The sequence below is a fragment of the Micromonospora sp. DT81.3 genome (genome assembly GCF_049847225.1).
Classification (GTDB): domain Bacteria; phylum Actinomycetota; class Actinomycetes; order Actinomycetales; family Microbacteriaceae; genus Microbacterium.
The window spans coordinates 1-43774 of the sequence record NZ_JBNCNY010000016.1 but is presented as its reverse complement, the minus strand read 5'-3'; the positions used below and the strand labels follow the sequence as shown (position 1 = coordinate 43774).

The following is a 43774-nucleotide window of genomic DNA, read 5'->3' as shown; positions in this document are numbered from 1 at the left end:
CGTATCCCCTGAGCGCTGCGCGCTCCGGTGTGGGCGACCGGCAAGCCGGCCGCGGCCGCGCGGGTCGGCCCGCTACGCGGCCCTCCGCAGAGCCCTCGCAGGCCTCCGTCGAAAGCGGGATGCCGAACCGGTGCCCTACCCGCTCGGCGCTGCGCGCCTTCGCTCCCAGCGCCGGGGGGCTGGCTCTCATCCCGTGATGGCTGCCCTTGCAGCGAGTCGGCGAGTCCAGCCATGGAGGACGTGCAGGGGCGTGGCCCAGCTGTCGAAGTGTTCCAGGCTCAGCGAGTTGCGGTGGTGAACCACTGCCGGGATGCCCAGGAGCGAGAACTGGATGTAGGCCATGTGGACGGCGGTGGGGTTGAGGTCGTCAGCGGTCACATGAAGGCGCTGCTGGTAGTTGATGCCGAGTGCGGTGAGGGATTGCGCAGTGGCGATCACCATTGCGCCGGCGCCGCACGCCGGCTCGTAGAGCGTGATGAACGGGGACTCTTCCAAGCGCTCCGCCGAGTCCGGCACGGCGAGCGCGGCCATGAGTTCACACACCGAGTACGGGGTGAAGAACTGGCCTTGCTCCCGCGCGGCGATCCCAAGGCTCATGTAGACCTCCCCGAGCACGTCACGCGGCGCGCGCTCGAGCTCGAGCGAGACGAGGGCGAGGACGTGGGCGAAGCGGTCGAGCTGCTCGGGCGTGTAGCGCGCCGCGCGCCGGAGGTAGTCGTCTTCGCGGCTCTGGTATCCGTGCCGGTCGATCGAGTTCCGCATGGCGGTTGCGGCCATCGCGCAGAAGTCGGCGAACACGGTGTGCATGTCGATGCGGCCGGTGTTGGCTCGGAGGTCTTTGACGATCTGGCGGGTGCACTGTTCCTGCTCGCGCGCGGTGTTGGTCGTGGTGCTCATGGCGATCCTGTCGGCTAGGTGAATCTGACATTCATGATCGTAAGGATGCCTTCCGACACCGAGGGGCGAAGCAATGTCGGAGGCCCCCCGTATTGTTATGAATGTCAGATTCACCGCACTACCCAGGAGGACGAAATGGAAGAAAACATCATCCGCGCAGCACGGATCAACCAGGCCGAGGCCACCCGCCAGCGTGCCGCTCAGGAGTCGGCTCGCCGCCGCGTGGCCGATCACTACGCCACTCACTACGGGGCTGAGTTCGCCGCTCAGGTTCTCGCATCCGACGACTTCGACTTCTGAGAGAGGGACACCCCAATGACTACGCAACTGCCCACCCTGCACCGCCAGAGCAACCCGATGCTGACCGTCATGCGCGCCGCGGGGCGCGCTGGCGTGTCGGTGCTCGTATGGGGCAAGCCTGGGATCGGCAAGTCCTCGCTCCTGCAGGCGCTTGCCGACGCCGAGGGCGTGCCGATGGAAACGGTGATCTGCTCCCTCCGGGAGCCCGCGGACTTCGCGGGCCTCCCGGTCGTGCAAGAGACCGGCGTCGAGCTGGCCGCTCCCGCGTGGGCGACCCGTCTGGCCGCGTCCGACGCGGGCTACCTGTTCCTCGACGAACTGACCACCGCGCCGCCCGCAGTCCAGGCCGCGGCGCTCCGCGTCGTGCTTGACCGTGTCGTGGGCGACCTCACCCTCCCCTACGGCGTGCGCATCGTGGCGGCAGCCAACCCGCCCGAGCAGGCCGCTGACGGATGGGACTTGGCCGCGCCTATGGCGAACCGGTTCCTGCACATCGACCACGAGCCGGCGACCGACGACTGGATCGACGGCATGACCACCGGCTTCCGGGTTCCCGCCTCCGGGCGAGTGCTGGACTACTCCCCGCTGCTCCGTGCCGCGAGCCGCGCCGAGGTCGCATCGTTCATCCGCATCCGCCCCGATCTGCTCCACGCGCTCCCCCAGGATGACGCCGCGAGCGGCCGCGCCTGGCCCTCCCACCGGACGTGGACGATGACCGCCGACGTGCTGGCGTTCCTCGATCCCGGTGACACCCCCGCCACCCTGCTCGCGGCGAGCGGCCTGGTCGGGGAAGGCGCAGCCACTGAGTACATCGCGTGGCGGTCCCTCAACGACCTCCCGGACCCGGCTGACGTGCTGGCCGACCCGGCATCCGTGCCGTGGGCCACCCTCGAACCGTCCCGCGCGTGGGCGACCCTCACCGCCGTCACGGCCTACGCGACCGCCGACGGCACCAAGACCGGCTGGCTCTCCGCATGGGCACCGCTCGCCGCCGCCGCCGGAGCGGGCCTACAGGACGTGGCCGCGGCCAACGCCCGCGCGCTGCTCAAGTCTCGCCCAACCGGCACCCGGCCACCGGCGAGCGCGAAGTCGTTCCTCGCAATCCTCACCGAAGCCGGTCTGATCCCTCAGGAGGATGCAGCATGAACCCCACGATCCGCCCCCTCACCGACGATGAGCGCCGCGCCCTCGCCGCGGCCCGCCTGGTGGCCGTCGAGTCAGCCCCGTACCTCGCACACGCGCTGTTCTCCGTGCGCCCGGTCGCGGCGGTCGGGCTCGACACGTTCGCCGTGGATCGCCACTGGCGGCTCTACGTCGATCCCGCCTCGCTGATCGAGTGGGGACCGCTGGCATCCGGGGCCGTGCTGGTGCACGAGGTCTGCCACCTGATCCGCGACCACTCAGGCCGCGCCGACTCCCTCCCCGGCCCGGTGGATCACTCGCGGTGGAACTACGCCACAGACGCGGCGATCAACGACGATCTCATCGCCGCTGGACTCCCACTCCCCGAGTGGGTCGTGACACCCGCCGCGCTCGGGCTGGACGAGGGCGGAGTGGAAGAGGCCTACTACGCCTCGCTCAGCCCCGAGCCGCCGCAGACCGAGGTCGGCTGCGGATCTGGCGCGGGTGACCCTCAGCAGGCGTGGGAACCGTCGCTCGACGACCCGCAAACGCCAGGGCTCGATGACGGACAGGTGACCATCACGCGCCGCAAGGTCGCGCACGATGTGCGGGATGCCGTCGCACAGGGCCGCGGCACGATCCCTGCGGGCATGGCGCGCTGGGCGAGCGACGAACTACGAGCGCCGACCGTGCCGTGGCGCAAGGTGCTCGCCGGGATGGTGCGCCGCGCCGCCGCTCTCACCGCTGGCCGGATCACCTACTCATACACCCGGCCCGGACGCCGCCGACTCCCCCGCATCATCACCCCCGCAATGCGGGCACCGCGCGTCACCGCCGCCCTTGTGGTGGACACGTCCGGGAGCATGACCGAAGGCGACCTCAACACGGCACTGGCCGAGGTGGGCGGCGTCATCAAGGCCGTGGGCGGCACCGTCCGCGTGATCGCATGTGACGCCGCGGCCGCGAGCGCCCGCCAGGTCCGGAATCCCCGCGACGTCAAACTCATCGGCGGCGGCGGCACCGACATGCGCATCGGGATCGCCGCTGCCGAAGCACTCAAGCCGACCCCCGATGTGGTCGTGGTTCTCACGGATGGCGACACCCCCTGGCCCGAAGCGCCTACGCGCGCCCGCCTGATCGCCGTCCTGACCCGCGAGCACGGCATGAGCCGCGTACCCGCATGGGCGCGAGCGATCCACGTCCCCGCCGCCTAGACGACCGCTCAGGGCCGCTTATCCGTGGAGGGCCCAACCCTCCCGGGCAAGCGGCCCCCGCCCCCGTGGTGCGGTGGGAGGGCTCTAATCAGCCGGCCGCCGGCGTGAATGTGGCGCCGGCGAATCGAGCTGGCTGTCGCGAACTGCGTCCAATGCCATGCGCGTCTTCGCCTCGAGGCGTCGCTTCGCCTTGCGACTCTTCGCCACCTCGAGCGAGAGCAGGCCGATCGCGGCGGCGAGTATGAACCAGGCCGCAATGAGGGGCGCGCGCTCGTCGCCCAGGACACCCCAGAACAGCGCACCGAGAGCAACGCTGACGATGACGATCCCGCGCAGCGCCCACTGGGCTGCAGCCACAATCTCTGCGGTGCTCAACGACTCGTCTTCGGCCATGCCCACACTGTAGCCACCGACCCGGACAGCCACGCACCCGAGCTCCACTGCTGGACGAGGCGGGCTTCGTTCAGCTGCTCAGCTGCGCATGCGGCGGCGGACGAGCTCGAGCGCTCCGATGAACGCGAGCACAACGACCACCAGGCCGACGACTACGCCAATGCTCGGACCGCTGGTGCCGGAGAGAGCGATGGAAGCGACCAGCATGCCTGCGGCGAGGCCGGCCAGCCCCAACTCGATCCAACCGATGACCGCCGCGGCGATCACGCTCAGCATCGATGGTTGCGGTTGCAGGCTGGCCATGCCCACACCCTGTCACCCAGCGCCGACAAATCGAGCGATCAGAGCAATGTCGGAGGCCCCCCGTATCGTTATGAATGTCAGATTCACTTAGTAACCGGGAGGTCGAAATGTCACTTCGAGAGCAGATCGTGGCCGAGTTCAAGGCCAGCCACGACGGCCAGGAGCCGTCCGGATCGTATGTCCGCCTGATCGAGCGTCACCGCGTCGGCGAATTGGACGCGGCGACCCCGGAGGCGCAGCGCATCCAGGGCGATATCGACGAGCGCAACACCGTCACCGCCGAGGCTCTGCGCCGCTGGTTCGACCTCCGCCACGAGGGCCTGCCGATCCGGATGCCGGAGGTTTCCCGGTTGGAGCACGACGTGCGCCAGGAGCGGGCAGCGGCGCGATGAGCGTCCCTGCTCCCTCCGGGGCGGCATCCCTCGCCGCCCTCGCCGAGCGGGTGTGCGCGGCAGCCGGCACCGACCTCGCGGCCGTGCTGAGCGACTTGCTCGGCGGAGAGCACGACCCGCGCACGCCCGCGGCGATCCGCGCCGGATGGGCAGCCCCCGACACCGATATTCCCGAAGCACTGACCCAGGAGTCCTGATGAGCCTCACCCAGTTCACCCTCGGCGCGCGGCTGCGCGCGGCAGACACCGGCGAGCCGGTCGCGATCTCCGTCTACGCCCCGGCGATCCCGCCTCTCGGCGGCATCGCCGTCACCGTGGACAGCGACGGCGACCACATCTACCTCAACGCCACGGACGGCAACGTCACCCGCGCGGGGACCGACCGCGACGGGCTGGATGCCCTCGCCGCGCTGGGCGCGACTCTGACCTCCCCTCGCCGGCCCCTCATCGTCGGAGCGGCCCGCGACCTCGCGGTCCTCACCGCACTGGCTCGCGCGTACCCTGACACCCTCGCTTCCCCCGTCGTCGGATGGTGGGACGAGCGCTCCGACTACCCCGGCACCGATGCCGTGCACATCGCAACCGACGCGGCGCGTCGGCGGTGGGTACTCGGCGTTCACCCCGACCTCGAGCTCGACACGGCGACGTGGGCTCAGTGGCTGGGCATCGCCTCCACCGGCCCGCACCTGCTGCTCGACCTCGCGCGCCGCACGGCATCCGGTCACACGCTCCCCGGACTGCTCGGCGCGAGCGTGATCGACACCGCCTCGTGGGAGCGGTACAACGCCCGCCTGAAGGCCGGACGGCCCTGGTGGGCCAAGGACTCTCGCAGCGACGCCGCCCTCGGTCTCATCGGCCGCTCGCACGCCGCCGAGTGGTTTGATTCGATCCGCCTGGACGACCCCCTCGTCGCCGTCGCGGCATCACACGACGGCACCGTCATCCCCGGCACCGTCCGAGCGCGAAAGGAAGGCGTCGCCGTCATTGAGGCCGACCGGCCGCTCAGCCGCCTCCGAGTGGACAGCAAGATCATCGGCTGGCTGGGCGAACCGATCCACGCCGGACGAGTCGAAGCTCTCAGCGGCACCGTCACCACGGCGCGAATCGACACCCACTCACGGCTCACCATCACTATCGAGGGCATCCCGAAGCGGGCGACAGCGTGCAAGCCCGGTGAGCGGGTGACCCTCCGCCCGCAACGGGTCGATCCACACATGCAGGCCAGCGCGCGCCGACTCGCTGCCACCGGCTACCACCGTGACAGTAACTGGATCGCCGGACGCGGCAAGCCCGTCGCACGCCGCGGCGATGTACCGCTCGACGTGATCGTCGCCGCCGCCGAAGACTGAACCGGCCGTGCCAATGTCGGAGGCCCCGCGTATTGTAATGAATGTCAGATTCACCGCACTACCCAGGGGGACAAAATGGCACTCTACGCAAGCATCCGCTCCAACCGGCTCTCGCAGGGCGAGCAGGCAATGGATCAGGAAGAACTGGATCGGGAGTACATCGAATCCGGCGAGTGGGCTATCGAGGACCAGGACTGAGAAGGGGCTACGGCCATGAAGAAAGCTCCTGCAGATGCCGCCGCCAAGCCGGCGGAAGCGCCCGCGCCCAAGCGCGCGACCGCCACTGAGCACCTGCGCAACCCCACGCTCGCACAAGCCCTGTTCTCCGTGTGGAGCGGAGACGCCGCGGTCGCCATCGACTCCCCTCCCGGCGCCGGCAAGACTCACCTCATCACCCACCTCGCCCACCAACTGCACACCCGCGCAGGCATGACGGTCGCGATCGCCGCCCAGACCCGCGCACAAGCCGTGGACGTCGCCAACCGCACCGCCGCAATCGGCGCCCCCACCGTGCTCCACGTAGACGCCGAAAAGGGACGACCCCGCGACCTCCACAAGAGCGTCACCCTCACCAACTCCCGCACGCTCCGACCCGGCGCAGGCGTCATCATCGCCACCACCGCACGCTGGCTCTGGGTGCCCAGCAACCGAGCCGTGCACTTCGACGTGCTGCTCATCGACGAGGCCTACCAACTCACCTTCGCCGACCTCGGAGCACTCGGCGGAATCGCCGACCAATTCGTCCTCGTCGGAGACCCCGGACAGATCGACCCCGTCGTCACCGGAGCAACCCGCCGCTGGCAGACACAGCCGACCGGCCCCCACGTCCCGGCACCGGCCGCACTCATCGCCGCACACGGCGATGACGTAGCCCGACTCCGCCTCCCGCAGACCTGGCGATTCGGACCCGACACGACCGCCCTGCTTGCCCCGCTCTACCCGACCCTGCCCTTCACGTCCGCACGCCCCCCACGCCACCTGGCGGCACACGGCACCGCACTCCCCGAGTACCGCGGCCTCGCGCTCCCCGCCACCGGAGGCACCGCCGACCCGCGCGTCATCCACGCAGCCACCCAGACCGCCCGCGACCTGCTCAACACGGCCACCGTCAACACCGCGAACGGCACCCGCCCGCTCGAACCTGCCGACGTGGCCGTCATCGCACCCCATGTCGAGCAAGCCGCGCTCGCGGCGGCGGGGCTGGCCGATCTCCCCGATGTGTTCGTGGGGACCATCAATCAAGCGCAGGGCTTGCAGCGTGAGGCCGTCGTGGCGATCCACCCCCTACTCGGCCATGACGTAGAGGAACGGTTCGCCCTCGACCTCGGCCGCCTGTGCGTAGCCCTATCCCGCCACCGCGCCCACGTCACCGTCATCACCGACGAGCGCTCACCCGAACAGCTGGCAGAGGCTCGGCGGGATCACCCAGACGCGAGCAAGCTCGACCTCCACGCGACGATGCTCGACCTCCTGCTCGGTGCCGCATGACGAGGAGTTCGGAGGAAGAGCTGCTTCCGGTCAACGTCGGCACCCTCTCCTAATCTGCCCGCATGGACCCTCGCCGGAACACACGCCCCGGACCAGTCAACGAGGCCGCCGAGCTTGCCTTCCTCCGCGCGGGCAGCGAGCCCACCTGGGAGCGCCCACACCGCGACGGCGTCGACATCACGAACCGACCGGACCTCCAGACGCCGTACCAGCGAGCCCGGCGCCGTGAGTTCGAGGAGCGAGTCGAGCGCTACCGTGCCGACGGCGTACTTGATGGGGTCGACTCGTCCGGGTCGCCTACCTGATCCACAAGAGCGCCTGCCACTCTCTGTGGCTGAGGCTCGGCGGGATCAGCCCGAGGCGAGCAGGCTCGGCTTCCACGCGACGATGCTCGACCTCCTGCTCGGATCCGCCTGACGACGAAGCCAGCTCGTCCGGGAACGACCCTCGCTGTGGCCTATACCTCCTAGCGATGTCTGACGTCTGCGCTACGCTAATGAATGTCAGATTCATTGCTAGTCACACCCAGGAGGACACCATGGCTTCAAAGTCCCGCTTCATCACCATCGACACTCGCCAATACGCATCCACGGAAGGCGACGTCGCAAACTCTCAAGCGCGGCAACGTCGCGAGACCGACCTGAACGCCTACGGGGCGAACGGGTACGCGCTGCTGTCCACCCTCGTCGTCCCTCAGGAGAACGGCATCATCATCATTGACACCCTCGGCACCACCGAGGACGGCTACTAGCCCAGTGTCGCAAACGCTCCTCGGAGCAGCCCATACTGACGCGACTATAGATAGTAGACCGCGCTGCCCTCGCCGCCGGTGGGTCTGGTCCATTGCACGAGCACAGCGCAGTAGGGCCCAACTCCGATCCGGCGGTCGGTGAATCTCAGGGCAAATGACGCGCCCTGTGGGATAACGGCGGGCAAGGAGAGTTCAAGGTCAAGGTCGAGGTCGACTGGTCCGAGTGGGGCAACTTTCGTCAGATCGACGGTCGCATCCACTCCGGTGTTGCGAAACCGCATTCGCGTGTCGTTCCTTTCAATGTCCCATTGCGGCGCCAACACAGCGTCTGCCGTTCCGTAGATGTGACGCCGGATCCACTCGGGATACTCATCCGGCTTCCCGCCGTTTTTTTGCCAACGGTCGAGGGCTCGGTACATGCGAATATGTCGAACCTCCCTCGCGGCTGTGGCAACCACTGGGGTGAGCAGAGTGCCAGCGAACATCGCGGATCCGGTCCACAGCAGCACCAGGCCGAGCTGCTCGGCTGGAAACCCCTTCAGGGGAACGGCGAGAAACGCGGCGCCGAGCCCGATCACAGTGAGGGAAAGACCCACCCACCGCCAGGAAAATCGCGCCACGACGCCACCCTATTGGCGGCAGCGGCTTGTTCTAGCTCGACGCTCGAAACGCCGCCTCCTGGCAGGCGCTCGAGCTGCAGTGAGACCGACGGTCACCCCGGGCTGCGGCGGCGCCAGTGACCCTCGACGTCCCGGCCACTGCGCGTGTGGGCCGGCACCCAGATCAGCCGGCCCCCGTCCGATGTGATTGCAGGTGCGGCATGCCCTTGCAACGCTTGCTCGATCTCATCCCCCACGCGGACGGGGCTTACTCCGGCCGCGATGTACTTGTCGCCGTCCGCCTCGTCGAACACGCGCTGCCGCACCTCCGCGTCGAGGTCGAGCGGCAACTTTCCTCGCAGCTGGCCGGCCAGCGAGTCCATCCGGGCATCCTCGCGCAGCTCGTCCGCCCGTTGACTGAACCGGTCGACGGCGGGGCCGAACCGGTCGAGCTGCTCGAATCGCCGTCTCGCGAGAATCGAACGCCGGCGCAGCTGCTCGAGCTCGTGAGGATCCAGGGCCTCGTAATCCGCGATCATACGTTTCCGCTCATCCGCCGCACGACGGCGCTCGAAGAACGAGTGCGCTTCCTGCTCGTTGGCTCGACGCTCATGCGCCGGCAACCGAGTGACCCGCTTCGCCGGGAGACCAGCTGACCTGAGACGACGCTGCAGCTTCTTGTTCTCGCGGTTCGACTCGAGGATGCGTGCATAGGCGTCTGGCTTGGTCCGGTACTGGCGCTGCCACTCTGTGAGGTGCTCGCGGTTTCGCTGCTGCCAGTCCCGGGCCGCGGCCGCCACCTTCTTCGGATTCGCGTCGCGGCGATCGCGCGCACGCGCCAACACCGCCTCGCGGTTGCGCTCGTAGTACCGCCTCGAGTACTCCGCCCCCTTCTCCGGGTGCGCTTCCTTCCACCGCTGGATCGATGCCCGCTTCTGTTCAGGATGCTGCTGCGCCCAGCGACGTTCCCGCTCGCGGGCCTTCTCGCGTTGCACAGCCGCCCGCCTGCGCTTGTCGGCCTGCTGACGCATGTACTCGCGATTCTTCGCGCGGACCTCCTCGAGGTGCTCTGTGTTGTACCGCTTCCGGTACTCGCGGATGTGCTCGCGATTCGCCTCTATGTATCTGGCCTTGGATGCGGCGATGGCCTCGGCGTTCGCGGAACGGTAGCGACGCCTTTGCTCAAGCTCCGGGTCGGGGTGAGCCACACGGTATCGGCGGCCGGTCTCGGGATTGATCGACTTGGCACGCTGCAGCGCGTGTCCGGCGCGCAGCCATGCCTTGTGCGGATCCGTGGAGCCTGACCGATCGTCACCGTGCGCCGACGTGTCGTCGACGCCGGCCATCACTCGTCCGCGGGAGCCAGCGAGAGCAGTTCTTGGAAGAACGCGAAGCGGTGCGCTGTGGGGTTCGTGATGACGAGACCGACCGCCTCGCGCAGCGACTGTCGTTGCTCCGGCGTGAGGTCCGTCAGCGGCTCAAGACACCAGCTGACGTCGTCGTCCACGGTGTAGTCAGGTTCGTCGACGTGGATCTCTGGGTAGTACATCAGCGACGTCATCCCGGTCCGCTGCAGCACGTCATCGACGCTCGCTCGATCTGGCACGGGGTCTCCTCTCTTGGGCGGGCCCTATCGGGCCTCTGAGGGGTATAGGCCGCAGCGCGAATGCTTCGCGGACATCACTGCTCTCAGTATCCAGCCGCACACCGACGACTACGCGCAATTCAATGTAGGGAACGGCACGACTTGTCCACCGCGCTCGCGTCAGGGCGGGCTATCAGCTCCCGAAATGTCCGGGTGCCGCAGCGTCATTGATGCGGAGAGATGTCCATCCCACTTCAACTTGGGGCCAGTGACCCGCAAGCGGATGCTGCACTCATGATGTGCCGCCGTCATCTGAATGCTCGACGTGATCGCGGCTCTGGATATGGTCGTCAGATGGGGAATCTGGGCGGCTATCAAGACATCACGAAGTTGATCAAAGCCATCGGTGGCCCAGCGGCAGCCGTAAAGTACGCCGCGGGCGCAGCTAGCATCATCTTCATCGCCGGCGGCGCGGCCTACGCAGGCGGCCAGAAGGCGATCAAGGCCATCAAGCACCGCATCCAGACCCGCGCGGTTCCCTGCATCTGGGTTGGACAAGTTTTCACAGTCAACTCGGACGCCGGCGCGGGCGCAGGGCTCATGCTCCAGAACGGTGATGAGGTTCGCATACTCGAATGCGACGGCGACACCCTGCTCGTCGAAGTGATCGGAAATGCCGACAACCCCTATGCGATCTCCGGAGAACTTCTACAGTCGATCTCCGACTTCCCCGGCGGCGTCGACACTGCCTGACTTGGGATCGTTGCTACCCAATTGTGGCCAGCCAGCTGCGGAACGGCAACGCTCCGGGCACGCGCCGTCCACGAGGGTGCGGCTCAGCGCTTCCGGTTAGCGAACGGCCAGCGGCCGTAGATTTCGGCGAACGCGTCCCGGTAGCGGATCTCAACGTCCTCGGCGGACTCGTCGGGCGTCGTCGCCCAGGCAACGAGCAGCTCGTCTTGATCGGCCAGCTGCCAGATCGAACGTCCGCCCTTGTGGCTGGCGCCCTTCCGCGCGTACTGCCCCAACCGCTTTCGCAGCCCTCCCGCCTTCGCTTCTGCTTTGCCGATGTACACCACCGGCGTACCCGGCACCCAGCGCGCCGTGAGGTCCTCCAGCCGGTAAGCAGACCCCGCCCGAGCTCGCGTCAGCTCAAGCAGCTCCGGCGTCGTGGCCGCGGTGCGCAGCACCATGTAAATCCCCGTTTCAGTCGGCACCCTCGCGGCTGCCAGGTCAGCAAATGGGACGAATCCCTCGAAACCGACCACCTCAAGCGATGCCCGATCCCACGCGCGCGGCAACGGCAGACCACCCATTAGCCGTCCTCCACGATGCCGACAGCATCCACCGGCGCCACGGCGGGCACCCCGAACAGGTCGGCCACCCGCCGCTCGAGCAGATATGGCTCCACGTCGCCCGCGTGCAGCGGCGTCGACGCCACCCGGACCGGCCGAGGCTCCATGTACCAGTACAGCTGCCGCATCCCCTTCGCGTTGTGCTGCTGAGCAAGCGCCCGCGCCTCGTCCCGCGTGAACAACCACACGGCATCCGACGAGAGCAACGTCACCGCGAGCAGCTGCGCCCGTAGATCGTCAGGGAAGAAGAAGCCAATCGACATCGCTCCCCTGCCGCCTGACGGAGAGGGAGCGGTCTGAGTCTTCACCTGAATCGTCATCGCGCTCGCGGAGCCTGGCGCATAGGCCACCAGATCGACGCCGGAGTCCGTTGTCAGACGCGCGGTGTCGATCCCGAGCTTCACCAGCCGGTACTGCACGAGTAACTCACCCGCGGCGCCGATGTGCTGCGTCGTCGTCATCGACGCATCGTCTCACGGCGAGCGGTACGTCCTCGCGGACGAATCGGATCATCGCACCGGTCGCCGTCGTGCTGGGGCTTCTGGGGTTGGCACGGCCCTGGCTAAAGCAAGAGCGCCTCGAGCTAGTAGTTGCTAGCTGCTCCGCTTCGATAGAGAGCTTCGGCGTCCGTTGCGGTGGTGATCGCATCGCGCACCTGTTGCTGAGTGAGGTCAAGCACTCGAAGTGTGTCGTCGACCTTCGCAACCGCCTCAATCCGATGGAATGCGGAGCCGTGATCGACGGCGAACCGCGCGAGGCCACGGAGTTTGGGTAGCGCGTCAGCGAGATGGTAACCGTGAGGGTCGACGATGGACGGCTGGACGCTGCCACCGATGTCGGCGAAAAAGATGAAGTCCGGGAACAGCCGGCGCCAGGCACCCTTGCCGTCCACGTAGGCGATCGCGAGCGCATCGTCAGCCGCCCGTCCGGGATTTCGATACCAGGCGGCGCTGTGGGGCAGCTCGCGGTCGAGCACGTCCACCTCCCAGCTGCCGAGCGACCCGATGGGGAATGCGCCCTGCGTGTCCGACATGAGATGCCGGGTGCGTGTGGGTACCGCTTTCCCGTCCTCGCTGACAGTGGACTCAGTGCGTACCTTCGGGCGGAGGACGGATATCGGCTGAGGGGTGCCGGTCATCGCGATGAGCTCGGCGTAAACGGCCTGCCGTTCGTCTGAGAGTCCCTTAAGTGGAACTCTGTACTCGGTCAGCCACCGCTCGACGAGCGTCGTCGCGGCACGATTGAGTTCGTCGGCGACGGTTGGCACCTTGGCGAGCGCGGCGACTTGGAGATGGGCGGCGAAGAACGCATCGTCGTTGCCATCGCGGTCGGCGATCCGTTCGGCGTACCTCGCGGCGATGTCCTTGCCGAGTACACGCCCAGCGGCGCGGTACTCGGCGTCGACGGTTCGATCGTCGGCGAGCTCGGTGAAGCTCGAGTCGACGATAAACGTCCGATTGGCGATGGATGCGATGATCGTTTCGCCTTCGACGGTTCGGACATCCTGACGTGCCTCGTCGACGACGTCGGCGTACCGGGCTGCGAGACCGTCAAGGACGGCGAGAAGCTCGGCATGGGCGAGCTTGGTCGCGTTGGGAACGAGTCCGTCGTAGGCAAGAGCCTGCGCGAGGCCGGACAGTCGCGAGGTGGGCCGTGCGCCCTTCCGGGGCAGGGTCTCCGAGGGTAGCTGGTCGAAGGCTTCCCAGACCTCCACAGGGACTGTGCTGTTGACGTGCATGTCGATGGGTCCGAGCAGCACCCGTCGACCGTCGCCTCCACCAGAACCGCCGGCCGGGTCGTCGTCGGCATCGGAGGTACCGGAGGTGCCAAGGAGCAGCTCAACAACTTTTCCGGGCCGTGGACCGGTCGAAGAACGGCAGGATGCACTCGACCGAGTTGAGCCGGTCGTCTCCCGGGATGCGTCGCGCGAGTGGCGTCCGAACCATCCGCCCGAGGAGCTGAGTGATGTGGGTGTCGTCCTGAGCGGGTCGGTATGAAACAAGAACCTCGGCACGGGGACAGTCCCACCCGGTCGAGATCGCGTCCTTGGCGAGGAGCACCCGAACGACGGTGCGTTGCTGCACGTGCTCAGGGCTGATGTATCCGACGACGTGTCTTCCGACGACCAAGTCGCTGTGTTCGCCGAAGACGTGTGCAATGTTGGAGTCGCTCAGCTCTGGCCACTCCTGGACGATCGCTTGCAGTGCATCGAGAAGCATCTGGTCACTGGGGGTGTTGGGCACTTGAACGACCAGAAGAGGAACCACCGGATCTTCAGTGGTTACTTGGGCGCCGTGATAGTCGGCCCAGTGCTGGGTCGATTCCCTTATTCTTCGGACACCGCGGCGCAGCAGGACGGTATCGAACGTGCCGGTTTCGGCGGGGAAATCGAGACGAATGTCGTCTTTGAGCAGGCCAGACTCCTGAACGCGCGCTGGGTCGACCACGACGTTTGGCAGCAGAGTTCTGCCGGAGGAGTCGGTCATTGCCTGATTGAATCGCTCGACGGTCGCGCTGATGCCGAGCACGATCGGAACGGGCGGGGCGCCGGCCTCGCCGTTGACGAGTTGACGGACGATCGTCGACTTCTCCACCCGCTCGTTGCGATTAGGGCGCTTCATCCCCCTGTGTGCCTCATCGAGAATCACGTACAGCGTGAGGGCGGGATCCTCGATCGTGTTGCGCAGCACATCCCAGAACGTGTTTGCCCGCCTATCCGGAGCGATCAGCATGTTCTCTGCGTCGGCCAGCGTGCCGCCCCGGACGAGCAGCGAACGGGAGGCTAGCTTCTGCGAGTTAAGGAAGTAGACGTGCCCAGGCTCTAGGCGATCGCCGGCGAACGTGTTGCCGATGGCCACGAGACGGGAGTAGGGGATCTCTTCGGTTGCTTGCAGGATACGGTGACGAGTCTGCTCGTTCAGTGAGGGGTCGCTGGTGAACCACAGCACAACGGCGCCGGGATCGGGCGGGAAATTGAAGTCATCGTTGCCGACAAAGAGGGCTTCGATGACCGCGGCCGCCATGACCGTCTTACCCGCCCCGGTGACGGCGGACAGCGAAAACGCTGACAGCCGCGGCCGCGGCCGGTGATAGTCCTCGCGTGCGTCGTTGAGGTTCGTCAGAACGTCATCGACCGCATCAGCCTGGTAGTCCTTGAGGGTGAACTTCACCGGTTCTCTCCCCCGACATTGATCGTGAAATTGGTCAGGTAGGACTCGTACAGCCGGACAGGCTCAATGTGCTCAGGAAGACTCGAACAGACCATCTGAAACGACCTGTCATCGTCGGTGACGATATATGCCACGCGCGCCGCCGGGGCTGCGGTGAGCTGCTCGAGAAACGCACGTGAGGTATCCACGTCGAACAGAACCCCATAGGTTTCCGAGACCTCGAAGTCATCGGACTCAAGGTTGATCCGCGCCCCCTGGGCACCAGCTCGCAGCCAAAGCAACGGAGCAATGGCGGAAAACGCGCGGTTGTGAGACACGATGCGCGGGGATTCGTAGGTGAGAGTGAAGACCTCAAGATTCTCGTTGAGCCCCTCAGCCATTGGGAACTCGTCGACGAACTTGTAGTCGCCTCGAATCGGCTCACCGCTGGGCGTCTTCCCGGTGATGGCGGCCACGATGCGGGGTTTCGTGATGTAGTCACAGATTCCCCATCGCTCCCACTCCTGGTCGCCCGGGCGCAGCTGGTCAGCACGGAGCCTCCTTTGCTCGTCCGCACTCACCTCGTTGTTAGTGATGCTGATCGACTGGCGGCGTCCGCCGTCCTGACGATTGAGCCGCATGACCGCGTGAGCGGTTGTTCCGGACCCCGCGAAGAAGTCGACGACCCGTTGCGTTCGGGTTGTCCGCCACGAAGAATCTAAGCGCGTCCTCGACGGCATAGAGGGCTTTCGGGTAGGGGAACTTCCTGTCCGGGAGGAGCGAGGCGAGTAGCCGTGAACCACTGTTGCCGGCGTCGTGAGACGAGATTCGCCAGACGTCCGTCGGCACGAATCGCGCTTCGTAATCTGAGCTGTCGGTAATCACTGAGCCGTCGGCGCGGCGGCCCAGAACTTTGAAGGTGCCGTCTGCCACTTTCGTGCGCTCGCCCAGCTTGAGGTAATACGGGGTCGTTCGTTCGCCATTCCACCTGCCCAACCGAGCGTGGCCCTGAGTGATCGCGTCTCGAAGAGCGGCGGGACTGATCTGCCAACGACCTTCGCGACCGTCCTGCCGGATCGGCCACACGGCGACGGCTTCGTCGGGACTCGGTTCGTCTCGCCAACCGTCGCCGTAGAAGGGTTCCCCGACTGAATGGAAGATGGGCCCATCCGCAGAGTTGATCACAAATACGGGGTAGAACAAGTTGGGATGTGTCGTGCGGAACGGCTGCGTGCCTGACCGCATCAGCAGGTTCCAACGGATGTCGTTCTTGTTCCTTGTCATCACAGGATTCCACTCGCTCCCAAGCGGTAGCGGCGCAGGGGATGACGTTCCGAATTGGACAAAGTAGAGATACTCGGCTGATCGGTTGAATGTTCCACTTCGAGTGGAGCCGGCACCGTTGATCGAAGAGGTCACCATCGTGATCCTCGCCTCCGGAAATGTCTGCTCAAGGAGCAAGCCAAGTCGCAGGTACTCCTTCTCGTCGATCGTGACGATGAGCACCGAGTTATCTGGGTTCAACAGCCGCTTGGCGACGCTCAGGCGACGCTCGATGAACGCTAGCCATTTGGAGTGCCGGTAAACGTCCTCACCGTCGACGTAGTCGTTGTTGTACTTCCAGTCCTTCGCACCGGTGTTGTAGGGCGGATCGATGTAGATGACGTCGACCCGGCCCGCGTGTGTGTATTGGAGGGTTTGAAGTGCGTGATAGTTCTCGGCGTTGATGACGGTATGGAACGGTTTGTCACCGCCACGCTCGACCCGACCGGTTGATACCAGCCCTGGATAGATCGGATCCCGAAACTCAGCGACCACGACGAGATCTCCGACGTCACGGATCGTGGCCTCCTGCTCCGCTTCTGCGGATGGTGCCGACGTCGCGTCCGCAATTGCCGCCACGAGGGTTGCCTTGCGGATGGACCCATCCCGCGCGATGCTTCGCACTCTCCACATTCTGTCGTCAACGGTTGAAGGCGCCTCGCCGCGTGCAGGAAGAAACTTCACCTTGTCGTTGACGCGGATTGGGCGGCCCGGTAGCTCCACGGTTTCCGGCGTGTGGCGCTCGAAGTTCAGCCCGAATGCGCGGCGGCTGCTGAGCGCGGAGTACTCGCGGGTGAGGTCAGCTGCCAGTTGGGGGTTGAGTTGCTCGACGTGTTTGAGCAGCTGAGTGATTCGAGACACAACCGACAGCCTATTGATCCCGTTGCCACTGCCCTCGCAGACCTGCATCGCGACCGGTAGGGTCCCGATTCGCCCTGCGGAAGATGGCGATGATTCCCCGATCGCGCTTGTGGTCTCGATGCGGTGGACCCGGGGTAACGCTCCCCTCTAGGGACACCTCCTTACGACATGCCCAATAAGACGCCGGGTCGGCGGTCATCTCCCGTGCCATTCAGACATCACCCTGCGGCCGAAATGTCCAAACGGACACCACGTGGACATGTCTCCTGGGAGATGGACAACTCCAAGAAATACCTACATTCAACTCGGGCACTGCAATGTCGGACACACTCGCTAGGTTATGAATGTCAGATTCACTAGCAGGAGGTTACCCATGGACATCAGCTCGCTCGAGGCGCCGACCAGCGAAACCGTAGGAGGTGCAGTGATGCGCCTCACTCAGACCCGTGTCGGTCTAGTCGGCTGCGGCTCGGCGAAGCTCTCCCGGCCATCCCCCGCCGGCAGCCTCTACACCAGCGCCCTGTTCCGCAAGTCGCGCGCCTACGTCGAGGCGACCTGCGATCGTTGGTACGTCCTGTCCGCGAAGTACGGGCTTGTCCACCCGGACACCATCCTCGAGCCGTATGACGTCAAGCTCGGGCGAGTCATTCCGAGGGAGCCCGAGCGGAGCGCGCAGCCGATCCACCAGTGGGCCGACATGGTCCGTGCACAGCTGGCTACCGAGCTGGCGGACGTCCCGCGCGTAACCCTCATCGCTGTCGCCGGCGAGCAGTACCGCACGATCCTCCACCCTTGCCAGTGGCCCTACTCGGTGCCCATGCAAGGGCTCGGGATCGGGGAGCAGCTCGCGTGGCTCACCGCAGCACTGTCGGAGGTCCGGTCAGCATGAGCAGGAGCTCGCTCGAGGCCCCGGTCCGCGAGACCGTCGAGGCGTTCATGGCACGGAAGCACAATCCGAAGTGGCGGCCGGCACCACTGCCCAAGCCCACGGCCCTTCCCCGGATGACCGACGAGCAGTTCGAGGCGCTCTACCGCAGCCACATGAGCGAGTACGGTCGCGCCGTCGACGACGCCGACGACGTCTTCGCCACCCTCCCGCTGCGCGGCGGCCGCCCGTTCCGGGTCGGGCTCAAGGACACCGGGCGCAAGGTCTACCCCATCACCACGAGCCCCAGTGGACGCTATGCCGTCGCGAAGCTCCGCAGCCTCCACCACGACGTCTTCCACGTCCCCAGCGGCCTGCAGGTGCCCGTGGTCTTCTCCCACGCCGGGCACTCTTACCGGATCGGCAGCAACGTCGCCGGCGACGGCTGGAAGACCAGGCGTGAGGCGGAGCAGTTCATGGCCGCGCTCGAGGCCGCCGACATCGTCGACGACGACCCGAACGGACTGGGGCGGGACACGTCCAAGCGCGACCAGCTCGCTGCGTTCCTCGTCAGCTATGCAACAACCGCCCCTTGACCATGTCGGAGCCCTGCCGTATTGTAATGAATGTCAGATTCACTACATAGCAATCCGAGGAGGACCACTCAGACCTTCAACAGCCAGGGGACGCGACCCTCGCTCCCCTCGCCGGATGGGCGCCACCGCGCAGCCTGACGAGCACAACCCGCTCTCTTGCACCCCATCCCCCGCGCCGGCCCATCGTCCTCCCTCGGGGGCCGGCGCCGCGGGGGCGGCTCCTGACAAGCCGCCCCCGCCTCTCCCTCTTCCTTGTCCGCGAACGCCCATCGATGCGGCCTATATCCATCAACGGAACGAAACGGAGCACCTGATGACCGCCACGACCCTGACCCTCTACCTGGCCAACGTCGAGCAGCTCATCCGGCCTCCCGCGCCGATCCTGGTCGACGGCCACTACTTCGTCCGCGCACCCTACGACCTGGCGGGCGGCCGGCTCATCGGATTCAGCCCGGCCTCAGGGTTCCCGATCGTGAAGTGGGCCCACGATGCGCTCACCGCCCCGGACGCCATCCGGGGGTTGCACGCCAACTTCATCGTCGCCGGACGTGTGATCAAGCACCCGCTGCCCGTCAGCGAGATCACCATCCGTCAGCACCCTGGCAGCGTCCAGGTCGTCATCACAGACACCCGCAACGGGCAGCAGTACCGCCCGTACCTCGGAAACGACGGCTCGGTCGCCCAGCGGGTCGCCGATGCCTGGGGCCGACGCCCTGACTACGCCGCCGCCATCCTGCCCGCCGCGGCCGCCGCCTCTTAGAACGGAATCAAACCATGCTTGCCATCTCTCGAGGCCTGTACGAGGCATCCACCGGCGAATCCGACCTCCTGCTGCCTCGATTCGCCGACTGGCTGCTCGAGGTGATCCCGACCATCCTGCTCACCCTCGTCGCTGTACTCGGCGGAGTCCTCGTCCTGCTGGGCTTGTTCAAGGTGTTGTTCACGCGCGATCGCGGTGGATCGCCCCTCGTCGTCGTCGGGATCTGCGCTCTGGTATTCGGCATCGCGCTGCCGTGGACTTCGGATCTATGGGCTGAGCCGGAGGACACATCTTCGTCGCCAACGCAGACGCCCTCAGGATCTCCACTCCCGTCCACACGGCCCGTTGACCAGGAGGCAGAAGCTGTCGACCTGACGTGGCTCTGGTTCGTCCTCGGATCGCTTGCGGTGACGATCTTGCTCGGGGTCGTGATCGTCCTTCTCGTATGGCTCGCTCGACCGAGCGGGCGTCTGGGGAGGGCGCGGGAGAGGCGAGTCGCCGAGCAGGGACAACGTTCGCGGCTCGAGGCGAAGTGGCTCGAGATCCGCGAGCTGCACAACGAGCTGCTTCGGAAGATCCTCCACGCAGAGACCGACTGGGATTCGCTCTTCACCCTGCCGGCTCTCACCGACCCCGCTGTGCCGGCCACCTACAAGATGCTCAGGGCGATGCAGGACGCGAACACTCTCCGCGACACGGACGGCGATCTGCCATGGGGAACGGGACAGCTACCGACACATGCCGATCTGACAGCCCTTCCGTACCCACGGGCCGTCCAAGCGTTCGCTCTCGCGTGGGAGGCAGCCGAGCGCCACGCGCGTCGAGTTGGCCCGAGGAGTGTCCCTGCAGCCGAACGCAAACTCATCCGCGAGATCCGCACGCTGCTCAATCTCACCGAGAACAGCGCCACGTCGGCCACCGAGCGAAACCTCGCGTACCGCAGAGCTCAAGGACTCATCGAGCAGCTCCACTCCATCCACATCCCCAGCCAAGCGCTGGAGCAACTGGAAGCGCGGCAGATGCCGATGCTCACCACAAAACGAGAGGCAGGTGTGTGATGCGCTGCTGCATCATGTGTGACGAACCGGACCCGATGTACATCCCCTCCGACGACGTCGAGGACTACGGGCTGTACAGCTGCGAGTGCGGCTTCGAGATGGAAGGTCCTCGGGAGAAGCACACGCTCTTGCTCCCGACCGCCGCCGGGCTGGAAGAGCCACTGACCGTCGAAGTCATACTCGCCGCACACACCGGCGGCGACGGCGGCAGTGCGACTCCACAGCCGGCGCCAACGCTGACGCCGGCAGGATCCGCTCACCGATGAGCCGGCGCGCAGCACTCATGGCCTACCTGCAAGCCAGAGCGCTGCGCGGCTGAGAAGGAGACAGTACAGATGTCCACGACCCTCGACATCCTCGATGACAGCTTCCCCCACGGGACTCCGGGGGGATTCGCCGCCGGATGCCGGGGCGCCGCATGTCCCGCCCTGATCACCTGCCGCGAGCTGCACAAGCGCTACTCGGGCGACTGGACGTTCAAGAGGCTGGTCGACGCCGGCGTCTCCCTGGAAGAGATCCTCAGCCGAGAAGCGGCCGAGCGCGCGGGGATACGGGAACGCGATCGGTCGGCTGCCCGGACCGTCCGCCACACCGAAGCTCCGGCGAAGCCGAGGACCGCAGCCCGGAAGCCGAGGGCGGCTCAGAGGCAACGGCCTACGCAGCGCCGGTCTTCGCCCGCACCCAAGCTGGTCCCCACACGCGAGGAACCGCGGGTCGCTCCCTCAGCAAGCACAACACCGGACAGATCTCACCCCGGGTACGGCTGGCTGGATGCCGAGCGGCTTCGCGCCCACGAGCTCGAAGACGCAGGCTGGGTAGAGCAGCTCGACGGCTACGAGACCGAGCTGGACAACCACACCCGAGCCCTGGCGAAGTGGAAGGCTGATCAGCTGATCCGGGCGCGCGAACTCCGCCGAGCTACGGCAGCGCTGGCGCAGGCGAGGATCGCAGAAGGAACCGGCCTCTCCCTCAACGGTGCCATCGCCGCCGCCGTTGCTTCCGCGCAAGCAGACCACGACCGAGCCCAAGCCGACGTCGACAGCCATCGCACGAACAAGCCGGCCGCGCCGAAGAAGCCGCGCAAGCCCAAGCCGGCTTCGCCGGCGCGGCTCCGCAAGCCCAGGCCTGTAGCAGCGCCGAGAGTCGTGCAACCGCACGGCACGAACGCCTGCAGGGCGCGCGGCTGCGATCGTCCAGAGTGCAAAGAGGCAGGACGCCGGTACCACCGCGAATGGGTCGCCAAACGCCAGCTGCAGGGGATCCCTTCCAAGCACCACGGCACGCCCTACGGCTACTCGCTGGGCTGTAAGGATCGCAACGCCTGCCCTGCCGAGATCTCCTGCGCAGATGCTTCTCGGGCCGAGGAACGCCGCCGAGCTCGAGAAGCTGGGATCGCTGAGCAGGCGCCCCGTGTGCCCGCAGAGCCGGTCCGGCAGCATGTCCGTGCGCTCATGGCCAGTGGGTGGTCGGTCCTGGCGATCGCCGCCGCGGCCGAGGTGTCGAAGACCGGGCTCAAGGTTCTGTTGTACGGCCGATCCGGCGCCCGCAAGGGCGAGCTCCCCACCGCGATCGAAGCAACCAAGGCAGAGCGGCTGATGAAGCTCGCCGCGCGGGCCACGCAAGCCCGGTCGGCCTAGCTACGGCGGCAGCTCGAGGAGAGCCTGATTCACGATGTCGGCACCCGATCCGCACCAATGCTCGTCCGCGAACAGCAATCCCAGCGGCCTATATCCAGTAAGGGCCCGAAGAGGGGTTCCATCCCAGCATCTCGGGCGTAGTATCAATGAATGTCAGATTCACTACTAATCGAAGGAGACTCGTCATGACCGCCACTCAGACCGCAAAGGCGCCGACAACGCCCGCGGTCATCGTCACCGGAAATATCTGCACGCCGCTCACCTACATCCGCCTCCTCCCCAACCGAGTCGCTCGAGTGAGCTTCCGCGTCGACGGGCCGGACGGGCCCTTCAACGTCCACGCCGGCGGCCTGCGCGCCGAGCTGCTCCACGCGACTCTCCATAAGGGAGACAGGGTCACGGTGCACGCACCGGGTGCAACACTCGCCCACCCCTGCCAGACCATCCCCGACCTCGAGGCCGACTCCGTTGAGCTCGACCTCCACTGACAAGCGCTCGGCCCCCGAAGATGGGATCAGCCACGCCCCCGCGACGTCGCACGGCCTGCCCGTCCATTCCGACGCGCTCTTCACGCTCATGGATTTCGAGGAGACGCGGCCCGCGGGGGCGCTCGAGTGCGGGCACCTCCTTCACGACACCGATCACTACGACGAGTGCCTGCAACGCACCTGCCCCATCTGTCACCTCACCGAACGCAACGGCTACGCGGTCTGGATGGAACACAACCCGTACAGCTGGAGCTCTAACCGCGCCTGGTGCGCTCAGCAGGGTTGGATGTGGGAGCGCGTCGCGTCCTGCCTGGGCTGCACGAGCTGGACATTCGGGATTTGGCCCTGCCGCAACCTCGCCTGCGCGTTCAGCAGTTCCGTCGTCCTCGCCGACCCTGAGCTGTGGATGCAGCACCCGACCTACGAAACGTGGTGGTACCCGCACCCCTGGGTTGAACCGATCGCGCAGCAGTGAATCGTTCGGCACCGCCCTCGGTCTTCAGCCGGGGGCGTTTCTTCTGTCCGCCGACGGCAGTGTCTGTGCCTACACCTAGACTGTGAATGTCAGATTCACTAACGGGAGGTCATCATGACCAAGGCACTCAAGATCACCACCACCGGCCAGCTCAGCTTCGTCGAGCTCGACGACATCGCCGACTACTGGCGCGAGGTCGGCGGCTTCGTGCAAGCGGTTCCCGTGGGCGACCGTCACCAGATGATCCTCAACGAGGAAGGCAAGTACTCGGGCCTGGCTCACAACGCGGTTGCTGACGCCGTCACCGTCATCGGATGCACCGGCCTCGCCGCAGACGACTTCATCGTTGGTGACGTCCTCCTGGTCGGCTCGTCGCCGAACTCTGAGAACTGGTCCGACGTCGCCGACTCTCTCGTCGAGTCCGTCCGCAAGCTCATCGCGGGAGCTTGAGCCATGCTCATCCAGGGCCTCCCGGTCCGCCCGGGCACCCAGGTCTCCGAGGTCCGCTCCCCCTCGAGCGAGAACTGCCAGCGATGGGACAAGGGCAAGCCGTCGTGGCGGCATCCGACCGACGGTGGATTCGACGCCTCGCTGTACACCGTCACTCCCCTCCCCGAGGCAGCCGCACGCGCATTCGTCGAGGCTGAGCACTACGCCGGCTCGTTCCCGGCAGCGCGCTTCTCATTCGGACTCCTCACCCGAGACGATCGATTCCCCATCAACGGCGCCATTGTGGACGGGCAAGCACTCGTCGGAGTCGCAACTTTCAGCACGCCGATGACGCAGCGCGTCCTCACTCAGGTGTTCCCAGACCTCACCCCCTACGAGGAGAGCATCGAGCTCGGCCGGTTCGTTCTCACAGACACGCCCGCGAACGCGGAGTCATGGTTTCTCCGACGCGCCTTCCAGCTCGCCGCCGCCGCCGGCATCCGAGGGGTCGTTTCCTTCGCTGATCCGCTCCCCCGGCATCGACGAGTCCTCGAGGTCGACGACGACGGCACGAGCACAGAGCGAGTCGAGGTCACGACCCCGGGGCACTGCGGGTTGATCTACCAGGCGACGAATGCGACCGCCTGCGGCCGCAGTACCCCCCGGACACTCAACTACCACCCGCGGCGAGGACTCGTCCTGTCCGAGCGAACACTGCAGAAGGTGCGCGCGCAGGAAAGCGGCGCTGCCTCCGCCGAAAAGCACCTGGTGACGCTCGGCGCCCCTATACGACGGGCAGGGGAAGATCCACGGGCCTGGCTTCGCGATGCGCTCGAGGCAATGCAGATCGTCAAGGTGCGGCACCCCGGCAACTGGCGATATGCGTTTGCCATCGGATCACCCAGCCAGCGGCGCCGCGTGCGCATTGCGCTTCCTCCGACTCACTACCCGAAGCCCGCGACCGATCTCCTTCCCGCGATCGCCACCTGACTGCCCGACGGAACGCTCTCCCTGAACGCCGGCAGGAGGCGTACCGTGTCGCGGTTAGGGGGAATTTGATGACTGATTCCGCGGTGCCCGAACCGCCATCGTTCGACGAGTACTGCCGGGAGCACGGCATCTCGGCCGACGAGCAACCGGCAGCGTTTGCTGCCTACCTCCACCTACTCAGCGGTGGTCAGTGGGACGGCGGCATGAAGCGCGTCGACGAGTGGACTGACGAGAGCGATGCGCCCCTCAGCTGAGCCGCGACGCCGGCGGGTGACGGACACCGTCACGATCGCGGCTCGGTCACTAGGCGCACGAATCTGACGCCGTGCCGATAGACCCCGTGACTCTGGGCGACGTCTGCGGAGATCTCGGCGGGCACCGGGTCGACCAGAGTCAGGCGCACCGGGTCGTTGCCGGCGTTGAACCGATCGACCGCACCCGGTGACACGAACTCCGGCCACGGGTGCTCCCCGATCGGCGGGCGGAGCAGCGCGCCAAGTGAGCGTGCGACAGACGGCTTGAGCGGTGTGGACCGGCCGACGATGCGCAGCTCTCCATCGACGTAGTTTCCGACGACGACGGCTTTCGGTCTTTCGATGGGACCGATCACGGCGCCCACGATGACGTCAGTGATATTTCGGTACTTGACCTTGATCCACTGCCGCTCACCAGGCTTGTAGGCCTGCTGGGCGCCCTTCACTACGAGGCCCTCAATGCCGGCGGCCGCCATGTCCTCGAACCAGCCCCGCGCCTCGGCGACGTCGACCGTCATCGGTGAGAGAGTCAGCGGCGGCCGCCAGGACGCCGCGAGCTGCTCGAGCATGTGCCGGCGCTCGTCGAACGGTCGCACTCGAACGTCCTCCCCCGCCAGGGCGAGGACATCGAACAGAACGAGCGAGGCCTGCAGGTCGCGCGCCAGAGCGCGCCGGCGCTTCTTGCCGGCGCTGAGACGCTGCTGCAGCGCATCGAAATCCAAGCGCCCCCCGACCCACGCCACCACCTCACCGTCCAGCACTGTCCCCTCCGGCAGCTGCGCCGCGGCCGCGGTGAGCTCGGGAAACGCCTCGGTCATATCAGTGCCCCGGCGTGACCAGATGCGCACCCCGAGCTCACCGCTAGTGACGGTGGCGCGGTACCCGTCCCACTTCGGCTCGTACCGGCACCCGCCCGGGAGTGCGTCGGGGTCGGGGATGCTCGCCTGGGACCGCGCCAACGCGGTCGCCGGCGGCAGTGACAGCGACGTCGGGATCAGCGGTGATCTTTCGCTTTGGTCTCGTTGCGAGAGCCTGAGTCGGAATCGCGGAACTGCCCGTTCGTGCCCTGGATGCGGACCTCGCCGAGGCCGCGGCCGGTGTTCTCCACGGTCTCTTTCGCGCGCGCGATCGCTTCCTTCTGGGTGCCGAAATGGGCGGATGCGCGCTTGTGGTTCTCCTTCACGACATCCCACCCGCCGTTCTCGTTCGGGACGACGTAACGGTCCTCATCGTTCTTAGCCATGAACCGCAAGCTACGCCGCGGCCGCAAACGCACGCGAGGGCCTTGCGAAACGTCGAGGACTACCCCTCTCGTTGCGGAATTGGTGTTGACGATGTCCGACCCCCTAGGTAATGTAATGAATGTCAGATTCACTAAAGATTTACCGAGGGAGACACCATGACCGCCACGAAGACTCGCCGCCCGGTCCGCGCCCGCAAGACTCCGGAGCAGCGCCGGGCCGAGGCAGAGGCACTGCACGAGACGCTCACCGAGCAGATCGCCACTCTCGTCGACGGAGACAACTGGAAGGCGTGGTTGCGCCTCGCCGGCGTGATGCGCCGTCGGTCGTTCGCCAACCAGATGCTGATCCTCTCCCAGGGCGGGACGTACTGCCTCGGCTTCCGCCAGTGGGAGGCCCTCGGCCGCCACGTCCTGAAAGGATCCAAGTCGATCAAGATCTTCGGCTTCTCTCCCCGCCGTACCGTCGACGTCGACGAGGAGACCGGCGAAGAGACCGTGCACCACTCCGCTCGCTACCCCATCGTCAGCGTCTTCGACATCACTCAGACCGAGGGCGATGCCCTCCCGGAGATCCAGCCCGAACGACTGCAGGGCGAGGACGTCGATGCGATCTTCGACCGCGCGGCCGCATTCATCACCGCGCAGGGCTGGAACGTCGCCCTCGAGGACATCACTCAGGACGGCCTCAACGGCTACACCCGCGGCGACACCCGCCAGATCCGCGTCGACGCAAAGATGGCCCCCGCCATGCGCGCGAAGACCCTGCTGCACGAGATCGGCCACGCTCTCCTGCACTTCGGTGACACGGACACGATCGCGCACCGCGGCCACATCGAGACGGAAGCAGAATCGGTCGCCTACGGCGCCGGCGCCCTGCTCGGTCTGGACACCAGCTCCTGGTCCATCGGCTACGTCGCAGGCTGGTCCGCCGGCGACGTCGAGATGATCCGCAGCACGGCCGCCAACGTCCTTCGCGCCGTCACCGCGATCGCGGACGCGCTCCTTGGTGAGGAGGAGGCAGCAGAGGCGAGCTGAGCACGGTTCCGGGGGCGGGTGACGCCAAAACCCCGCCCCCGGAACTCATCTGTCCGCGACCACCCAATGCCGCGGCCTATACCAGGCAGCACCTCTCGAAGGGAGTCCTCATGGAACAGGCAATCGACGTCTTCCACCAATTCTGGCCGCTGCTCCTGGGCGTGGCCGGCATCGTCGGGCTGATCATCGCCGATGACCACCGGCACCGATCCCTCGAGGCACGGCGCACCGAAGGCATCACCGCCTACCGCCGCAACATCCGCACCTCTGTCGCGATCGCCAGCTCGAGCACGCTCGCGATCGCCGGCGCCGCGGCCGCCGGCGCCAATATCTACTTCTGACGGGACACCCTCATGAGCACCCTCTTTCATCGACTGAGCTACAAATCGACCCGACGCGCGGCGATCGCGTGGTCCGCCGCTGCGCTTCTCGCAATCAGCGCGGTTGTCCTGTTCGGACCCAGACTCGCCGGCGCAGGTCTCGGCACAACGGAGTTGGCCGCCCCGCTGCCGGCCCCCGTCGTCTCAGCAGAGAGCGCCGGGGATCTCGTACCGGAAGCCAGCGCGGCGCTCGAGCAGCTCGAGCAGCTCACGATCGACGAGCCGGAGAAGGCGAACACCTACGACCGCGATCTATTCGGGCAACGGTGGGCCGACGTCGACCGGAATGGCTGCGACACCCGCAATGACATGCTCGCTCGAGATCTCATCGACATCGTCACCAAACCCGGGACCAACGGCTGTGTGGTGCTCTACGGGATCCTGCACGACGCCTACACCGGCGAGACCGTGATCTTCGAGCGGAGATCGGAGGGCTTCCAGCCCGTCCAGGCAGATCATCTCGTCCCCCTCGCCTACGCCTGGTCGCAAGGGGCACACGAATGGACGCCCGAGCTCCGGCAGCAGTTCGCGAACGACCCCGCCAACCTGCAGATCACGACCGTAAACCAGGCGAAAGGCGACAGCGGGCCCACGGAGTGGACCGCCCCCGACGAGTCCTACCGCTGCACCTACGCCGCACGCTTCGTCTTCGTGCTCACCGCGTACGGGCTGACCATCCCCGTAGCCGACCACAACACTTTGACCGCGCAGCTCGCCAGCTGCACCGCGGGCCGAATCGAGGAATGACCCCATGGCACATCGCCTCCGCTCCATCACGATCACAGACGACACCGGAACCCGATACACCGACCTCTTCCTCGACATCCCCCTCAACGAGTACGAGCTGCGCACGTCCGGACACGGCGTCACCGGGATCGACGCCATCGTGCACGCGCGACCCTTCGCACCGCGAGCAACGGAATCCGGGCCGCTCGGCGCGCTCATCCTCCGGTGGGCTCAGGCGCACGTCGACAACCACAACCTGCTCGGCTGGCAATACATCGATGCGCACGACATCCACACCATCGCCCTCGCCGACACCCTCACCCGCGAGGTGCACTTCATCAACCTCTTCGGCCACGTCATCGGAGGCCGGCGCGCATACCGTCTGCGCGAGCTCGCCGACGCTCTCGACCTGCTCCTCGAGTTCGAGATCGAATGAGCACCGCGGCGACGTCCCCAGAGACGCCAAGAGTCACGCACGGCAGCCCCGCCGGCTACGAGCACGGATGCAAGAGCCGAGGTGGCTGCCCCAACCACAAGCACCCCACCGTCATGACCTGCGCCGACGCACACGCTGCGGCCCGGTCAGACTGGGCGATCGCCAAACAGCCCCGGGACAAGCCCGTCCTACGCGCTTCTCGGATCCTCTTGGACGCGCCCACCCCAGCTGCGGGGCCCGCGCCCAGACGCACGGCGGCGCAGCGACCACTGACGTCGATCAAGCACGGCACCGTCCACGGCTTCAACATCGGCTGCAAGTCGATTGACACCTGCCCGAACCACGCCGGCGGGGAGCCAACATGCACGGAGGAGCACCGACGCTACTACCGCGAGTACTTCGCGGCCATCCGCAACAGCACGCGAGAGATCTCGCACGGCACTGAGACCGGCTACTCCTACGGATGCCGCGATCGAGCCTCCTGCCCCGGGGGCGAGGACGGCCTCAGCTGCCCCGACGCAGCCCGAGCAGCCGAACGCCGCCGGCGCACCACGCGGACCATCCAGGCGGCCGCATGACGCACGACCTCCACGACTGGGACAAGCTCGCGCCCGAAGATCGTGTCATCGTCCGAGATCGACGCACTGCGAGCGAGCAGATCGTGACAGTCCGTCAGACGCTTCCCGCCATCGAGGGCGAGGGACCCGGATTTGTCGACACAAACGGTCAGACCTATCGCCACCACTTCCATGCCGCGCGGCGGGTCGACCCCACGCGCAGCTGCGGACCAGACCAGCCGACCGTCGATCGACTATTCGCCGCACTCACTCAACCGATGAGAACCTCATGACCACAACGCTCACCTCCACCGAGTACCGCACCATTCAGCGCTCCCTCGAGCTCGCCGCGAGCTACGCCGGAACCGAAACCGAAGAGTCGCGGATCCTCGGGTTGATCGGGCGCCTCCGTCAACTGCAGCGCGCCATGCCCGTCACCGCTGACCACGAAACGGTCCTGGCCACAATCGCGGCAGTCAAAGCCACCGCCGACAAGGAACCGCTGACACCACAGGTTCTCGACCGGCTCGCGCGCGAGCTCACACAGGAATCCGCAGAGACACCCTCGTCCGCCATCACCGACCAGCGGTAATATCGACCCCGGCACCCGGCCGTTCGAGCAGGTGATCCCTCCGCCCCTCGGGGCGACGATCCCTCCCTCGGTAACTATGTAGTGAATCTGACAGTTTCTACTAGCTCCGGCCGGGTGCCGCTTCTCTTCACATAAATGATTTAGAGGCGACTTACCGTGGTTGAGCGACTCGCCACTCTTGCGCCCCCACCGCGTCGATCACACTCTCGGAGCGCTCGATCAGAGCTGCGAGGCATTGATACCTCTCCACAAAGTCGTGGCCGTCGGTCTGGGGCTGCGCGCTTCGCCAACTCGCCATGGCTTCGTTGAAGTCGTGACGAATGGCCCCAGAAGCGTTCGGCAGGCACCGCTCCCCGAGATGGTCCTCGAGCTGGCGCCATCGGTCGTAGTACTGGTGTCGAAGTTTTCCGGCCCGCTTGGCTAGTCCGGTTGGATCCGGACGTGCACCGAGTTCCATCATTCGGCGGTCTCGCGAATCGATGATGGCGGCGGCTGCTTCATCAGCCGCTTCCAGCTCTCCCGTTACGCGTGCCAATGCCTCCACATCGGTGCGGAAGATCGCGGGATCGATCGCGACGGAAAGTCCCTGAATAGGGATGGGAATCATCTGCACTGCAGCGATTACTTGAGGGCGCACGGCAAGGGACAGCACACCCATCGCCTCGTGCACGTTGAGGTACCGGACAGCGTCGAGGCCTTCCTCCTCGAGTTCGCGGATGCTGATGTCTGATGCGACCGCGTGATTCTCGTCGCGATAGCCAGCATTGATTCGCCCTGCGTCGAGGGCGAGTGCGACACGGTACAGGTAGAACTGAGAGCCACCGTCGGCCTGGTCGTCCATCCGGCGCAGCATGTTCTCGATGGCCGTCTCGTATGTTCCGACGTGCAGCGCCTTCGATGTCTCCTTGGCGATGTACCGGTCGCGGCTGATGCCGAAGTCCCGCTCAACCCACGAGAGGGCCTTTGCGAACTGCGCCGCGTAGCTAGGTGACGGCCAATCTGCTGTCGTGCTCGTGTGGTACCACGCAAGGGTAGGGACAATATCGTCTCGCAGCGCCGGGTCATCCCGGTCCCGCAGCGCGGCAACGGCCGGTCCAAAATGGATACTCGCCCCACAGTGCTCGCATCGCATCCGCGCCGCGTTCTCACCCTCGAAGTAGTCCTCTGGCGAAAGGTAGGACGCCTCACCGCACTCGCAATTCATCCAGTAGCCGTACGCAAAGCCGTCGCGGCGTTCGGTGAGCGTAGGCGCCGCCGCCGGGGCAGCTTCGGCCGCGCCGCCCCTGACCTGCTGATCTTTGCTACGCGCCACGCACCGACGGAAGCGCTCAATCCCGACATGCGGACGCCCACGCCCGGGGGGGCCCGGCATCCGGTTCGTGCCATGGCATCGCTATCGTTCCAAGCATGACGAAACGTCGCCGACATGCCTGGATCGTGCACGCGATGTGGGCACTCGGAGGTGCTGCGCTTGGCGCCGCTGTCGCGCTGATCTGGCTTGGGGACTTCAAGCCTGAGTGGATCGAAGCAACCGGCACCTGGTTCGGCGCGATCGCGACCGTACTAACCCTGCTTTGGGCCGTGCAGACATTCCGCGCTGACCAGGCCGCCCGCCAGGAGGCGCTGGAGAAGGCCGACAACGACCGGCAACGCGAAGCCGCGGCGGCCGAAGCCGCGATCGTTGCCGACGCAGCACGGGTGGAAGTCACTGTTCGCGGCGGCGCCGGATACGGTCCCGACTCGGACAAGCAGATGACCAGCGTGCACCTGGACATCTTCAACGGCAGTAGACATCCCGTCACCATCCGAGAGATCGAGTTTCCGGCCGCGGTCGAGCTGCCTGCACTGATGGTGCGGGTGCCGGCCGGTGAATCCTGGACCCGCGAAGTAAAGATCAGTGACATCCCAGCCGACCCCGAGGAGCTCAGCGGCAAGAGGACGGTGACCAGACTTCCGCTCGCCATCGTCTACGCGCTGGAGGGCCGTGAGTGGCGTCGCGAGCTCGACGAGCAACCCATCGCATCGTAAAGCTCGACACGATTCGCTTGTCGAACGACCCACTTACCGGAGGCCAGCATGCCCGGCGACTCAATCTGCCCCATCCACGGAACCTTGCGGCACACCGCGGTGCACGAGGCATCGCACGCCGTCCACGCGCTCGACCAGGGCATCCCGTTCATCCACCTCACCCTGCACTTGCCGCACACCTACGCTGAGGACATCCGCTACCGTCGACCGTTCATGCCCGGCATGCTCACCATGCCACCCGGATCAGCCGAAGACTGGGTCGGCCCCGACCCCGTTGCCGCACTCGTGTTCCTGGGAGCTGGAACCTACGCCGAGCAGAAGCTTCTCGGCGACCTCATCCCTGGGGGTTTAGCGCGCGACCTCGACCAGTTCAAGAGAGGGCTGGGCCTCACCGTGCTCACCCCGGCCGCCGGTAAGGACTGGAACGCGCGATCCCGACCCATCCTCGACGACCGGTGGCCGAGCCTCGAAGAACCCATCCAGACCCTCGCCGCAGAAATCACGGACCGCGCCCGCGACGCAGGAGCTAATACCAACGACCCCATCGTGCTCACCCGCAGCGAGATCTCCCGCATCTGCGGTATCACCACATAGCCGTCCAAGGTCGGGCATCCATGCACCTCACATGGCAGGTGAGGAGGAAGGAACAGACGGCCTACACGGGCTCGATGAGAGTTGGGTCGGTGGGGTCGGCGGTTCGGGTGTTGTTGACCTTCCGGTCGACGTCGTAGCTGGTGATCATTCCGGCGACCCGGTCGGATTCGACGGTGAGCAGCTGCACCATGTCCTGCTTACCCACCTCATCCAGCTTGTCCGGGGACAGGTACTCGTCCCACACGTCCGCCTCTAGGAAGACCGGCATCCGGTCGTGGATCTCCCCGGAAGCGTCCCGCGCGGGTCGGGTGATGATCGATGCGGACACTTCCCAGTCGTCCTCGATCTTCCGGGCGGTGTAGATCCCCGCGGCCGCGAGCAGCCCCCCATCTTTCGAGTGCAGGAAGTGCGGCTGCTTGTTGCCCGCCGTTCCCGTCCACTCGAAGTAGCCCCGCATCGGGAACAGCGCCCTCGACGACGCGAAGGCGCCCTTCCAGAGACCGTTGGTCGCGACGGTCTCGATGCGGGTGTTGAAGTTGGGGCGCTTGGAGTCCTTCATGAACGACGGGTGGAAGTTCCACACCGCCGCCTCTACCTGCCGGCGAAACGCCCCGGTCGCTGGATCGGCGCGTTCCCGCACGATCGGCACAGTCTGGGTCGGTGCGATCGAGTACCGAGGTGTCCACTCCTTGAAGTCGCCGCCCTCGGCGACGAACTCCCGGATGAGTTCATCTGTTCGGGCGTTCAACGCAAATCTGCCGCACATGCCGCTATTCTCCTGCAGCTGGACTACGGATCAGAAGGTTGGGGGTTGCACTCTGAACCCACTGATTAAGGGTTTGGCGATCGACGGCCGCGTCTCAAATTTCTCATCGCCGGGGGAACGGCTCGCCAAGAGGCCACCCCGTCGGTAGGCCGAAGAGATCTGGTGCTGATACTGACGGCTCGCTGTATGCCGTCTGACCGTCAACGAGGTGCGCAACCCGCCAGCTGGCGAGAGGTGCGACGCCTTGCGCCGCGCTCGGATGCGGCCAGAAAGCCGGGGCGTACTGAGCGACCCTCGCGTAGTGCATGCCTTCCGCTAGGAGGACGCCTGCGACGTGTGTATGAGCCGGTTGGCCCGGCCACCCCCAATACCCCGGCTTGGTCAACACAGGTGTCGCTCCTGCGTCACGGTCCCTGAAGTCGAATCGCCATCCAACGGTCCCGAAAAGCGCCTGCTGAGTGTCGTATTCGTCATGGAAGCTACTTCCCGCGTTGATAGCGAGCACCAGCGGATGAGTGAGCTCGCCGTACTTGGAACCTTTCTCTGACAACGCTCGGCGCAGTGGCGTGATGTCGTCGATGAACGAAGCTTCGGCATCCTGATATACACCCAGTGCTCGTTTCGCTCGGGTCCCGCGGACGCCAACATCACGGGGCATGGGGTGAAAGACGAGATGCCAGCCATCCTCCACCCACTTGAATTGATGCCCCGGTTGCTCCCCGTCGACGCCGTAGTCGACGGCGTCCGGGTCGAGTCCTTCGAGCCACTTCTCCAATCCCCGGCGCAGTGTCTTAGTCGACGGCATATTCGCTCCAACTGTCACAGTTGTCACCGACAGGTGGAACGGGCCACTGTCTATTTCGTTGAGCGAATCGAAGACCGTTTGCTTCCGAGCCGCCGCGCCTCCGTCGCTTCCGCCTTCGACGATGCACCGTGCTTCGACGTAGTAGGCAACATCGCCTTTGGAGACGAGGAAGTCGGGGCGGGCCGGCCGTGTCGCGACCGACGGTTCGATCGCAATGGTCCACCCGGCCCCCCGGTACATCTCGTGCAGGTAAAGCTCCCAGAAGGCAGAGGTGAATTCGCGATCATTGCCCGATCGCAGTCGCGCCCTCAGTGCAGCCCGCGCATTTTCTGGGTATGCACGGAGCCAATCATCGATGAGGTCGCGACATTGGTCCCACACCGGTCCGGCTGCACGTCGGAGGAACGCATAGGTGGATTCGCTGTGCCTTGACGGTCTCGAATCTGTCCGATTCCGCGTGCCGAAGAGCGATGCCTGGATGTTGTCCATGCTTTCGTCAATCCTTCGTTTCGGACGCTCGACGGGCGCCTGACGGTCACGAACTGGATCACAGAAGCACGGGCAGCAGATTCGCGATAGCTCGAGTCACTCGAGCGAGTCGATCACGTCGTCGATCACGTCAGCCATGTCGAGACGCCATCGGAGGGGAACCTTCGCGAGCTCGATCTCTGCACTATCGGCATCTGCGATGTTGTTCCACCCGAATCGGTCAATCACCTCCATGGGTAGCGGCTGAGCTTCATATCTGGACTCCTCATCCGGATCGATTCTGAACTTGCCGACCTCGTCGGCGATCGATTCACCGATACCACCGTCTCGCCAGGGGTCGAAGTCAGCCAATTGCCCGGCCAACTCTGCCCGCCGGCCTGGGCTCGGCAGCAAGTGCTCTACCGACTGCAGCGAACACGCTGCGGTGTTCAGATGACCGTCCCCGGATACCCACATGATCGGAAAGCTACCTCACTGGCGAAACGGACAACTCGAGCACATCCCGCAACAAGGAAGAAGGTGTTGACAGTCAGCTGCGCCGCCGATAGTTTGTGAATGTCAGATTCACTATGCTTGAGGAGGTCAGCCATGCGTGCGTTCCCCTTGAACCGCGACTCCATCGACTTGTTGGTCACTGCGGCCTGCATCACCACCACGGCCCACCGCTCCGATGCGGTTGCTGCCGACATCGTGATCACTGCCGACGCTCTCGGGCAGCTGCTCTGGGATGAGAACCACTCGAGCGTCAGCTTCGCCACCGGCGAGCACATCACCGCGCCCCGCTATGATTGGCAGCCCGTCGCCGAGATCATCCCCACCGCCGACGGAGAGCAGCTGCTGCAGATCGAGCGCACCCGACTCCTGTTCGAGGAGGTCTCCTGCCACCACGACGGTTGGGACTACTCCACCGCTGGGGCGGTCATGGAAGCACTCCGCGCCGAGATCTCGACCCGCTTGGCCGGGCGCTCCCTGGTCTCTAGTTCCGACAATCTCGGAGTGCTCGAGTACGACGGTCTATCCCGCGCCGCCGAGATGTGGGACCGGACGATCGGCTTCCGCTACCCGCTCGAAGCCGGCACGGCCGCGTAAACGAGCAGAGCCGATCATGACACTCGTCGGCCCGGACTGATCGATGGCTGCGCACACGGTGCGATGGACGCAGCCGGCGATCGTCACGGCCACCGTCGACGTCAGCCTCGACGAGCTCACCGCCTGGGCCATTGGAGCTGGCGGCATTCGCACACTCGTCGATGACGACGCTGCCGCGGCGGACGCCGCCGGCCTTCGTCAGCTGCTCGAGTGCAACGTCCGCCTCCGGAACGAACTGCTGACGCGGTGGGCTCGAGCTCACCTGCCGCGCTGATCAAGTCCACGGTCCAAACACGAAGATGCCCGCCGACTGTCCCGCCGGCGGGCATCTCTGCTGCCTCAGGCGAGGCGCTTCGCGAGCTCGTCGATCTTGTCCGGACGGAAGCCCGACCAGTGGTCCTCGTCCGCGATCACGACGGGCGCCTGCAGGTACCCGAGTGCCTTGACCTGCTCGAGCGCGTCGGCGTCCTGCGAAAGGTCGAGGACCTCGTATTCGATGCCCTTCGCGTCAAGCGCGCGGTACGTCGCTTGGCACTGGACGCATGCGGGTTTCGTGTAGACGGTTGTGGTCATGAGGGTGCTACCTCCTTCCTGTTCTCCTCGAGCTGAGACTGCTGGGCAGCTCAGACATTCGCTTCTCAGATCCGGGCGGCAGAACGACGTTTGAGCCAGACGATGAGTGCGATCCCGGCGATCAGGAGGCTGATGACCACCAGGATCTGCCCCAACCCGAACCCGAACCCGTCGAACAGAGGCAGGGTGACCGCATCTCCCTGCTCGAGCAGGTGATACTGAAGCATCCAGGCGCGGAGCGGGTCCAGGAACATGCCGAGCGACACGATTCCGGTTCCGACGGCGAGGGTCAGGAGCAGCAGCATGCTGATCCAGTCATCCTCCGAGACGTGCGGTTGTCCAGTCACTTCACGCTCCTCTCAAGCGTCCTCGGGTCGGCGATAGGTGACGACCTCGTTGTCCGAGATCGTCAGGAGCCCCTCTTCGCCCGTCTCCAAATCGCGGTACTCGATCGCCAGCTGGTCCTCGTCGACGACGTCGGGCTCCACTCCTTCAACGACTCCCCAGAGCTCGAGCGCGAAGTCTGTCTGCAGCAGGTCTCCGATCTCGAGCTCCACTGCAGGACCCTCGACCGCAGCGCCGTACCCGTCGCTGTCCATATCGGCGATCCCCGCTCCGTCCTGGTCGTCGACGTCGGTGGGCACGAATCGGACCCCGGCGGACGCAGCGGCGCGGATGGTGCTGCTGGCAGCAGGGGCAGTGCCGGCATCCGCAGCGGATTTGGTCCAGGGCACGATGCGAGCGGAAGCCCATTCGTAGTAGTCGGGCGGTATCTCCTCATCGCGGCCATCGAGGTCTGAATCGGGCTCGCGCACCATGACACGGCCATAGTCCTCCGCCTTGGGACGGAGTCGTTCGATCTGGGCCCAGTCGGCGACGTCGCTCGAGTCGAGCTTGGCGGGATCCGGTGTGTAGTACGCCTGGATCTCGACGGGCTGCGACTCCGCGTTGAGCGTGACCCCGCGGCCGCGCTTGTTGCGCGGGATCGCGACACCAATGGCGAATGAGTCCCACATCATGTTGGCGCCCTGGGGCGAGAGCCGACCGAAGCTGACCCGCGCCCCGAAGTTGTCGCGCATCTCGCCGCCAAGGAACTCGACGTCCGGGCGCTGCAGCCCGAGGAGCATGTGGATCTTCGCGCTGCGCGCCAGGCGTGCGAGGTCGGAGAGCAGATCAAGCACCGGCGCCTTTGGCGGCGCTCCCTTCGGCTTGACCGTCTTGTACCAACGCTCAACGCGCGCCTTGAAGGTGGCGTACTCGTCGATGATCAGCACCAGCGGGTCGAAGTCCTCCAGTCGAGCGGTGTTGTTCTCGAGCTGCGTGTACCGCTCCTCCATGAGTTCGTGCGCGGCGTGCAGCATGCGCACCTGGTGCTCTACTCGGGCGCCGACCAGCTCCACGTTGGGCCAGTCGCGGAAGCCGGCGAACTCGATGCGCTTGCCGTCGAGAACCCAGACCCGCCATCGCGCATGTGCAAGATGAGTAAGGACGGTGTGCTGGAAGCTCGTCTTCCCGGAACCGGTGCCACCGATGACGAGGCAATGCGGCGAGACCGAGGGCTGCCAATACTGCACCGTGCCGTCCTCATCGGGCCCGATGGGGATCTTGAAGGTCTTGTACGCCGCATGGCTGAGGCGACCAGGCTCTCCTTCCACCTCGTGCAGCACCATGTCGGGCATCTCCGGGCGAACCTCGAACACGACCTTGTCGCCCTCAAGATCCCAGCGTGCCCGCCAGCGGCCGGGAAGCATGGATGAGATCACCTTCTCGATCTGCATCCGGCGTGCGACGACAGCCATCCGGGGCCCAACGTTGTGCTTGACCTCGATCATCGAGACGGTGCCGTCTGCTGCCGAGCTGACCTGAATGGTGGCGGTCGGGTGGAGCACCTGCTTGATCACGTCGTGTGCTCGCTGCTGTTCCCGCGTCACCGGGTCAGCTGCGGGCGCGATCTCGAGCATGAGGATGCAGCGACGCATGTTGTGTTTGCGCACGCGGTACTCCTCGCCGATGCGGCGAGCGAAGGCGCCGAGAATCAGCTCGAGGAATCGGGGGTCGAGGTCGTTGACGTGCTTGGCGTAGCGGATCTTGATCCGCGCCGGCACGCCCACCCAGCCGCGGGTCCACTTCTGTACCTCCACGAGCGCACGGGTCGGCTGGGAGGCGCCGAGCACGGGCAGCACCGCCTCGATCGCGGGATCCACCCGTCCGGCTCGCTGGAATGCTCTGATGCCGGCCGCGAGTGAGAGACCCGCCAGGACGATGGCGCACGTCCAGATGAGTGGGAGTAGATCGGTGAACGGTCGCACCGTGTTCAGACCGGTGACCGCCGTTGCCGCACCGATCGCGAGCAGCGCGGGGATCAGCCCGGTCAGCTGCCGGCGAGGAAGGACGCCGAGCGAGATGACCGGCGGGGATATTGATCCCGCCGGCGGCCGCGCCACGCGAGTTGCTGCCATGAGATGCCTCCTGCTCCGGTCGCGAGTCTCGCGACCTCCTGAGGGTTATAGGCATCGGATGCTGTGGTTCGCGGACAATCTCGAACTGACGCAATCCTGGTGTCCCCTCCCCCATCACCGCACTGACAGGTCGGTGGAGCCGCGGCCACGTTGGGTGGCCGCAAGGGGGGCGGACAAGTTGTGTGGCGCTACTGACAAGTGTGTGGCCACTGTCCGATGCCACACGATTTGTGATGCCGGGTCTGGAGCCTTCCGCGAGATTGCAGCGATGATGGAGTGCCCAGCCGGATGGTTCGTGCCACGGAACTTGTCAGTAGTCGAAAAGCCGCCCGGCGCAAACAGGCTGCCGCATCAGGGTGTCGGCGCCCCGTCCACGACGGCGAGTGGCCGCATGTCGGCCCTCTCGTGGGTCTTGGGCGCGGAGTGGAACGAATCGCTCGACACCTGACCAGCCCAACGCGCGGCGCATCCATTATTCGACGACAGCGCCCGGCGCCCGGGTAGCGGTTCCAGGGCTACCCGGGCACCGGGCGCGATCGTCGAACAATCCACTCGCTGAGGGCACGTCAATTGACGAATCCTCAAGCGAACAAAACCGGCATCTTGGTACCCAGGCTCGCGATGGCGCTCTTGGGATCGCTTGCTGGATCGACTCGGACTGCGGTCCTGAGTGAACCGAGGTGGTTCCCGGTCACCCTAGATCACCGTCGAGCCGAGCGATTTCGCCCTGCACATCGACGGCTGCGGTGAGGTGGTCAAGGTCCGTTGAGAGGCGGCCTGACAATCGCGATCCGAACCGGGTCGCGGGATGTCGCAGGTCGCCGGATGCCCATCCGGGCGTTGAACAATCGCAAGCAGGTCCCTCAACAGAACGCCCCCACGACGCTCTCTAGCTTCGACCTCCCGATCGCTGACCACCACTGTGCACGTAAGAATCGGCGTCTTCTTTGTCGACGTTCCCTACCGCCGCATCGTTGCTCCGCAGCGACCTGCTATATCGCTTGACGGTGACGTACCCCAGGGACGTCACCGTACGGTGATGTCATGGGTGGAAGCAGGGGTGGAATCGCGCCTTCGTCGTCAGTGCCCGGCGAATGCGCGACGCCCGACAAGACCGAGTCCCCGGAGAGTAGATTTCTCCGCGGATGCAACCGGCCGCGCCTGAGGGCGCACGGCAAGGGATCCGCCGAATGACAGGCGCCCCTCGCTGGATCCTGCGGTGGAGCCTCGTAGCCGCCACGGCAGCGGCCGGGATTGCGGTCAACCTATGGGCCGTTCAACCACCCTCAGTGGCGATGGGGAACGGCCCCAGGGGAATGGATAGCGGTGGAAGATCCCGGTCGGGACGCGAGGGTCCGAGCGGAGCTAGAACTCGACCCGTCGGGGCGAGTGAACTTCCGGCTGCGCATTTTTGATGTTTCGGAGCACAACTTCTCCACAGACGGGGAGACGCCGATTGCGCTGGACGTGGGACAGGCCGACATCGACAACAACACACCTTTGCCTGTGGTGTTCATCGAGGTTGGATGCGGAGCCGAGTTCGAGCCGGGATCACTGGTCAAGGGATCAGCAATAGCCGATAGCCGTTCGGAGCGATATTTCGATGTCACAATCGACGGCGGGGGGCCGTGCGCAAGCCCATCACCTGGCACGGTCAGATTTGATCTCAAGGCGCGATATTTCCAAAGGGTGACCGTTGAATCAACCCGGGGCGCTGATGAGATCGTGTTCTCCCTCCAGCCCCGCCAACGATGGGTCGCAAGCTCCCTGGACCAACGCGTCGCTCGCCTGCCCGACATCAGGTACGGCGTGAACCCGTTCTGGGACATCAAGGCACTCGGGGACAATACTGAGCGAAAGCTACCCACCGGTACATCGATTCGTGCCTCGATCGTTGCTCAACCCGGTGAGGTGGCCGAAGTCGTCGCCCCGGCCGCCGAGGGTGGCGCCTCAATCGTGCCCGGCGACACTCCGACATGGAATCTTGCGGACTACGGAGAAGACCTAGCCATGGAACCCTACGTTCGGTGGTCGGATCCGGCTCTGGAGTCGCTCGCGCAATTTCTCCTGGTCCTGTCCGGCGTCTTACTAGGTGTCGCGGCGTCGTTAGCGATCGAGTTCATACTGCCGAGACGCGGGGCGGCACAGACTGAAGCGGCGGCAGATGTCTCGCTGCGACTTCAGACTGAGGCGATTGACCTGCTGAACGAGGTTCGAAAGGTACTTGCAGAGACGCAACTGGCCAGCAGGCGCGATTCATGGTGGAAGCGGTATTTAGTAGTCGGCCGCAAGCGCCGAGAGTGAGCATCGCCAGCCGGACGAGGGGCGCGCGAGGCGCGTCAGCAATCCACGGATCGGCAAGAAGCGGACTCGTTGCCGCAATTCGTCTCCGCGCTCGACGCGCGGCAAGACGGTCATCACGACCTTGGACCGGCTCGGGCGATCAACGCAGAAGATGCTCACTTTCGCTCAGGAGCTCGGCGGCGCCGGCCCGCGCCGTGCTGAACCTCGGAGGCGGCGACGTCGACACGTCCGCACCGATGGGATCGATGATGACACCGAGCCGGCGCCGGTAGTGACCGTTTATTTCAGATGGCCGCGGTTTCGTCGCTTTCGGCCACCTCGGTCGCGATCCTGGTCAGGGTCTCCTCAGCCGGCAGTGTCGCTTGTTCAGCCTGTGACAGCTCGTACCGGCTTACAGCTACCGGCTGTGTCGAGCCGGCGAGCGAATACTTCACCACCGTCTCGTTCTTGTCAGTGACGAGCAGGATACCGACCGTGGGCGCGTGCAGTTCCGTGATCCGCATCCGGTCGTCCACGAGAGCGACGTAGAAGCCGAGCTGCCCGGCGTCTCGAGGGTCGAACTTGCTGGTCTTCAGTTCGACGACCACGAACCGGACCTGCTGCCAGTTGAAGAACAACAGGTCCACGAAGAAGTCATCGCCGTCCACGTCGAAGTGCACCTGTCGACCGACGAACGAGAACCCGGCGCCGAGCTCGCGGAGCGTCTGAACAACCCGGAGGGTAAGCCGCTCCTCAAGTTCACGTTCGGTTGCGTCGGAATCAATCGCCAGGAAGTCCAGAGCGTACGGATCTTTTGTGAGCTGCTGGGCAAGCTCCGAGTCCCCCTGTTCCAGCACCGACGCAAAGTTGGATGGCGCCGCTCCGCTTCGCTCGTGCAGGCGGGTCGCGATCTGGTGTTGCAGCACGGCCCTGCTCCACCCGTGGTAGGCATCTTGGGCGGCGTACCAGTCGCGGAGATGCTGGTCCTCGAGCTTGTCCAGCAGCTGGATGGTGTGGCTCCACGGCAATTCGCCAACAGGCTGTTGGCGAATGGCGTCCTCGCTTGGCCAGGCCTCAGCGAGTCGCCGGGCGTACCTCAGGTTCGACTCGGAGAAGCCCTTCATGGTGGGGAACTCGGCGCGAAGGTCGGCGGCGAGCCGGGCGAGTACACCGCTGCCCCACGGCTCAGCCTGCTGCCGCTCGATGATCGTGTGACCGATGAACCACCAAAGTGCAACCACTTCGGTGTTCGCCTTCCGCTGCACCGCAAAACGCGCCTCGTGCGCGCGGCGAACGAGCTGAGGCTGACCCCGAAGTCCGGACAGGTGGTTGGTTGGTCAGGCTGCCAGCGTGAGCTGGCGGCGTTCGTACTCTAATGGGCTGATGTTGCCGATGCCGGAGTGGCGTCGGCGTGCGTTGTACCAGCCGTCGATCCAGACGTAGGTGCCGCGGCGGGCGGCGGCGATCGTGGCGAACACGTGCCGGTGGTAGTACTCGTTCTTGAACACCGACCAGAACGATTCCGCCGCGGCATTGTCCCAGCACACCCCGGTGCGGCCCATCGACCTGAGCACTCCGAACTCGGCCGCCGCCTTCGCGAGCTGAGCGCTGGTGTATTGGGTGCCCCGGTCCGCATGGAACACGACCTTCCGCGGTAGCGCACCGCGGAGAGCGACCGCTTGCCGGAGGGCGTCCTCGACGAGGTCCGTGTGCAGGCTGTCGGCGACGGTGCGGCCCAGGACCCTACGGGTGTGACCGTCCCGCACGACACACAGGTACGCCCACCCCTCACCGGTATGCAGATAGGTGATGTCCGAGAACCACGCCAGGTCCCGATCACCCTGATCGAACTGCCGTTCCACGAGGTCGGGAACGGGGAACGGGTCATAGCCTCGGATCGTGGTCGGCGGATGCCAGGTACGCGGACTGATCCCCGTGATCCCGTCAGCCTGCATCAGCTTCGCGACCGTCTTCCGGGACACCGTGACGCCGGCGTCCTGCAGATCCGCGTGGATCCGCGGCGCCCCGTACGTCCCGTCGGACACGGCATGGAACCCGCGGATCTGCACGGTCAGCTCCGCCGCCCGCTGCTGCCGCGGCGACGGCCCAGCGGCCCGCCGGGCACGCCACTCGTAGAACCGGCGACGATCCACCCCCAGCAGCCGGCACATCCGTGTGATCGTCATCGTGCTCGTCTGGTTCGCCTTCTCCGCCTCGATCACCGCGAACCGCTCCTCGGGTTCTGCTTCGATGCGAAGAAGGCCGCCGCTTTTCCCAGGAACTCGTTGTCCATCCGCAATTCCTGCACTTCACGGCGCAACCGGGCCAGCTCGGCACGCTCATCCACATCCAGCGGCGGCTCGACCCCACCGCCAGCCCGCGCGCGTTCGGCATGGACCCACCGGCCCAGCAGCTGCTCACCGACCCCGATCTCCCGGGCGACCGCCGCGACCGTCCGACCCGTATCGATCACCAGCCTGGCGGCCTCACGCCGATACTCCGGCGTATACGTCTTCCTCTTGCTCGTGCCCATCACGGACATCCTCCCCGACAGGCCCGCGAACACGCAGAACCCGCCTGGTCAGTGTCCGGAATCCGGGGTCAACCCCAGTGTCGGCGACGCTTGAGAACTGGTCAGTTTCGACGGCTTGGTTTCCAGCGGTCATCGCAACGAGGGGCGATTCTCCGACTGTAGCAGCCGTCCGAAGAGCTCCGCTGGGGTGCGGTCCCCGAGGGTGAGATGTGGCCGACGATTGAGCTCGTCCTCGACTCGTGCGAGGTCTTTCGGGGAGTGCACGGCGAGGTTGGTCGACTTGGGGAAGTACTGCCGTAGCAGCCCGTTTGTGTTTTCGTTCGTGCCGCGCTGCCATGGGCTGGCGGCGTCGCAGAAGTAGATCTTCGTGCCCGTGTCGGCGGTCACGTCCAGGTGCCGCGCCATCTCGGTGCCCTGGTCCCAGGTCAGCGTCCGCCGCAACGGCGGTGGCAGTTCGCCGAGGACGCGTACGAGCACGGCATGCAGCTCTGCCGAGGTCAGCGCGCTCAGGTGCAGCAGCTTCACGTAACGGGTCTGCCGCTCCACCAGGGTGC

The 43774-nt window shown here is 65.8% G+C and carries 59 protein-coding genes; 35 read left to right on the top strand and 24 right to left on the bottom strand.

Going from position 1 to position 43774, the window contains the following annotated elements:
* A partial coding sequence (locus ACPW96_RS21760) for a hypothetical protein (protein WP_425885727.1) occupies positions 1-197 on the top strand: 197 nt, incomplete at its 5' end.
* Here the strand turns inward: ACPW96_RS21760 and ACPW96_RS21755 are convergent.
* Positions 187-897 carry an N-6 DNA methylase gene (locus ACPW96_RS21755; RefSeq protein ID WP_425885725.1) on the bottom strand — a complete coding sequence of 237 codons (711 nt, stop codon included), beginning with the start codon at positions 895-897 and terminating at the stop codon, positions 187-189. The genes ACPW96_RS21760 and ACPW96_RS21755 overlap by 11 nt on opposite strands.
* 135 nt (positions 898-1032) lie before the next feature.
* Here ACPW96_RS21755 and ACPW96_RS21750 point away from each other — a divergent pair, with 135 nt between their 5' ends.
* The 3 genes from ACPW96_RS21750 to ACPW96_RS21740 are packed head-to-tail and all read left to right on the top strand — an operon-like array spanning position 1033 to position 3533.
* Complete coding sequence (locus tag ACPW96_RS21750; protein ID WP_425885724.1) at positions 1033-1197, top strand: hypothetical protein; 165 nt, start codon at positions 1033-1035, stop codon at positions 1195-1197.
* 15 nt (positions 1198-1212) lie between these two features.
* A complete protein-coding gene (locus tag ACPW96_RS21745; RefSeq protein WP_425885722.1) occupies positions 1213-2343 on the top strand; it encodes an AAA family ATPase in 1131 nt (376 codons plus the stop codon).
* Positions 2340-3533: a DUF2201 family putative metallopeptidase gene (locus ACPW96_RS21740; protein ID WP_425885720.1), complete on the top strand. Its 1194-nt coding sequence runs from the start codon at positions 2340-2342 to the stop codon at positions 3531-3533. The genes ACPW96_RS21745 and ACPW96_RS21740 overlap by 4 nt, the downstream gene beginning before the upstream one ends.
* A gap of 84 nt (positions 3534-3617) precedes the next feature.
* Here ACPW96_RS21740 and ACPW96_RS21735 read toward each other — a convergent pair whose 3' ends face one another.
* Together ACPW96_RS21735 and ACPW96_RS21730 are read right to left on the bottom strand one after the other, a co-directional pair.
* A complete protein-coding gene (locus ACPW96_RS21735) occupies positions 3618-3926 on the bottom strand; it encodes a hypothetical protein (protein ID WP_425885718.1) in 309 nt (102 codons plus the stop codon).
* Between the two features lie 78 nt (positions 3927-4004).
* The gene (locus ACPW96_RS21730) at positions 4005-4229 is read right to left on the bottom strand and encodes a hypothetical protein (RefSeq protein ID WP_425885716.1); all 225 of its coding nucleotides are present in this window, start codon (positions 4227-4229) and stop codon (positions 4005-4007) included.
* A 107-nt stretch (positions 4230-4336) separates the two neighbouring features.
* On the opposite strand from ACPW96_RS21730, the gene ACPW96_RS21725 reads away from it, so the two are divergent.
* From ACPW96_RS21725 to ACPW96_RS21695, 7 genes are all read left to right on the top strand, one after another.
* Entirely contained in the window at positions 4337-4621 is a 285-nt protein-coding gene (locus ACPW96_RS21725) for a hypothetical protein (protein WP_425885714.1), read from the top strand.
* Positions 4618-4818 carry a hypothetical protein gene (locus ACPW96_RS21720; protein WP_425885712.1) on the top strand — a complete coding sequence of 67 codons (201 nt, stop codon included), beginning with the start codon at positions 4618-4620 and terminating at the stop codon, positions 4816-4818. Before ACPW96_RS21725 ends, ACPW96_RS21720 begins: the two co-directional genes overlap by 4 nt.
* Entirely contained in the window at positions 4818-5969 is a 1152-nt protein-coding gene (locus tag ACPW96_RS21715) for a hypothetical protein (protein WP_425885710.1), read from the top strand. The genes ACPW96_RS21720 and ACPW96_RS21715 overlap by 1 nt, the downstream gene beginning before the upstream one ends.
* A 75-nt stretch (positions 5970-6044) precedes the next feature.
* Positions 6045-6167 carry a hypothetical protein gene (locus ACPW96_RS21710; RefSeq protein WP_425885709.1) on the top strand — a complete coding sequence of 41 codons (123 nt, stop codon included), beginning with the start codon at positions 6045-6047 and terminating at the stop codon, positions 6165-6167.
* 15 nt (positions 6168-6182) lie between these two features.
* Positions 6183-7457 (top strand): AAA family ATPase, encoded by a 1275-nt coding sequence (locus ACPW96_RS21705; protein ID WP_425885707.1) that lies wholly within the window; start codon positions 6183-6185, stop codon positions 7455-7457.
* Positions 7458-7519: 62 nt separating this feature from the next.
* A complete protein-coding gene (locus ACPW96_RS21700; protein ID WP_425885706.1) occupies positions 7520-7762 on the top strand; it encodes a hypothetical protein in 243 nt (80 codons plus the stop codon).
* 233 nt (positions 7763-7995) lie between these two features.
* Positions 7996-8208 carry a hypothetical protein gene (locus tag ACPW96_RS21695; protein WP_425885704.1) on the top strand — a complete coding sequence of 71 codons (213 nt, stop codon included), beginning with the start codon at positions 7996-7998 and terminating at the stop codon, positions 8206-8208.
* 44 nt (positions 8209-8252) lie between these two features.
* Here ACPW96_RS21695 and ACPW96_RS21690 read toward each other — a convergent pair whose 3' ends face one another.
* The 3 genes from ACPW96_RS21690 to ACPW96_RS21680 all read right to left on the bottom strand — a co-directional run bounded on the left by ACPW96_RS21690 (position 8253) and on the right by ACPW96_RS21680 (position 10413).
* Positions 8253-8828 (bottom strand): hypothetical protein, encoded by a 576-nt coding sequence (locus tag ACPW96_RS21690; RefSeq protein WP_425885703.1) that lies wholly within the window; start codon positions 8826-8828, stop codon positions 8253-8255.
* A gap of 92 nt (positions 8829-8920) precedes the next feature.
* Positions 8921-10153 (bottom strand): hypothetical protein, encoded by a 1233-nt coding sequence (locus tag ACPW96_RS21685; protein ID WP_425885701.1) that lies wholly within the window; start codon positions 10151-10153, stop codon positions 8921-8923.
* Positions 10153-10413, bottom strand: coding sequence for a hypothetical protein (locus tag ACPW96_RS21680; protein WP_425885699.1), 261 nt, complete (start codon positions 10411-10413; stop codon positions 10153-10155). Before ACPW96_RS21680 ends, ACPW96_RS21685 begins: the two co-directional genes overlap by 1 nt.
* Positions 10414-10746: 333 nt before the next feature.
* On the opposite strand from ACPW96_RS21680, the gene ACPW96_RS21675 reads away from it, so the two are divergent.
* Positions 10747-11145, top strand: coding sequence for a hypothetical protein (locus ACPW96_RS21675; RefSeq protein WP_425885697.1), 399 nt, complete (start codon positions 10747-10749; stop codon positions 11143-11145).
* An 83-nt stretch (positions 11146-11228) separates the two neighbouring features.
* Here ACPW96_RS21675 and ACPW96_RS21670 read toward each other — a convergent pair whose 3' ends face one another.
* From ACPW96_RS21670 to ACPW96_RS21645, 6 genes are all read right to left on the bottom strand, one after another.
* On the bottom strand, positions 11229-11708 hold the full coding sequence (locus tag ACPW96_RS21670) for a hypothetical protein (RefSeq protein WP_425885696.1): 480 nt from the start codon (positions 11706-11708) through the stop codon (positions 11229-11231).
* Positions 11708-12208, bottom strand: coding sequence for a hypothetical protein (locus tag ACPW96_RS21665; RefSeq protein ID WP_425885694.1), 501 nt, complete (start codon positions 12206-12208; stop codon positions 11708-11710). Before ACPW96_RS21665 ends, ACPW96_RS21670 begins: the two co-directional genes overlap by 1 nt.
* A 122-nt stretch (positions 12209-12330) precedes the next feature.
* Positions 12331-13506, bottom strand: a complete 1176-nt coding sequence (locus ACPW96_RS21660; protein ID WP_425885692.1) for a hypothetical protein — start codon at positions 13504-13506, stop codon at positions 12331-12333.
* Positions 13507-13585: 79 nt separating this feature from the next.
* Positions 13586-14917 (bottom strand): DEAD/DEAH box helicase, encoded by a 1332-nt coding sequence (locus ACPW96_RS21655; protein WP_425885690.1) that lies wholly within the window; start codon positions 14915-14917, stop codon positions 13586-13588.
* Positions 14914-15372, bottom strand: a complete 459-nt coding sequence (locus ACPW96_RS21650) for a hypothetical protein (protein ID WP_425885688.1) — start codon at positions 15370-15372, stop codon at positions 14914-14916. Before ACPW96_RS21650 ends, ACPW96_RS21655 begins: the two co-directional genes overlap by 4 nt.
* A 112-nt stretch (positions 15373-15484) precedes the next feature.
* Entirely contained in the window at positions 15485-17080 is a 1596-nt protein-coding gene (locus tag ACPW96_RS21645) for a DNA methyltransferase (protein WP_425885686.1), read from the bottom strand.
* A gap of 373 nt (positions 17081-17453) precedes the next feature.
* On the opposite strand from ACPW96_RS21645, the gene ACPW96_RS21640 reads away from it, so the two are divergent.
* The 11 genes from ACPW96_RS21640 (at position 17454) to ACPW96_RS21590 (ending at position 24632) form a co-directional block, all read left to right on the top strand.
* A complete protein-coding gene (locus tag ACPW96_RS21640) occupies positions 17454-17969 on the top strand; it encodes a DUF6884 domain-containing protein (RefSeq protein WP_425885684.1) in 516 nt (171 codons plus the stop codon).
* Entirely contained in the window at positions 17966-18541 is a 576-nt protein-coding gene (locus ACPW96_RS21635) for a hypothetical protein (RefSeq protein WP_425885683.1), read from the top strand. The genes ACPW96_RS21640 and ACPW96_RS21635 overlap by 4 nt, the downstream gene beginning before the upstream one ends.
* 313 nt (positions 18542-18854) lie before the next feature.
* Positions 18855-19301 (top strand): hypothetical protein, encoded by a 447-nt coding sequence (locus ACPW96_RS21630; protein ID WP_425885681.1) that lies wholly within the window; start codon positions 18855-18857, stop codon positions 19299-19301.
* A gap of 14 nt (positions 19302-19315) precedes the next feature.
* Entirely contained in the window at positions 19316-20359 is a 1044-nt protein-coding gene (locus ACPW96_RS21625; RefSeq protein ID WP_425885680.1) for a hypothetical protein, read from the top strand.
* 14 nt (positions 20360-20373) lie between these two features.
* On the top strand, positions 20374-20625 hold the full coding sequence (locus tag ACPW96_RS21620) for a hypothetical protein (RefSeq protein WP_425885678.1): 252 nt from the start codon (positions 20374-20376) through the stop codon (positions 20623-20625).
* A gap of 69 nt (positions 20626-20694) precedes the next feature.
* Positions 20695-21996 (top strand): hypothetical protein, encoded by a 1302-nt coding sequence (locus ACPW96_RS21615; RefSeq protein ID WP_425885677.1) that lies wholly within the window; start codon positions 20695-20697, stop codon positions 21994-21996.
* 185 nt (positions 21997-22181) lie between these two features.
* Positions 22182-22484 carry a hypothetical protein gene (locus ACPW96_RS21610; RefSeq protein WP_425885676.1) on the top strand — a complete coding sequence of 101 codons (303 nt, stop codon included), beginning with the start codon at positions 22182-22184 and terminating at the stop codon, positions 22482-22484.
* Positions 22465-22959 (top strand): hypothetical protein, encoded by a 495-nt coding sequence (locus tag ACPW96_RS21605; protein WP_425885675.1) that lies wholly within the window; start codon positions 22465-22467, stop codon positions 22957-22959. Before ACPW96_RS21610 ends, ACPW96_RS21605 begins: the two co-directional genes overlap by 20 nt.
* A 114-nt stretch (positions 22960-23073) precedes the next feature.
* On the top strand, positions 23074-23409 hold the full coding sequence (locus ACPW96_RS21600) for a DUF3846 domain-containing protein (protein ID WP_425885674.1): 336 nt from the start codon (positions 23074-23076) through the stop codon (positions 23407-23409).
* 3 nt (positions 23410-23412) lie between these two features.
* Positions 23413-24378, top strand: a complete 966-nt coding sequence (locus tag ACPW96_RS21595; RefSeq protein WP_425885673.1) for a hypothetical protein — start codon at positions 23413-23415, stop codon at positions 24376-24378.
* Positions 24379-24446: 68 nt separating this feature from the next.
* Positions 24447-24632 (top strand): hypothetical protein, encoded by a 186-nt coding sequence (locus tag ACPW96_RS21590; RefSeq protein ID WP_425885672.1) that lies wholly within the window; start codon positions 24447-24449, stop codon positions 24630-24632.
* A 29-nt stretch (positions 24633-24661) separates the two neighbouring features.
* Here the strand turns inward: ACPW96_RS21590 and ACPW96_RS21585 are convergent, their stop codons facing one another.
* Together ACPW96_RS21585 and ACPW96_RS21580 are read right to left on the bottom strand one after the other, a co-directional pair.
* Positions 24662-25591 carry an ATP-dependent DNA ligase gene (locus ACPW96_RS21585; protein ID WP_425885671.1) on the bottom strand — a complete coding sequence of 310 codons (930 nt, stop codon included), beginning with the start codon at positions 25589-25591 and terminating at the stop codon, positions 24662-24664.
* 35 nt (positions 25592-25626) lie between these two features.
* Entirely contained in the window at positions 25627-25875 is a 249-nt protein-coding gene (locus ACPW96_RS21580; protein WP_425885669.1) for a DUF2188 domain-containing protein, read from the bottom strand.
* Between the two features lie 156 nt (positions 25876-26031).
* Between ACPW96_RS21580 and ACPW96_RS21575 the strand changes: the two genes are divergently transcribed.
* The 7 genes from ACPW96_RS21575 to ACPW96_RS21545 all read left to right on the top strand — a co-directional run bounded on the left by ACPW96_RS21575 (position 26032) and on the right by ACPW96_RS21545 (position 29601).
* Entirely contained in the window at positions 26032-26910 is an 879-nt protein-coding gene (locus tag ACPW96_RS21575; RefSeq protein WP_425885667.1) for an ArdC-like ssDNA-binding domain-containing protein, read from the top strand.
* Positions 26911-27020: 110 nt separating this feature from the next.
* Complete coding sequence (locus ACPW96_RS21570; RefSeq protein ID WP_425885665.1) at positions 27021-27251, top strand: hypothetical protein; 231 nt, start codon at positions 27021-27023, stop codon at positions 27249-27251.
* A gap of 12 nt (positions 27252-27263) precedes the next feature.
* Positions 27264-28037, top strand: coding sequence for an HNH endonuclease family protein (locus tag ACPW96_RS21565; protein WP_425885664.1), 774 nt, complete (start codon positions 27264-27266; stop codon positions 28035-28037).
* 4 nt (positions 28038-28041) lie between these two features.
* Positions 28042-28452: a hypothetical protein gene (locus ACPW96_RS21560; protein WP_425885662.1), complete on the top strand. Its 411-nt coding sequence runs from the start codon at positions 28042-28044 to the stop codon at positions 28450-28452.
* Positions 28453-28661: 209 nt separating this feature from the next.
* Positions 28662-29030, top strand: a complete 369-nt coding sequence (locus ACPW96_RS21555) for a hypothetical protein (RefSeq protein ID WP_425885661.1) — start codon at positions 28662-28664, stop codon at positions 29028-29030.
* Positions 29027-29302: a hypothetical protein gene (locus ACPW96_RS21550; RefSeq protein WP_425885660.1), complete on the top strand. Its 276-nt coding sequence runs from the start codon at positions 29027-29029 to the stop codon at positions 29300-29302. The genes ACPW96_RS21555 and ACPW96_RS21550 overlap by 4 nt, the downstream gene beginning before the upstream one ends.
* Positions 29299-29601: a hypothetical protein gene (locus ACPW96_RS21545; RefSeq protein WP_425885658.1), complete on the top strand. Its 303-nt coding sequence runs from the start codon at positions 29299-29301 to the stop codon at positions 29599-29601. The genes ACPW96_RS21550 and ACPW96_RS21545 overlap by 4 nt, the downstream gene beginning before the upstream one ends.
* A 151-nt stretch (positions 29602-29752) precedes the next feature.
* On the opposite strand, the gene ACPW96_RS21540 is transcribed toward ACPW96_RS21545, so the two are convergent.
* Positions 29753-30913, bottom strand: coding sequence for a hypothetical protein (locus ACPW96_RS21540; protein WP_425885657.1), 1161 nt, complete (start codon positions 30911-30913; stop codon positions 29753-29755).
* Between the two features lie 95 nt (positions 30914-31008).
* On the opposite strand from ACPW96_RS21540, the gene ACPW96_RS21535 reads away from it, so the two are divergent.
* Positions 31009-31629, top strand: coding sequence for a hypothetical protein (locus tag ACPW96_RS21535; protein WP_425885655.1), 621 nt, complete (start codon positions 31009-31011; stop codon positions 31627-31629).
* A gap of 48 nt (positions 31630-31677) precedes the next feature.
* Positions 31678-32223 (top strand): hypothetical protein, encoded by a 546-nt coding sequence (locus ACPW96_RS21530; RefSeq protein ID WP_425885653.1) that lies wholly within the window; start codon positions 31678-31680, stop codon positions 32221-32223.
* 61 nt (positions 32224-32284) lie between these two features.
* Here ACPW96_RS21530 and ACPW96_RS21525 read toward each other — a convergent pair whose 3' ends face one another.
* The 3 genes from ACPW96_RS21525 to ACPW96_RS21515 form a co-directional block, all read right to left on the bottom strand.
* Positions 32285-32989: an SOS response-associated peptidase gene (locus tag ACPW96_RS21525; protein WP_425885651.1), complete on the bottom strand. Its 705-nt coding sequence runs from the start codon at positions 32987-32989 to the stop codon at positions 32285-32287.
* A 103-nt stretch (positions 32990-33092) separates the two neighbouring features.
* Positions 33093-34283 carry a hypothetical protein gene (locus ACPW96_RS21520; RefSeq protein WP_425885650.1) on the bottom strand — a complete coding sequence of 397 codons (1191 nt, stop codon included), beginning with the start codon at positions 34281-34283 and terminating at the stop codon, positions 33093-33095.
* Positions 34284-34379: 96 nt separating this feature from the next.
* Entirely contained in the window at positions 34380-34739 is a 360-nt protein-coding gene (locus tag ACPW96_RS21515; RefSeq protein WP_425885648.1) for a hypothetical protein, read from the bottom strand.
* Between the two features lie 132 nt (positions 34740-34871).
* Between ACPW96_RS21515 and ACPW96_RS21510 the strand changes: the two genes are divergently transcribed.
* A complete protein-coding gene (locus ACPW96_RS21510; protein ID WP_425885647.1) occupies positions 34872-35372 on the top strand; it encodes a hypothetical protein in 501 nt (166 codons plus the stop codon).
* Between the two features lie 43 nt (positions 35373-35415).
* Complete coding sequence (locus ACPW96_RS21505) at positions 35416-35646, top strand: hypothetical protein (protein ID WP_425885645.1); 231 nt, start codon at positions 35416-35418, stop codon at positions 35644-35646.
* 65 nt (positions 35647-35711) lie between these two features.
* Here ACPW96_RS21505 and nrdH read toward each other — a convergent pair whose 3' ends face one another.
* The 3 genes from nrdH to ACPW96_RS21490 form a co-directional block, all read right to left on the bottom strand.
* Positions 35712-35945, bottom strand: coding sequence for a glutaredoxin-like protein NrdH (nrdH, locus tag ACPW96_RS21500; RefSeq protein WP_425885643.1), 234 nt, complete (start codon positions 35943-35945; stop codon positions 35712-35714).
* Between the two features lie 65 nt (positions 35946-36010).
* Complete coding sequence (locus tag ACPW96_RS21495) at positions 36011-36292, bottom strand: hypothetical protein (RefSeq protein ID WP_425885642.1); 282 nt, start codon at positions 36290-36292, stop codon at positions 36011-36013.
* A 12-nt stretch (positions 36293-36304) separates the two neighbouring features.
* Positions 36305-38404, bottom strand: a complete 2100-nt coding sequence (locus ACPW96_RS21490) for an FtsK/SpoIIIE domain-containing protein (RefSeq protein ID WP_425885640.1) — start codon at positions 38402-38404, stop codon at positions 36305-36307.
* 1326 nt (positions 38405-39730) lie between these two features.
* On the opposite strand from ACPW96_RS21490, the gene ACPW96_RS21485 reads away from it, so the two are divergent.
* On the top strand, positions 39731-40708 hold the full coding sequence (locus ACPW96_RS21485; RefSeq protein ID WP_425885638.1) for a hypothetical protein: 978 nt from the start codon (positions 39731-39733) through the stop codon (positions 40706-40708).
* Between the two features lie 284 nt (positions 40709-40992).
* Here ACPW96_RS21485 and ACPW96_RS21480 read toward each other — a convergent pair whose 3' ends face one another.
* The 3 genes from ACPW96_RS21480 to ACPW96_RS21470 form a co-directional block, all read right to left on the bottom strand.
* The gene (locus ACPW96_RS21480) at positions 40993-42012 is read right to left on the bottom strand and encodes a PDDEXK nuclease domain-containing protein (RefSeq protein ID WP_425885729.1); all 1020 of its coding nucleotides are present in this window, start codon (positions 42010-42012) and stop codon (positions 40993-40995) included.
* A 12-nt stretch (positions 42013-42024) separates the two neighbouring features.
* Positions 42025-43220 (bottom strand): IS3 family transposase gene (locus ACPW96_RS21475; protein ID WP_425885636.1). Its coding sequence is split into 2 segments (ribosomal slippage): positions 42025-42950 and positions 42950-43220, totalling 1197 coding nucleotides; the frame shifts between segments, so codons are not numbered across the junction.
* Positions 43221-43349: 129 nt separating this feature from the next.
* Positions 43350-43774: IS30 family transposase (locus ACPW96_RS21470; protein ID WP_425885634.1), on the bottom strand; the 425-nt coding region annotated here is incomplete at its 5' end.

What these genes read in the sequence shown, in the direction of transcription:
- ACPW96_RS21700 (WP_425885706.1), top strand. Translation starts at nt 7,520, where the DNA reads ATGGACCCTCGCCGGAACACACGCCCCGGACCAGTCAACGAGGCCGCC.
- ACPW96_RS21545 (WP_425885658.1), top strand. Translation starts at nt 29,299, where the DNA reads ATGACCACAACGCTCACCTCCACCGAGTACCGCACCATTCAGCGCTCC.
- ACPW96_RS21755 (WP_425885725.1), bottom strand. Translation starts at nt 897, where the DNA reads ATGAGCACCACGACCAACACCGCGCGCGAGCAGGAACAGTGCACCCGC.
- ACPW96_RS21535 (WP_425885655.1), top strand. Translation starts at nt 31,009, where the DNA reads ATGACGAAACGTCGCCGACATGCCTGGATCGTGCACGCGATGTGGGCA.
- ACPW96_RS21530 (WP_425885653.1), top strand. Translation starts at nt 31,678, where the DNA reads ATGCCCGGCGACTCAATCTGCCCCATCCACGGAACCTTGCGGCACACC.
- ACPW96_RS21620 (WP_425885678.1), top strand. Translation starts at nt 20,374, where the DNA reads ATGTGTGACGAACCGGACCCGATGTACATCCCCTCCGACGACGTCGAG.
- ACPW96_RS21580 (WP_425885669.1), bottom strand. Translation starts at nt 25,875, where the DNA reads ATGGCTAAGAACGATGAGGACCGTTACGTCGTCCCGAACGAGAACGGC.
- ACPW96_RS21740 (WP_425885720.1), top strand. Translation starts at nt 2,340, where the DNA reads ATGAACCCCACGATCCGCCCCCTCACCGACGATGAGCGCCGCGCCCTC.
- ACPW96_RS21630 (WP_425885681.1), top strand. Translation starts at nt 18,855, where the DNA reads ATGACCGCCACGACCCTGACCCTCTACCTGGCCAACGTCGAGCAGCTC.
- ACPW96_RS21515 (WP_425885648.1), bottom strand. Translation starts at nt 34,739, where the DNA reads ATGTGGGTATCCGGGGACGGTCATCTGAACACCGCAGCGTGTTCGCTG.
- ACPW96_RS21600 (WP_425885674.1), top strand. Translation starts at nt 23,074, where the DNA reads ATGACCAAGGCACTCAAGATCACCACCACCGGCCAGCTCAGCTTCGTC.
- ACPW96_RS21565 (WP_425885664.1), top strand. Translation starts at nt 27,264, where the DNA reads ATGAGCACCCTCTTTCATCGACTGAGCTACAAATCGACCCGACGCGCG.
- ACPW96_RS21665 (WP_425885694.1), bottom strand. Translation starts at nt 12,208, where the DNA reads ATGACGACGACGCAGCACATCGGCGCCGCGGGTGAGTTACTCGTGCAG.
- ACPW96_RS21560 (WP_425885662.1), top strand. Translation starts at nt 28,042, where the DNA reads ATGGCACATCGCCTCCGCTCCATCACGATCACAGACGACACCGGAACC.
- ACPW96_RS21570 (WP_425885665.1), top strand. Translation starts at nt 27,021, where the DNA reads ATGGAACAGGCAATCGACGTCTTCCACCAATTCTGGCCGCTGCTCCTG.
- ACPW96_RS21670 (WP_425885696.1), bottom strand. Translation starts at nt 11,708, where the DNA reads ATGGGTGGTCTGCCGTTGCCGCGCGCGTGGGATCGGGCATCGCTTGAG.
- ACPW96_RS21520 (WP_425885650.1), bottom strand. Translation starts at nt 34,283, where the DNA reads ATGGACAACATCCAGGCATCGCTCTTCGGCACGCGGAATCGGACAGAT.
- ACPW96_RS21735 (WP_425885718.1), bottom strand. Translation starts at nt 3,926, where the DNA reads ATGGCCGAAGACGAGTCGTTGAGCACCGCAGAGATTGTGGCTGCAGCC.
- ACPW96_RS21595 (WP_425885673.1), top strand. Translation starts at nt 23,413, where the DNA reads ATGCTCATCCAGGGCCTCCCGGTCCGCCCGGGCACCCAGGTCTCCGAG.
- ACPW96_RS21675 (WP_425885697.1), top strand. Translation starts at nt 10,747, where the DNA reads ATGGGGAATCTGGGCGGCTATCAAGACATCACGAAGTTGATCAAAGCC.
- ACPW96_RS21750 (WP_425885724.1), top strand. Translation starts at nt 1,033, where the DNA reads ATGGAAGAAAACATCATCCGCGCAGCACGGATCAACCAGGCCGAGGCC.
- ACPW96_RS21610 (WP_425885676.1), top strand. Translation starts at nt 22,182, where the DNA reads ATGACCGCCACTCAGACCGCAAAGGCGCCGACAACGCCCGCGGTCATC.
- ACPW96_RS21695 (WP_425885704.1), top strand. Translation starts at nt 7,996, where the DNA reads ATGGCTTCAAAGTCCCGCTTCATCACCATCGACACTCGCCAATACGCA.
- ACPW96_RS21635 (WP_425885683.1), top strand. Translation starts at nt 17,966, where the DNA reads ATGAGCAGGAGCTCGCTCGAGGCCCCGGTCCGCGAGACCGTCGAGGCG.
- ACPW96_RS21705 (WP_425885707.1), top strand. Translation starts at nt 6,183, where the DNA reads ATGAAGAAAGCTCCTGCAGATGCCGCCGCCAAGCCGGCGGAAGCGCCC.
- ACPW96_RS21730 (WP_425885716.1), bottom strand. Translation starts at nt 4,229, where the DNA reads ATGGCCAGCCTGCAACCGCAACCATCGATGCTGAGCGTGATCGCCGCG.
- ACPW96_RS21505 (WP_425885645.1), top strand. Translation starts at nt 35,416, where the DNA reads ATGGCTGCGCACACGGTGCGATGGACGCAGCCGGCGATCGTCACGGCC.
- ACPW96_RS21685 (WP_425885701.1), bottom strand. Translation starts at nt 10,153, where the DNA reads ATGGCCGGCGTCGACGACACGTCGGCGCACGGTGACGATCGGTCAGGC.
- ACPW96_RS21590 (WP_425885672.1), top strand. Translation starts at nt 24,447, where the DNA reads ATGACTGATTCCGCGGTGCCCGAACCGCCATCGTTCGACGAGTACTGC.
- ACPW96_RS21725 (WP_425885714.1), top strand. Translation starts at nt 4,337, where the DNA reads ATGTCACTTCGAGAGCAGATCGTGGCCGAGTTCAAGGCCAGCCACGAC.
- ACPW96_RS21715 (WP_425885710.1), top strand. Translation starts at nt 4,818, where the DNA reads ATGAGCCTCACCCAGTTCACCCTCGGCGCGCGGCTGCGCGCGGCAGAC.
- ACPW96_RS21625 (WP_425885680.1), top strand. Translation starts at nt 19,316, where the DNA reads ATGCTTGCCATCTCTCGAGGCCTGTACGAGGCATCCACCGGCGAATCC.
- nrdH (WP_425885643.1), bottom strand. Translation starts at nt 35,945, where the DNA reads ATGACCACAACCGTCTACACGAAACCCGCATGCGTCCAGTGCCAAGCG.
- ACPW96_RS21640 (WP_425885684.1), top strand. Translation starts at nt 17,454, where the DNA reads ATGGACATCAGCTCGCTCGAGGCGCCGACCAGCGAAACCGTAGGAGGT.
- ACPW96_RS21550 (WP_425885660.1), top strand. Translation starts at nt 29,027, where the DNA reads ATGACGCACGACCTCCACGACTGGGACAAGCTCGCGCCCGAAGATCGT.
- ACPW96_RS21745 (WP_425885722.1), top strand. Translation starts at nt 1,213, where the DNA reads ATGACTACGCAACTGCCCACCCTGCACCGCCAGAGCAACCCGATGCTG.
- ACPW96_RS21525 (WP_425885651.1), bottom strand. Translation starts at nt 32,989, where the DNA reads ATGTGCGGCAGATTTGCGTTGAACGCCCGAACAGATGAACTCATCCGG.
- ACPW96_RS21575 (WP_425885667.1), top strand. Translation starts at nt 26,032, where the DNA reads ATGACCGCCACGAAGACTCGCCGCCCGGTCCGCGCCCGCAAGACTCCG.
- ACPW96_RS21710 (WP_425885709.1), top strand. Translation starts at nt 6,045, where the DNA reads ATGGCACTCTACGCAAGCATCCGCTCCAACCGGCTCTCGCAGGGCGAG.
- ACPW96_RS21490 (WP_425885640.1), bottom strand. Translation starts at nt 38,404, where the DNA reads ATGGCAGCAACTCGCGTGGCGCGGCCGCCGGCGGGATCAATATCCCCG.
- ACPW96_RS21615 (WP_425885677.1), top strand. Translation starts at nt 20,695, where the DNA reads ATGTCCACGACCCTCGACATCCTCGATGACAGCTTCCCCCACGGGACT.
- ACPW96_RS21720 (WP_425885712.1), top strand. Translation starts at nt 4,618, where the DNA reads ATGAGCGTCCCTGCTCCCTCCGGGGCGGCATCCCTCGCCGCCCTCGCC.
- ACPW96_RS21510 (WP_425885647.1), top strand. Translation starts at nt 34,872, where the DNA reads ATGCGTGCGTTCCCCTTGAACCGCGACTCCATCGACTTGTTGGTCACT.